The sequence below is a fragment of the Chryseobacterium aquifrigidense genome (assembly GCF_006716485.1).
GTDB lineage: Bacteria > Bacteroidota > Bacteroidia > Flavobacteriales > Weeksellaceae > Chryseobacterium > Chryseobacterium vietnamense.
Map to the genome: position 1 here is coordinate 698,819 of NZ_VFPD01000001.1, position 57,671 is coordinate 756,489.

At 37.3% G+C, this 57,671-nt stretch carries 54 protein-coding genes and 2 tRNA genes (2 of these 56 running past the window's edge); 34 read left to right on the plus strand and 22 right to left on the minus strand.

The window, feature by feature from the left end:
* From FB551_RS03105 to FB551_RS03125, 5 genes are all read left to right on the plus strand, one after another.
* A protein-coding gene (locus FB551_RS03105; protein ID WP_142014888.1) for a TolC family protein crosses the window boundary here: on the plus strand, positions 1-1,154 show its 3' portion. Its footprint begins 169 nt before the window's first position; the window shows 1,154 of its 1,323 coding nt (coding positions 170-1,323); its start codon lies off the left edge, out of view; its stop codon occupies positions 1,152-1,154.
* Between the two features lie 4 nt (positions 1,155-1,158).
* Positions 1,159-2,223 carry an HlyD family secretion protein gene (locus tag FB551_RS03110; RefSeq protein ID WP_142014891.1) on the plus strand — a complete coding sequence of 355 codons (1,065 nt, stop codon included), beginning with the start codon at positions 1,159-1,161 and terminating at the stop codon, positions 2,221-2,223.
* Positions 2,216-3,808: an efflux MFS transporter permease gene (locus FB551_RS03115; RefSeq protein ID WP_142014894.1), complete on the plus strand. Its 1,593-nt coding sequence runs from the start codon at positions 2,216-2,218 to the stop codon at positions 3,806-3,808. Before FB551_RS03110 ends, FB551_RS03115 begins: the two co-directional genes overlap by 8 nt.
* A 174-nt stretch (positions 3,809-3,982) precedes the next feature.
* Entirely contained in the window at positions 3,983-4,984 is a 1,002-nt protein-coding gene (locus FB551_RS03120) for a GlxA family transcriptional regulator (protein WP_167497814.1), read from the plus strand.
* 103 nt (positions 4,985-5,087) lie between these two features.
* On the plus strand, positions 5,088-5,726 hold the full coding sequence (locus tag FB551_RS03125; protein WP_142014900.1) for a DJ-1/PfpI family protein: 639 nt from the start codon (positions 5,088-5,090) through the stop codon (positions 5,724-5,726).
* Positions 5,727-5,793: 67 nt separating this feature from the next.
* Here the strand turns inward: FB551_RS03125 and FB551_RS03130 are convergent, their stop codons facing one another.
* Together FB551_RS03130 and FB551_RS03135 are read right to left on the minus strand one after the other, a co-directional pair.
* On the minus strand, positions 5,794-6,297 hold the full coding sequence (locus FB551_RS03130; RefSeq protein WP_142014903.1) for a transposase: 504 nt from the start codon (positions 6,295-6,297) through the stop codon (positions 5,794-5,796).
* 14 nt (positions 6,298-6,311) lie between these two features.
* A complete protein-coding gene (locus tag FB551_RS03135) occupies positions 6,312-6,767 on the minus strand; it encodes a MarR family winged helix-turn-helix transcriptional regulator (RefSeq protein WP_142014906.1) in 456 nt (151 codons plus the stop codon).
* Between the two features lie 282 nt (positions 6,768-7,049).
* On the opposite strand from FB551_RS03135, the gene FB551_RS03140 reads away from it, so the two are divergent.
* Together FB551_RS03140 and FB551_RS03145 are read left to right on the plus strand one after the other, a co-directional pair.
* Positions 7,050-7,122, plus strand: a tRNA-Lys gene (locus tag FB551_RS03140).
* 244 nt (positions 7,123-7,366) lie between these two features.
* Positions 7,367-7,439: transfer RNA gene (locus FB551_RS03145), tRNA-Lys, on the plus strand.
* Positions 7,440-7,733: 294 nt separating this feature from the next.
* Here the strand turns inward: FB551_RS03145 and FB551_RS23165 are convergent.
* Positions 7,734-7,895, minus strand: a complete 162-nt coding sequence (locus FB551_RS23165; RefSeq protein ID WP_167497815.1) for a hypothetical protein — start codon at positions 7,893-7,895, stop codon at positions 7,734-7,736.
* Between the two features lie 305 nt (positions 7,896-8,200).
* On the opposite strand from FB551_RS23165, the gene FB551_RS03150 reads away from it, so the two are divergent.
* Together FB551_RS03150 and FB551_RS03155 are read left to right on the plus strand one after the other, a co-directional pair.
* Positions 8,201-8,788 carry a Crp/Fnr family transcriptional regulator gene (locus FB551_RS03150; protein ID WP_142014908.1) on the plus strand — a complete coding sequence of 196 codons (588 nt, stop codon included), beginning with the start codon at positions 8,201-8,203 and terminating at the stop codon, positions 8,786-8,788.
* A 54-nt stretch (positions 8,789-8,842) separates the two neighbouring features.
* Entirely contained in the window at positions 8,843-9,520 is a 678-nt protein-coding gene (locus FB551_RS03155; RefSeq protein ID WP_047431649.1) for an MBL fold metallo-hydrolase, read from the plus strand.
* Positions 9,521-9,535: 15 nt separating this feature from the next.
* Here FB551_RS03155 and FB551_RS03160 read toward each other — a convergent pair whose 3' ends face one another.
* Together FB551_RS03160 and FB551_RS03165 are read right to left on the minus strand one after the other, a co-directional pair.
* Entirely contained in the window at positions 9,536-10,402 is an 867-nt protein-coding gene (locus FB551_RS03160; protein WP_142014911.1) for an alpha/beta hydrolase family protein, read from the minus strand.
* Between the two features lie 147 nt (positions 10,403-10,549).
* Positions 10,550-11,038: a GNAT family N-acetyltransferase gene (locus FB551_RS03165; protein WP_142014914.1), complete on the minus strand. Its 489-nt coding sequence runs from the start codon at positions 11,036-11,038 to the stop codon at positions 10,550-10,552.
* Between the two features lie 566 nt (positions 11,039-11,604).
* On the opposite strand from FB551_RS03165, the gene FB551_RS03170 reads away from it, so the two are divergent.
* From FB551_RS03170 to FB551_RS03180, 3 genes are all read left to right on the plus strand, one after another.
* Positions 11,605-12,936, plus strand: a complete 1,332-nt coding sequence (locus FB551_RS03170) for a tetratricopeptide repeat protein (RefSeq protein WP_142014917.1) — start codon at positions 11,605-11,607, stop codon at positions 12,934-12,936.
* Positions 12,937-13,105: 169 nt separating this feature from the next.
* Positions 13,106-14,530, plus strand: a complete 1,425-nt coding sequence (locus tag FB551_RS03175; RefSeq protein ID WP_142014919.1) for a tetratricopeptide repeat protein — start codon at positions 13,106-13,108, stop codon at positions 14,528-14,530.
* Between the two features lie 672 nt (positions 14,531-15,202).
* A complete protein-coding gene (locus FB551_RS03180; RefSeq protein ID WP_142014922.1) occupies positions 15,203-18,205 on the plus strand; it encodes a reprolysin-like metallopeptidase in 3,003 nt (1,000 codons plus the stop codon).
* Positions 18,206-18,304: 99 nt separating this feature from the next.
* On the opposite strand, the gene FB551_RS03185 is transcribed toward FB551_RS03180, so the two are convergent.
* Entirely contained in the window at positions 18,305-19,468 is a 1,164-nt protein-coding gene (locus FB551_RS03185; RefSeq protein WP_142014925.1) for an FAD-dependent oxidoreductase, read from the minus strand.
* Positions 19,469-19,495: 27 nt separating this feature from the next.
* Complete coding sequence (locus tag FB551_RS03190) at positions 19,496-20,251, minus strand: helix-turn-helix domain-containing protein (RefSeq protein WP_142014928.1); 756 nt, start codon at positions 20,249-20,251, stop codon at positions 19,496-19,498.
* Between the two features lie 140 nt (positions 20,252-20,391).
* On the opposite strand from FB551_RS03190, the gene FB551_RS03195 reads away from it, so the two are divergent.
* Positions 20,392-20,973: a Crp/Fnr family transcriptional regulator gene (locus FB551_RS03195; RefSeq protein WP_142014932.1), complete on the plus strand. Its 582-nt coding sequence runs from the start codon at positions 20,392-20,394 to the stop codon at positions 20,971-20,973.
* A 64-nt stretch (positions 20,974-21,037) separates the two neighbouring features.
* The gene (locus FB551_RS03200; RefSeq protein WP_142014935.1) at positions 21,038-21,973 is read left to right on the plus strand and encodes a ketopantoate reductase family protein; all 936 of its coding nucleotides are present in this window, start codon (positions 21,038-21,040) and stop codon (positions 21,971-21,973) included.
* 139 nt (positions 21,974-22,112) lie between these two features.
* Here the strand turns inward: FB551_RS03200 and FB551_RS03205 are convergent, their stop codons facing one another.
* From FB551_RS03205 to FB551_RS03225, 5 genes are all read right to left on the minus strand, one after another.
* Entirely contained in the window at positions 22,113-22,463 is a 351-nt protein-coding gene (locus tag FB551_RS03205; protein WP_142014938.1) for a 4Fe-4S dicluster domain-containing protein, read from the minus strand.
* 143 nt (positions 22,464-22,606) lie between these two features.
* Complete coding sequence (locus FB551_RS03210) at positions 22,607-22,930, minus strand: 2Fe-2S iron-sulfur cluster-binding protein (RefSeq protein WP_047431621.1); 324 nt, start codon at positions 22,928-22,930, stop codon at positions 22,607-22,609.
* 5 nt (positions 22,931-22,935) lie between these two features.
* The gene (locus tag FB551_RS03215) at positions 22,936-23,493 is read right to left on the minus strand and encodes an NADPH-dependent FMN reductase (RefSeq protein ID WP_142014941.1); all 558 of its coding nucleotides are present in this window, start codon (positions 23,491-23,493) and stop codon (positions 22,936-22,938) included.
* Between the two features lie 3 nt (positions 23,494-23,496).
* Positions 23,497-23,997 (minus strand): DUF2480 family protein, encoded by a 501-nt coding sequence (locus FB551_RS03220; RefSeq protein ID WP_142014944.1) that lies wholly within the window; start codon positions 23,995-23,997, stop codon positions 23,497-23,499.
* A 23-nt stretch (positions 23,998-24,020) separates the two neighbouring features.
* Positions 24,021-24,647, minus strand: coding sequence for a superoxide dismutase (locus tag FB551_RS03225; RefSeq protein ID WP_142014947.1), 627 nt, complete (start codon positions 24,645-24,647; stop codon positions 24,021-24,023).
* Between the two features lie 193 nt (positions 24,648-24,840).
* On the opposite strand from FB551_RS03225, the gene FB551_RS03230 reads away from it, so the two are divergent.
* Together FB551_RS03230 and hxpB are read left to right on the plus strand one after the other, a co-directional pair.
* On the plus strand, positions 24,841-25,461 hold the full coding sequence (locus FB551_RS03230; protein ID WP_142014949.1) for a helix-turn-helix transcriptional regulator: 621 nt from the start codon (positions 24,841-24,843) through the stop codon (positions 25,459-25,461).
* Positions 25,462-25,496: 35 nt separating this feature from the next.
* Positions 25,497-26,144, plus strand: coding sequence for a hexitol phosphatase HxpB (gene hxpB / locus FB551_RS03235; RefSeq protein WP_142014952.1), 648 nt, complete (start codon positions 25,497-25,499; stop codon positions 26,142-26,144).
* A gap of 68 nt (positions 26,145-26,212) precedes the next feature.
* Here the strand turns inward: hxpB and FB551_RS03240 are convergent, their stop codons facing one another.
* Entirely contained in the window at positions 26,213-26,839 is a 627-nt protein-coding gene (locus FB551_RS03240; protein WP_142014955.1) for an RNA polymerase sigma factor, read from the minus strand.
* Between the two features lie 240 nt (positions 26,840-27,079).
* Here FB551_RS03240 and FB551_RS03245 point away from each other — a divergent pair, with 240 nt between their 5' ends.
* From FB551_RS03245 to FB551_RS03280, 8 genes are all read left to right on the plus strand, one after another.
* Positions 27,080-28,036, plus strand: coding sequence for a FecR family protein (locus FB551_RS03245; protein ID WP_226798607.1), 957 nt, complete (start codon positions 27,080-27,082; stop codon positions 28,034-28,036).
* Positions 28,037-28,088: 52 nt separating this feature from the next.
* Positions 28,089-31,394: a TonB-dependent receptor gene (locus FB551_RS03250; protein WP_142014961.1), complete on the plus strand. Its 3,306-nt coding sequence runs from the start codon at positions 28,089-28,091 to the stop codon at positions 31,392-31,394.
* A gap of 308 nt (positions 31,395-31,702) precedes the next feature.
* Positions 31,703-32,995 carry a hypothetical protein gene (locus FB551_RS03255; RefSeq protein WP_047431597.1) on the plus strand — a complete coding sequence of 431 codons (1,293 nt, stop codon included), beginning with the start codon at positions 31,703-31,705 and terminating at the stop codon, positions 32,993-32,995.
* Positions 32,996-33,070: 75 nt separating this feature from the next.
* Positions 33,071-33,994 carry a T9SS-dependent choice-of-anchor J family protein gene (locus tag FB551_RS03260; RefSeq protein WP_142014965.1) on the plus strand — a complete coding sequence of 308 codons (924 nt, stop codon included), beginning with the start codon at positions 33,071-33,073 and terminating at the stop codon, positions 33,992-33,994.
* A gap of 177 nt (positions 33,995-34,171) precedes the next feature.
* Positions 34,172-34,915, plus strand: a complete 744-nt coding sequence (locus FB551_RS03265; protein ID WP_226798608.1) for a hypothetical protein — start codon at positions 34,172-34,174, stop codon at positions 34,913-34,915.
* Between the two features lie 6 nt (positions 34,916-34,921).
* Positions 34,922-36,262, plus strand: a complete 1,341-nt coding sequence (locus tag FB551_RS03270; RefSeq protein WP_142014968.1) for a S41 family peptidase — start codon at positions 34,922-34,924, stop codon at positions 36,260-36,262.
* A 274-nt stretch (positions 36,263-36,536) separates the two neighbouring features.
* Positions 36,537-36,806, plus strand: coding sequence for a hypothetical protein (locus FB551_RS03275; RefSeq protein WP_047431584.1), 270 nt, complete (start codon positions 36,537-36,539; stop codon positions 36,804-36,806).
* A 79-nt stretch (positions 36,807-36,885) separates the two neighbouring features.
* A complete protein-coding gene (locus FB551_RS03280) occupies positions 36,886-37,608 on the plus strand; it encodes a sterol desaturase family protein (protein ID WP_142014971.1) in 723 nt (240 codons plus the stop codon).
* A gap of 10 nt (positions 37,609-37,618) precedes the next feature.
* Here FB551_RS03280 and FB551_RS03285 read toward each other — a convergent pair whose 3' ends face one another.
* On the minus strand, positions 37,619-38,041 hold the full coding sequence (locus FB551_RS03285) for a MarR family winged helix-turn-helix transcriptional regulator (protein WP_142014972.1): 423 nt from the start codon (positions 38,039-38,041) through the stop codon (positions 37,619-37,621).
* Between the two features lie 51 nt (positions 38,042-38,092).
* Between FB551_RS03285 and FB551_RS03290 the strand changes: the two genes are divergently transcribed.
* Positions 38,093-40,342 carry an ATP-binding cassette domain-containing protein gene (locus FB551_RS03290; protein ID WP_142014974.1) on the plus strand — a complete coding sequence of 750 codons (2,250 nt, stop codon included), beginning with the start codon at positions 38,093-38,095 and terminating at the stop codon, positions 40,340-40,342.
* A gap of 282 nt (positions 40,343-40,624) precedes the next feature.
* Here FB551_RS03290 and FB551_RS03295 read toward each other — a convergent pair whose 3' ends face one another.
* The 5 genes from FB551_RS03295 to FB551_RS03315 form a co-directional block, all read right to left on the minus strand.
* Complete coding sequence (locus FB551_RS03295) at positions 40,625-41,659, minus strand: phytase (protein WP_142014976.1); 1,035 nt, start codon at positions 41,657-41,659, stop codon at positions 40,625-40,627.
* Positions 41,660-41,665: 6 nt separating this feature from the next.
* Positions 41,666-44,476 carry a TonB-dependent receptor gene (locus FB551_RS03300; protein WP_047431573.1) on the minus strand — a complete coding sequence of 937 codons (2,811 nt, stop codon included), beginning with the start codon at positions 44,474-44,476 and terminating at the stop codon, positions 41,666-41,668.
* Between the two features lie 240 nt (positions 44,477-44,716).
* A complete protein-coding gene (locus tag FB551_RS03305) occupies positions 44,717-45,253 on the minus strand; it encodes a TetR/AcrR family transcriptional regulator (protein WP_142014978.1) in 537 nt (178 codons plus the stop codon).
* Between the two features lie 62 nt (positions 45,254-45,315).
* On the minus strand, positions 45,316-46,029 hold the full coding sequence (locus FB551_RS03310) for a hypothetical protein (protein ID WP_142014980.1): 714 nt from the start codon (positions 46,027-46,029) through the stop codon (positions 45,316-45,318).
* A gap of 126 nt (positions 46,030-46,155) precedes the next feature.
* A complete protein-coding gene (locus FB551_RS03315) occupies positions 46,156-47,040 on the minus strand; it encodes a cupin-like domain-containing protein (RefSeq protein WP_047431565.1) in 885 nt (294 codons plus the stop codon).
* 235 nt (positions 47,041-47,275) lie between these two features.
* Between FB551_RS03315 and FB551_RS03320 the strand changes: the two genes are divergently transcribed.
* The 3 genes from FB551_RS03320 (at position 47,276) to FB551_RS23170 (ending at position 50,604) form a co-directional block, all read left to right on the plus strand.
* Positions 47,276-48,571, plus strand: coding sequence for an Ig-like domain-containing protein (locus FB551_RS03320; protein WP_167497816.1), 1,296 nt, complete (start codon positions 47,276-47,278; stop codon positions 48,569-48,571).
* 193 nt (positions 48,572-48,764) lie between these two features.
* Entirely contained in the window at positions 48,765-50,261 is a 1,497-nt protein-coding gene (putP, locus tag FB551_RS03325) for a sodium/proline symporter PutP (protein ID WP_142014985.1), read from the plus strand.
* Positions 50,262-50,439: 178 nt separating this feature from the next.
* Positions 50,440-50,604, plus strand: coding sequence for a bacteriocin-like protein (locus FB551_RS23170; protein ID WP_167497817.1), 165 nt, complete (start codon positions 50,440-50,442; stop codon positions 50,602-50,604).
* 51 nt (positions 50,605-50,655) lie between these two features.
* Here FB551_RS23170 and FB551_RS03330 read toward each other — a convergent pair whose 3' ends face one another.
* Positions 50,656-51,801, minus strand: coding sequence for an MFS transporter (locus FB551_RS03330; RefSeq protein WP_226798609.1), 1,146 nt, complete (start codon positions 51,799-51,801; stop codon positions 50,656-50,658).
* Positions 51,802-51,910: 109 nt separating this feature from the next.
* On the opposite strand from FB551_RS03330, the gene FB551_RS03335 reads away from it, so the two are divergent.
* The 4 genes from FB551_RS03335 to FB551_RS03350 all read left to right on the plus strand — a co-directional run bounded on the left by FB551_RS03335 (position 51,911) and on the right by FB551_RS03350 (position 54,566).
* Entirely contained in the window at positions 51,911-52,267 is a 357-nt protein-coding gene (locus tag FB551_RS03335) for a winged helix-turn-helix transcriptional regulator (protein WP_047431556.1), read from the plus strand.
* 64 nt (positions 52,268-52,331) lie between these two features.
* A complete protein-coding gene (locus tag FB551_RS03340; protein ID WP_142014991.1) occupies positions 52,332-53,327 on the plus strand; it encodes an MsnO8 family LLM class oxidoreductase in 996 nt (331 codons plus the stop codon).
* A 61-nt stretch (positions 53,328-53,388) separates the two neighbouring features.
* Complete coding sequence (locus FB551_RS03345) at positions 53,389-53,940, plus strand: AAA family ATPase (RefSeq protein ID WP_142014994.1); 552 nt, start codon at positions 53,389-53,391, stop codon at positions 53,938-53,940.
* Between the two features lie 62 nt (positions 53,941-54,002).
* On the plus strand, positions 54,003-54,566 hold the full coding sequence (locus FB551_RS03350; RefSeq protein ID WP_047431553.1) for a DUF6624 domain-containing protein: 564 nt from the start codon (positions 54,003-54,005) through the stop codon (positions 54,564-54,566).
* A gap of 232 nt (positions 54,567-54,798) precedes the next feature.
* On the opposite strand, the gene FB551_RS03355 is transcribed toward FB551_RS03350, so the two are convergent.
* Positions 54,799-55,134, minus strand: coding sequence for a nuclear transport factor 2 family protein (locus FB551_RS03355; RefSeq protein ID WP_142014997.1), 336 nt, complete (start codon positions 55,132-55,134; stop codon positions 54,799-54,801).
* Between the two features lie 91 nt (positions 55,135-55,225).
* Positions 55,226-56,362 carry a tetratricopeptide repeat protein gene (locus tag FB551_RS03360; RefSeq protein ID WP_142014999.1) on the minus strand — a complete coding sequence of 379 codons (1,137 nt, stop codon included), beginning with the start codon at positions 56,360-56,362 and terminating at the stop codon, positions 55,226-55,228.
* 161 nt (positions 56,363-56,523) lie between these two features.
* On the opposite strand from FB551_RS03360, the gene FB551_RS03365 reads away from it, so the two are divergent.
* Complete coding sequence (locus FB551_RS03365; protein WP_142015002.1) at positions 56,524-57,042, plus strand: DinB family protein; 519 nt, start codon at positions 56,524-56,526, stop codon at positions 57,040-57,042.
* A gap of 543 nt (positions 57,043-57,585) precedes the next feature.
* Positions 57,586-57,671, plus strand: partial view of a type VI secretion system Vgr family protein gene (locus FB551_RS03370; RefSeq protein WP_142015004.1) — the start only. The gene runs 2,077 nt beyond the window's last position; only the first 86 of its 2,163 coding nucleotides appear in the window; its start codon is at positions 57,586-57,588; its stop codon lies beyond the right edge, outside the window.

The window sequence follows — 57,671 nt, forward strand, 5'->3', positions numbered from 1 at the left end:
CCGAAGCCGAAGTAAAAGACGCCAGAAGAGAACGTCTCCCGGAAATTGAAGTTAAAGGTTCTGCAGAAAAAGCTTCCAACATTCCTATCTATGAAAACGGAATTTTTTCCAAACCCACCCAGCATGAAGTCATCCATACGCTTTACAGAGCCGGAGCGGATTTTTACCTGAATATTTATAACGGAAACAAACTGAACCTTAAGATTAAGGAAAATCAGACGCTTCAGAAAATTAAGGATATTCAGAAAGAACAATCTGTTTCAGATATTCATTACAAAACGGCAGCGCTTTATCTTGAATTACAGAAAACATTAATCTTCAGAGATCTTATCAAACAGGATATCACTGATCAGAAAACACAGCTGAAAGAAATACAGACCCTTTATAAAAACGGAGTGGTTTTAAAAAGTGATGTTTTAAGGATTGAGCTAGAGCTTTCAAAACGAAAAATGGCTCTAGTGACCATAGAAAATGATATCCTCATCGCGATGCAGAAGCTGAATATTATTCTTGGAATTCCGGATGAGCAGACTGTTATTCCTGAAGCACCTTTTAATCAGTGGAATGAGAATACAACATATAATGACTATCTCAAACTGGCTTTAGAACATTCTTTTGATTACCATGTTTCTGAACAGCAGACAGAACTGAGTATGATCAAACTGAAACAGGTAAAAGCGAATGTAAGGCCTAAAATCGGGATGTATGGTGAATTTTATTTTGCCAATCCGCAGATTTTCCTTTATCCCTACAATCCTTATTGGTATTCATTGGGAATCGTTGGGATTAAAGCTTCATTTTCCATCTCCTCCCTTTACCACAATACCCATAAAGTAAAGGCAGCCCGGCTGGAGTTTGAGAAAGAAGAGGAAGTTCACAAGGATACGGAGGATAAAGTAAGACAACAGGTAAAAGAAGCTTATCTGCGATATCAGGAAGCTTTGGAACAGATCAAAGTTGCAGAAGCTAATGTCGCTCAGGCAAAAGAAAATGCACGTATTATCAGGAATACGTACTTCAGCCAGACTTCACTTATTACAGAACTGCTGGATGCAGATATACAGCTGCTTCAGACAAAATTTGAGCTGGAAGCCGCCAAAATCATGGCACAGAACAATTATTATTTACTACAAAACATTACAGGCGTTTTATAATACAATGAAAAAAAAATATACTCCCACCGATAGAATGATCACGAAGATCACAGGATGGATTTCAGTTGTCATCGTTGCCGCACTTTCTGTCTGGGGCGGTTTTACCTTGAAAAATTACTATGCTTATGAACAGACCAACGATGCACAGGTGCAGGAATATGTGAACCCTATTATTTCAAGAGCCGGAGGATTTATTGTAGCGGTAAAGTTTGAGGAAAATCAGGAAGTAAAAAAAGGGGATACTCTTTTGATTATTGATAACCGCGAATATATCCTTCAGGAAAAGCAGACTCAGGCAGCTCTTCAGAAAGCCCGTGCCCAGCTGAAAGTGCTGGAAAGTACTACAGGTACAACAGAGAAGGAAGCAGCAGCAGCAATGGCTCAGGTAGATGCCAGTAAAGCAAAAGTCTGGAAACAGCAGCTTGATTATAACCGGTATAAAAAGCTCTATGATGAAGAATCTGCGACTAAACAGCGTCTTGAAGATGTGAAAGCAACATTGGATGTCAATGAAAGTGACTACAAGTCTTCACAGGATACTTACGCCGCTTCGGTATCTAAAATTAATGATATCCGTGCAGAAAAAACAGTGGTACAGGCAGAAATTGCCAGACTGCAGGCATTGCTGGACCGTCACCAACTGGATGTCAGCTATACAGCAGTCACAGCGGCCTATGACGGAAGAATGGGACGAAGAACTGTAGAAGTAGGGCAGATGATTGATGCAGGGGAAACGCTGGCATTTATTGTCAATAATGAAACGGATAAATGGGTAATAGCCAATTACAAAGAAACTCAGATCCGAGATATGCACATTGGAGATCACGTGAAAATTGTAGCAGATTCCTATCCGGACAAAGAATTCCAGGGAACAATTATTTCCCTTTCTCCCGCCACAGGATCAAGCTTTTCATTGCTTCCTCCTGATAATTCCACCGGGAATTATGTCAAAATTGTACAGCGTATTCCTGTAAGAATCAGAGTCGATGGACAAAGAAGAGAAATCGATGTTCTGAAGGTAGGAATGAATGTGAATGTATACGCTGATAAAAAGCATTCCAATGGTTAAAAGACAGATGCCTTATTTTAAAAAATGGGCTCCGGAATGGCTTGTTAAAATCATTCTTTTCTCAATGACACTGCCGGGAATTATTATATTTTTTCTTCCGCTGGCCAATGTGAATGCTGCTGCCGGATATTACGGAAGCGAGCCTGCGGATATTCAGTTTTCTGTAGCATTGTTTTACGCAGGTTATGTAGGATTTTATAGTCTGGAAAGAAGGTTTTTCAGTTTTCTGGCTGCAAAGGAATATTTTCTTCTGTTTACCACTTTACAGATTCTGGCCTGCCTGATATGTTATTCTACCCGTGAAATTTATATTTTATTTCCTATCCGTTTTATACAGGGAATGTTGTTTGCCGGGAATGTAAACCTTTCGCTTACTCTTATTTTTACGAGACTGAACAGCGAGAGAGGGAGAGAAATCAGTTTTTCAGTTTTCTTCGGGATTCTGATCTGTGCTTTGCCATTCAATAATCTGATTACCGCAGATCTTATTGATTCCTACAACTTTAATATTGTTTATAAAACTGCGATTTTCTCATACCTTCCGGGACTTATTTTCCTGACTCTTGCAATGAGCAACTACAGAACCCATGCAAGATTTCATCTCTATAAACTCGACTGGCAAAGCTTTGGATTATTCAGCGCTATGTTGGTCCTTATCGGATATATAACCATTTTTGGTCAGGAATACTATTGGCTTGAGGATAACAGGATTCTGGGAAGTATCATAGGGATTGTTGGATTGGCAGGAATATCAATATTCCGGCAGCAGGCGATCAAAAGACCTTATGTCGATTTGCGTGTTTTCAAATACAGAAATTTTAAAGTAGGTCTGCTGATCCTTTTTGTGATGTATATCTGTCGGTTTGCATCAGGGATTGTCAATAATTACTTTGCTGCAGAGCTGCATCTGGATCCGTTTCATATTTCTTATATTAATATTTTCAATCTTGCAGGGTTAGTTGCGGGAGTCATTATCGCCTGTTGCATGGTGTTGCAGAAGAAAAATATACGGTATATCTGGGGACCGGGGTTTTTAATGCTGCTTATTTTCCATGGGTTAATGTATTATTCTTTTGATGTTCAGGCTGATGAATTTAATTATTACATTCCGTTATTTATTCAGGGCTTGGGAGTGGGACTGATTATGGTTCCGACGATTATTTATATTATTTCTTCTGTTCCTGCTGTAATTGGTCCGTCAGCGGCTGCCATAGCACTGGCGATACGTTACCTCGGATTTTGTATCAGTATTGCCCTGATCAATTTTTTTGAACTGTTTGAAAAAAGCCGCCATTATAATGCTTTTCAGGATCATTTGAGTGTTGTAGATCCGGAAGTCAAACATTTTCTTCATCAGCAGACGGCTAAACTGATTTCCAGAGGAATGTCCGAAGATAAGGCGGTAAAAGCAGCCAATAAATTGTTGATAGGAAGGATAAATGTGCAGGATCATGTGCGTTTTGCTATGGATTATTATGAAATGATGGTGTGGCTTCTTGCTGCCTCATTGCTGTTGATTTTTATTTTCCCATATCTCAACCGAACTGCCCTTTATCTGAAATCCCGAAGATTATCACCTGCATAATTGTAATAATAGAAAAAGTATAGCTTGTTAGCTAATTTTATAGTAGAGTGCTGAGACTGTCTGATAAGGCAGTCTCTTTTGTTATGACAGGAAAAAAATGGCAGGAACTGTATGTTTTTTGTCATTGCAGACAAGCCGCTTTCTCTCTACATTTGTACTCATACAGAACGAGATATGAAGAAAGAAGTACAACATACCGGGAAGAAAAACATAGTGCTTCTGGCGCTGCCACAGGTACAGCTGCTTGATATTGCCGGACCGTGGGATGTTTTTACATCAGCAAACCGTTTTTTGAATAACGAAAGACAGGATTCCGGTTATCATGTTCATCTGGTATCCGGCACATCAGAGAAAATAATTTATTCCGGCTCGGGAATGCCGTTATCGTGTAGTCATACCATTTATGATATTGATTTTTCTGTAGACACTTTACTTGTGGCCGGTACCACTTTGAGTGTGCTGGATGAAATTAGTGACGATGTTTATCATTATCTTCAAAATATAACATCACAAGTAAGGCGGATGGGCTCAGTATGTGTAGGAGCATTTGTTCTTGCCAAAGCAGGTCTGCTGGATGGGCGGCAAGTGACTACCCATTGGAAATTTGCTGATGAACTGCAGAAATCTTATCCAAAGCTGGAGGTTAATATTAATCCATTTTTTATTTGTGACAGACCTATTTATACTTCAGGAGGTGTTTCTTCAGGGATGGATTTGGCATTGGCAATGTTGGAAGAAGATTTTGGTAAGGCTTTGGCGGCAGAAGTCGCCTGTCATCTTGTTCTGCATTTAAAGAGACCCGGAACGCAGTCTCAGTTTGGAAACGCATTACCGGAATATGAAACCATGTCTCCTTTTACAAAACAGGTTCGGGATCTGTTGAAAGACAAGTTGGGAGAGACTCTTACAGTAGAATATATTGCTGAATCTCTGAACATGAGTGCCCGTAACTTTTCGCGGGTATTTGTAAAAGAATCAGGAATAACTCCTGGCAGATTCATTGAAAAAATGAGGTTGGATCAGGCCAGAAATATGCTTGAATATACCAATATGGGTATAGAAATAATAGCTGATAAATGCGGCTTTGGCAGTGTGGTTTCGCTGCGCCGTTTATTCCTTAAGAATATTTCCCTTACCCCGGCGCAATACCGGAAAACATTTAAGCGCACAGAATAATCATTTTTCTTCTTTTTTACTATAAAAACTGATGATCATCAATTGTCAGTGAGGAAGAAGTATGTCTTTATTTCTAAAATAATCAATTTAAAATAATAGAATTATGAAACACGAACAATACAGTAAAACAATGAATGTAGCATTTTTAGTCTATGATCAGGTGGAAGTACTTGATTTAAACGGTCCTCTGGATGTTTTTGTTAAAGCAAATGTCATCCAGCCCGACAGCTATAATTGCTTTACGGTCGGAAAAACAAAAGAACCCATATACACGGAAGCCAATACGATGGCTGTTATTCCGACCTATGACTTGCAGACGTGTCCAAAGCCGGATATGATTGTCATTCCCGGAGCAAACCCGGACCATATTATGAAATATATTCAGGATAAGGATTTTCAGGAAACGGTGGTGAAATGGATTAAAAATCATTATGATACCGGAACAGTTGTGTTTACGATATGTACAGGAAGCATGCTGTTATCCGGAACGGGGATACTTGCTGGCCACAATATCACAACTCATAATATGCTGCTGGATGCTTTAGAACAATATAATCCGACAGCCACTGTTCTCCGGAATGTACGTTATGTTGATCAGGAACGGCTGATTACTACTGCTGGAATTACAGCCGGAATTGATGCTGCTCTCTATCTTATTGGAAAACATCTGGGGCAGGAAACTGTTGATACCATCGTAAAGATTTTTGAATATCAGAATAGTAAAACTGATGTTCCGCAATAGAAATAAAATAGTTTGATTTAAAAATTTCGCAGGCTTTTACAGTTGGCGATTTTTTTTTGAATAATAACTAATGACGAAAGCTGAAAAGTTTAATACATAGAGGAATAAGGCCTATTGAAATGGCAATATAAATAGCAACCCGAACATAATTAAGTGTTTTCCAAAAAGATATTCTCATTAAAATTTCTTGTGGAACAGAAGGATTGGCTGCCAGGTTCTGAAACTGTATGATGTTCGGAGCAAAAAATGTTAATGTCCACACCCTGACAGCCGTGTGAATAATAAACAAAATTAAAAGCCAGTTCCTTACCGGATCTATTTTCCAGCAAAAAATAACTGCAAGAATAAAGGCAATTTCATGCAAAGAATGAAGAATGATCCAAAAATACTTCAGACTTACTCCATTTCCGTCCTGAAGCAGCTTAAACGTAAAGGGTGGGGAAGAGGCCCATTTGGGTACAAATATGAGGGTTTCGAAGATCTGCGCTCCATTCATAAGAAAATAAAGCAATGTGGTAATGCAGAGCCATATTTCTGCACGTGTTACATAAGTAGCTGTTAAACTTTCCATGATCTTGTATTGGTTTACGGGTTATTTAAATGATCTGCTGTTTCTTTCATAAGAACGGTAGCTTCCCTGAAATACCGTTCAATAGTTTCTATTTCCTTTTTGGAAAAACCGGAAATAAGTGCCAGAGTGTTTTGCTGCAGTTCTTCAAAAACAGGACCGAGTAATTTCATACTGTTTTCCACATTCGGGATGATTATTACTTTTCTGCGGTCTTCTTTAATAAACTGTCTTTTAATAAGTTCTTTCTTTTCCAAACGGTCAATTAAGCCTGTGACAGCCCCGGTAGTAAGGCCTGTCAGTTTAGATATTTCACCAGCGGTAATGGATTCATACTTCAGAATAAGCCCGAGGTATTTATGATCAGTACTGGAAAGTCCTGCTTTTCTTGCTATGGCTTCGTGCATGAAGATTGATGCGTCAGAATAGGCTCTGCTGGTTTCGCGAAAATTTTGAATATTATCTTTAGTCATTAATTTAATTATTTTCTAATTATCTTAGTTACTAAGATATATATTGTTTTTGATGTGACCAAACAATTTTTGATGCTAAAAAACTAATATATTCTGAAACTCTTATTAATCCTGTAATTTCATTGATGAAAATATGAAGCGTAATTAATTTATAAACAGATGTTTGACTTTTTTGCTGTGAATTTTATTATAAAAAAGCTTGGGAAAATTTGGATTTAAAGAGGGTTTTCCTATCTTTGCAGTCCCTTAAACAAAGGGATTTACTTAAAAAAGTAAGTGGCCGACTCGGTAGCTCAGCTGGTAGAGCAATACACTTTTAATGTATGGGTCCTGGGTTCGAATCCCAGCCGGGTCACAGGTAAAATGGAGTACTCAATTGAGCTGTCCATTTTTAAATTAAGATTAGAGTTCTTGTTCATGTATAGTATTTCAGTTTCAAAATAGCAGACCTGCTGAAGAGTATAAATTTTTATCTCTGATTTTGTAAAGGTTAACATATTTTGATCAACAAAATATCTGGAAAGTATTGTGAATAAAGAAAAAGTTTCTATCTTTGCAGTCCCTTAAACAAAGGGATTTACTTAAAAAAGTAACTGACCGACTCGGTAGCTCAGCTGGTAGAGCAATACACTTTTAATGTATGGGTCCTGGGTTCGAATCCCAGCCGGGTCACTATTTTCAAGATGCGAAAATAAAAGTTTTCAGAAAAGCATCAAAAAATGTAAAACCCCTGCAAATCATTGATTTGCAGGGGTTTTATTTATAGCAGCTGCTATAGTTTTCAAAAACATTCTAAAATTTTGAGACGGGTCAGTTGTAGATTCTGAGTAATCGACTCACTTGAACAGATTATTATGATCAGGTTGTTAAGATTTTATACTTTGATCTCACATTTCTATTCTTATGATCTTTAGAATTATTTTTTCTGTACTTTTTCTAATTGTGGTTAAAATTCAGAAAAATTCTTTATTTTTCATTTTTCGGTTTAAAGTTTCTCCCAGCCCCTTGCCGCAGAAATGTAATTTTTCCTTGTACTTTTTTCGCTTGTTCAAGCACTTCTAATGCTTTTGTCCGCTCGTTCATTTTACCAGCGTGTGTTATATTGTCCTGACGTTCATTTTTTTTCATACTATCAATATAGTGAATTTATTTGAGAAAAACAAATGCTGATTGTTAGATTAATAAGAAATTAATATAAAAAGCCTTGAGAAGAAGCAGTATAACTAAGTTTCTTGAGATCCGATGCGATCACAATTTTTTGTTGGCAAAAGAATTTTCAGAAGGAATTCCTCTGTAATGCCTCAACTATTGTTGAATATATGGCCCATAAAGTTTGTTTTTTTGATTGTATAATAATTACTAGTTTTGAATGCTGGATTTGATGGTAATCCATAGATGGCTAAAAAGAAAATAAAAGAGCAAAAGAGTGCGAAATGACTAATGTATTTGAAAATTATCTATCCTCAACAGGAGGGCTGTTAGCTGATGAAATTAACTTATCTGCGCAGTTCTTCAAACCGCTTAACTTAAAAAAAGGTGATTTTTTTATTCGCGAAGGCGAAATTTGCCGTCATATTGGATTTATCGTCAGTGGTGCTGTAAAAGCATATGCCATCGATGACGAAGGAAAGGAAAATATAACCTGCTTCAAATTTGAAAATGAATTTGTCACTTCGTTTCCCGAGTTTATGATGCAGGAAAAATCCAGAAGAAGTATCAGAACAGTAGAAGATAGTGTAATCTATAGGATAAGCTACCCGGACTATCAGCACCTGCTTGGTCAGGTGACCGCTCTGAACCGAGTTATAAAATCAGTAATGGAGCAGGAGTATAACCAAAAGGAACTCTATATGCTGAATTACAATAACAGGTCTGCTGTGGATAAATACCGTCATGTCTTATCTCATGAACCGATGCTTGTTCAGCGCATAGCAACGCAGGATCTGGCATCGTACCTGGGCATCACGCAGCGATCACTTACACGGGTGAAAGGACAAATACATAAACCTAATGTGTTATAGGACAAATGTCCTTATGTCATTCTGATCAGCAATGTAGATTTGCATAAAAAAATTATGCTACATCCAATTGCTCCTGAAGTATTCCACATTCCACTGATGCCGCGAAACAGTATCAACTGCTATATTATTGAAGGAACATTAGTAGACTCTGGAATACGAAGTTCGTATGAAACTATAAAAAAAGTCCTTCAGAAAATCCCTGTTGATCAACATGTACTGACACATGCCCATGCAGACCACCAGGGCTGCAGTGATCAGATATGCGCAGGATTCGGGATACCTCTGCTCTGCCATCCCAATGAAGTTTTCAGAACTGAAACAGGTATGGTAACCAACGACTATCCGGCTCCTCAGCATTGGATTGCAAAACTTCAGCAAAAATACTGGGCAGGGCAGGGACATAAAGTAGAACAGACAATTGCTGAAAACGATAAGATCGGAAATTTTCAGGTAATAGAAACACCCGGACATTCAGGAGGTCATATTTCTTTGTTCCGTGAGCAGGACGGGGTACTTATCATTGGGGATGCAGCTACAAATATGAACCTTCTTACAACAGTGCCAGGGCTTCGGCTTCCTCCGAATATGTTCACCACAGATCAGCAGCGAAATATTGCATCGCTTCAGAAATTGGCAGAGTTGAATCCGGCTGTTATCTGCTTTGGGCATGGACCGGTCTTACGAAATACAGACCGCAAGTTTGAGAAATTTGTACAGAGTCTAAAAAAATGATCAGAATTAAGCGGTTTAAAGGAAACCGTTTAATTTTTCTACCACATTCCCCCAGAGCTTGTCTTTCATATTTTTTTTAAAAAACCCGAAATGATCAATTTTTTTCAATCCTAATTCCGAAGGAATTAATTTTGTAAAGGTGATACCTTTTTTACTGTCAATATGCTGCCAGTACGTTTCTGTATTTTTCTGGCTTGAAATGGTATCATCTGTAGTCCAGAATAAATGGATAGGGAATGCATAATTCTTGAAATGCCCTATAGGGACACTTGTACCATAAAACTGGGCATCGAAAAAATAATCTTTCTTTTCAAGCCAGGTACGCCATTCAAACACTACATTCCTGGGAAGATTTTCCATTAATCCAAAGGTTTTGGCTTTCACATAGCCTATCATGAAAACACTTACTGGTGCAAAAATGTAAAAGTAAAAATACGCCTTCATTCTGTAGGAAAGAGGCATATTCATGTAATAGCCTGCTGATACAGCAAAATTGATCATTCCTTTTACATTGTCCAGGTTTTTCATAAATCCTATTTGCTGTCCGCCCGCACTGTGACCCACAATCATAAATGGAAGATCAGGAAATCTGTTATTGAGAAAATCTTTGATGGCGGGCATATCTTTTACCCCATAATCTGAAAAGGTAAAATTACAGGATTTCAGGTTTCCGGAAAAAGAATCTCCGCTTCCCCGGTAATCCCAAAGACAGCACAGAAAATCATTTTCAGCGAGATAGGTAAGGAAAGACAAATAAAATTCTTTTCTTGTTCCTGTGCCACAGTTAAACTGAATGACGGCTTTGGGATGATCCGGAATAAGTAGAATACCTTTAAGCTGTATACCGTCTTCACATACTGTTTCAAAATTTTCCGTTTTCATGTTTTGATTTAACTTAAAATTAATGATACATTGTATATAGCTGTATCCTTTCTCTCCGTTAAATTTAGCAAATACCCTAATTCTATTATAATATTTAACTATGCAATACTAGGTTTCTGTATCCGTAGTTTGATTGTTATTCAATTTTTATTCAGGCATATATTTCATTATAATACAATGGCTGAAATCCTGGACAGAGGTATTTTCTACTTCCAAAAATCCTGTCTTTCTGTATAAATGATAAGCTTTGTCATTTCCGGGTGCAACTTCCAAAAGAATTTCAATACCATTGAATTGTCTGCCCGCTTCATGAATAACAGCTTCAAGCAATCCCTGACCAATGTTCTTGCCCTGAAACTCTCTTTTGACATACATTTGATAAATCGTACCCGAGTTTTTGTCACTTTTAATAAAAGTACATATGCCTATAAGCATATCAGCAGCATATGCACCTAATACAAACCTTCCAACAGTCTGTTCTTCAATATCGCTTTCCAGCTGAAATTTTTCAGTTTTCAGTGCTTCATGATAATTGGCCCCAAATGATTCAGGGAACTGTTTCAGACTTTCCAGACGGATTGTGCGGTATGCTTTACTTTCTTCGGGGATAAGTTTTCGATAGCTGATCGTATTCATGCTCATCAGATTTTTCATTTACATCAATATACAAATATCAGGATAATTTTGTCTGACAATGGAATTTTAAATAATTCATTAAAATTTTAAAACGGTCACATCAATTTGTAACAATTTTCATTTGCGATAGTCTTATTATAAACAAAATATAATATTTTGATCAGAAAGCTGTTAAAAGCAGTCTGTTAATTTTAAAAGTCTTTGTTTAAAAGAGGTTTTACATAATTTATTTCAATGTTACATTTTTGCGAAATAATCCGTTTATTTCACAATGAACATGATAAATTATGTATATTTATAACACTCATTGGGGAATAATATTGAAATAACGGTAGAAAATTATAAGCTTATTTACAAATAAGTGAATAGGTAGATATGTAGATATATAGGGAAAAGTGGTGGTGATGGGAAAAACTGACTTAATCATTTTTAAAAATATAAAAACACACTCAAAAGGTATAAAGAAAATAATAGCCTTTACAATCTGCATGGGGTTATCTCTTGTTATGTTTTCTTGCCGCAGGGAATCTCAAAATACAGATCAAGAAAACTTTGATGTATCTCTATTGACGGAAAGTTCAGAGCTTCAGCTGTCCGGTGAATATGAAGCTTTTGTTAAGCTTAATAAAGAATATCTGAAGAAAGCCGCCAAAATGAGGTATACAGGAGGAAAAGGTCTGTGCTATTTGAATATGGCAGGGGTCAATGTTTCCGCAGGGAATTATGAAAAAGCCCGGTTTTTTTTCAATAAAGCAGAAAAAGATCTGTTCAATTCTGAAAATGCTTACCATAAAGCAGTTTTTTATGATAATTACAGTCTGTATTATTCTCACCTTAAACTCAATGATAAGGCCATAGCATGTAATAACAAAGCTTCTTATTATCTTAAACAGGCAAAAAAAACAAAACTTACCCAAAAACTTCTGCCAAGACTTTATGTAAACAAAGGAATTTACTATGCATGGAAAGGATGGTATGGAACTTCTTTAAAATGTTTTACAAAAGCAAATATGCTTGAAAATTCAGCTTATACCAATTGTATGGTGGCACAATATTATCTGTTCACCCATAAACCTGATTCTGCAGGGATATACATTGCCAGGGCAGATGAAAAAATGGTCAGCCAGAAAACAACGGATGTGGAATCTCTTTGGGTGTATTATACAATGGGATATTACTATAATGAAATTGATAATAGTGAACAGGCTGAAAAAGCACTTAAAAAAGCACTGGAAATCAATATTAAGACAAGACGGACCTATTCTTCTCATATCAAAGAAGTCTACAAAGCACTCGCAGAATTATACAAGAAAAAAAATGATGGCGGTAAGGCCTATTTTTATCTGAAGAAATATATGGAAGAGGAAGGCAGATTTGATGCGGAACGCTTTGCTGTCATGAATAAAGCTACTGAAGATTTTATTTCAGAAATGAAACAGGAATCAGACTGGCATAAAAATGATCTTCCGTTATTTATTGCATTGTCTATCACCTTACTTACTGTTTCAGGTGTATATGTCCGGAAGATAATTAATCGGTTACAAAAGAAGAAAAACACTTTAAAAGAGCAAACTGATACATTGAAAAACCATGTCCGGGTAAAGCAGCGGCAGGAAGTCATTGAGCTTGCTAAAAAGAACGATTCTTCTTTTCTGCTGAAATTCAAAGAATACTATCCTGAATTTATTAGGTCGCTTCTGGAAATCAATGTGGATCTTGAGAATTCGGAGCTGGCTTTCTGTGCCATGCTGAAATTACGTTTTTCATCCAAAGAGATTGCAGATTATACTTTTGTACAGCATAAGTCTGTTCAACAGAAAAAATACAGGATCAGAAAAAGACTGAATATTCCCGGAGAAACAGATATTTATGACTTTTTCGAAAACTTGGCAGAATAAAGAATTAGATCACAATAAAAGCAGAAGGATTCTGTTTTATGAAGAGATTTTACTGTTGATCTTATCCGAAATAACCATTGAGAATTTATAATGATACAAAATTGTTATCTTAAGAAGATCATTGTTAATCACAAATTTATATAGAGATTTAGCTTAATCCGAGAAACATATGATGCGTATTTTTCTTTCTGTTTTACTTTTTGTTTTAGTTTCGTGCCATTCTCATACAAAGAAAGAGGCCGAAAAGAAATTTGACACCGGTTTGCTCAAACAAAATGAAAAGTTCAGACTAGGTGGAGAGTATGACTCGCTGATTAATCTTAATAAAAGATATTATAAACAGGCCGATCAAATGAATTATGAAGACGGAAAGGCACTGTGTTATATCAATCTGGCAGAACTGAACATATCACTGGAAAATTTTCAAAAGTCGCAGATTCTTTTTGATAATGCAAAAGAGATTCTGGATGATTCTGAAGATAACTTACACAAAGCCAGGTTTTATAATGTTTATGGCCGCTTTAATATAGAGCTGCGAAGACTTGATAAAGCTTTTCAATATAATAATGAAGCAATGAGTTTTATAAAGAAAAGTGATAATTCAGAGCTTAAAAACGATATCCTTTTCAGTATTTACTTAAGACAGGCTATTTATCTCATCCAAAAAAAAGAATACGAAAAAGCACTTGAATATTTCCATAAAGCAAAAAAATTAGATGATACCGGGCTTGCAGATTGTGCGATAAGTGATTATGTGTATATGCATAAAGATAAAGATTCAGCATATAAATACATAACGATAGCCTACAACAAAGCCAATATCGGTGGTAAGGAAGACGGAATAGCCCTCTATGCCAATACGATTATGGGAGAATATTTTCTAAATTATAAACAGTATGATAAAGCAGAAATAGCTCTTAATAAGGCTTTGAAAATCAATGAAAAAACAAAGCGTATTTATGCTTATTATGCCAAGTATATTTATAATGATCTCAGAGTTTTATATGAACGTACCGGGGATAAAGAGAAGGCTTATCTTTATTTGAAAGCTTATACAGATGCTTTTTACAAAACAAATACATCTTTACTGGCTACCATTAATCAGGATATGGAGTCTTTTATTGCCGTAACTCAGAAGGATGCCAATCATCATAAAAGTAAAATATACTGGATCGTTTCCCTGTCGTGTATAGGCCTTGTTCTGTTGGGGTTATATGCCTGGAGAATTATTATTGCCCTGAGGAAACGGAAAAAAATTCTTGCCATAGAAGCCGAGAATCTGAAAATAAGAATGAATGATAATAAGCAGGAAGAAATTATAGAGCTCGGTAAAAGGAATGATCCCGAATTTTTGAATCGTTTTAAAGAAACTTACCCAGAGTTTATTGCCCAGCTTCTAACAATTAGTCCCAATCTTGAAAATTCTGAACTGATTTTTTGCGCAATGCTTAAACTACATTTTACCTCTAAGGAGATAGCCAATTATACGATGGTTCAGCATAGGAGTATTCAGCAGAAAAAATACAGGATCAGGAAAAAATTGAATATTCCCGGAGAAACAGATATCTATCATTTCTTTGATACCTTAAAATAATCCAAAAAAAAACTGTCTGATTTATCAGGTCAGACAGTACTCGAAAATATTCTCTTTTCACCACTCGGTTTTTTTTAGTGGTCTCAGTGGTCAAATATGAAAATTTTAAACTGAAACAAGAAAAAACACTCTACTACATGGGTACTACATCATGTATTTGTGGTTTTAAAACATTGGTAAACAGTGAGTTGTTTTCTTTGTGTGTTTTAAACAATTATTTATGAAAAAAGAGACCGCGATTCTAAATTGCTTCATTTTTTTAGTCCATATTTTTTATAATGTATCTTTTTGCATGTTATTTAAGTAGCATTTACGTATTATTTTCTCTCTGATTTTTAATTTATTTTTCATCTGTTTTTGAAGTTGAAATTTTTAATAATACTTATACGTTAAAACGGAATTATTTAAGATAAAATCCGGTAATAAATGTAATTGATTGATAATTAATCAATTGTGGATGCTGCTGTATACATGTAGTAGCATTTATTTTTGTTTTTTATTCAGAATATACAAGCTTTGTGAAGTGATTTGTTGTGAATTTATCGCTATTGATTTCGTTTTGTTGAATTAATGATAATATTTATTTATAGTATAAATTAAAATTCTAAATGATCTCCTGGTAAAAAATGAGCAATATATGATCATAAAACCAAAGTAATCTTAAATAAATTTATGAAAAAAAGAATTTTATTCGTTTGTGCATTAGCATCTTGTTTTACGGTTTTTAATGCTCAGAGATGGGAAGCTGTCTCTCAGAAAACTTCACAGATAAGAGAAGGAGTAGAGGTACAGCATTCTTATAGGGTGGATCTGAAATCTCTTCGTGAAATGCTGAGAAATGCTGAAGAAACAGGGAAAGGTGCAACACCTGTTATTATTTCTCTACCTACTGTGGACGGAAAGATTGAAAAGTTTGCTGTTTATAGCAATCCTGTGCTAGATAAATCTCTGGCCGATAAATATCAGCTGGGGTCTTATATGGGAGTAGGTGTGGATGATCCATCCAAGTATCTAAGATTCAGTACATCTCCCAATGATATGCAGTCTATGATCATTAAAAATGGTATATTCCAGTTTATAGAGCCAATAAGTGCTGATAAACAGACTTATGGAGTATTCTATAAAACAAAGAATGAAGGAGAGCATGGTTTTAAATGCGATACCGGAGAACGTGATTTTAAGGATATTAATAAATTGGTAGAGAATGGTAAAAAAATGCTTTCCGGAGTTGGCATTGCAAGCAGACCTACGAATACAAAATACAGAGATTTCAGAATGGCATTGTCCGTTACAGGAGAATACAGCCAATATCAGTTAACAGCAGCAGGAACTCCGGCCAATGCGACCGATGACGTAAAGAAAGGCGTAGTACTGGCTGCCATGAATAATACTATGACCCGTATAAATGGTGTTTTTGAGCGCGATTTCGGTGCTCACCTGACGGTTCAGAATCTTCCGGGTATCATCTATCTTGTTCCTGCAACAGATCCTTACTCTAATAATTTAAATCTTCAGCTGCAACAGACCCTTACCAACGTTGTTGGAAATGCCAACTATGATATCGGCCATGTTCTTAATCAGAATGCTGAAAGAAGTGGAAATGCAGGAGGAATCGGAATTGTTTGCGTAGATCCGGCCACTAATACTGAAATAAAAAAGGGTTCCGCTTACACCCAGGGACCAGTTCCTGTAGGGGACGTTTTTGATTTTACGGCAGCACATGAAATGGGACATCAGCTTGGAGCTAATCATACATTTTCAAATACTTCTGTCACAGATGCCAATCAGGGAGCTAACGTAGAACCGGGAGGAGGTACTACTATTATGGGCTATGCCGGGATTACCTATGATAATGTGCAGGCTAACGCTGATGGATATTTCCATTATAAATCCATTGATCAGGTGTTAACTAATTTAGAAAATAAACTTAATTGCGGAGCCTCTCAAAATATAAACAATAATACTGCACCGGCCATTAATCCACTGGTTGCTTATAATATTCCTAAAGGAACTGCTTATTATCTTGATGCTTCAGCCACTGATGCAGAGAATGATGCTGTAAACTATACCTGGGAACAGAATGACAGTACCGATGAGTTTTCTACCATCTCTGGTGATAGCGGATGGGGATACAATCCAAAAGGAGCATTAACAAGATCTGTTCCTGGAACTCCAAACGGAAGACGGTATTTTCCAAAGTTAGCAAGTGTTATGAATGGAAATCTAACAGACAAACAAACATGGGAAACGGTATCTTATATCCCCCGAACATTGAATTATGCTGTAACGGTAAGAGATCAAAATGCTCAGCGTCCTATGGTTTCAAGCTCAACAACGACAGTGACTGTAGGGAATGACGGACCGTTCAAATTCAATGGGCTTACTTCATCTTCAGTATTGTATAATGATGCTGTAAACACCATCTATTGGGATGTTGCCAATACGAATGCTGCTCCTTATAATACAGCAAGTGTGAAAATTGATTATACTACAGATAATGGCACAACCTGGACAAATCTTGTTGCTGCAACCCCTAATACCGGAAGCTGTAGCACACAAATGCCAGGAAATATAAACGGACCAGTAAAGCTGAGAGTATCAGCGGTGGGAAATATTTTTTATGCGGTATCTCCTGCTATTACTTTGGGTAGCGCGCCTACCTCTCCTACATCAGCACCTACAGGTATTTCTACAATAGATACTGAGATTTTCAAAACAACAGCAAGGGTATCTTGGAACAGTGTTCCTGGAGCTACATACTCTGTTAACTACAGAAAAACAGGAACAGGAAACTGGTCTAATGCTGTGAGCCAGGCCAATTCTGTAGTGCTGAATAATTTAGAAGATGAAACCAATTATGAAGTACAGGTAGCAGCTGTAGTTAACTCAGTTCCCGGAACTTTCTCTAATAATTATACATTTAAAACAAAAGGATTAAAGACAGGAATTGATTATTGTATATTAAATTCAGGTTCACCTTACTTAGGTTCAATTTTGAAAGTAGCAGTTGCCAATATTGATTATACAGATGCTACGGCAAGATCTTATAAAGATTTAAGTGAAGATCCGACTAAGATTGTCAATTTAACACAAGGTAATACCTATACAATTTCACCAAGAATAGGAAACTTACTGCAGGCTGGTATGCAGGTTAATCTATCCGTTTGGATTGATTACAACAGAAACGGAGTTTTCGAAGCAACAGAGAGAGTTGCCCAGACGTCGGGAGCATCTCCTGCCGGTAACGTTGGAATGGGGAATATTAACTTTACAGTTCCAGCTAATACCTATTCTGGGGATAAATTGTTAAGAATGAGGATTGTAGGTAAGTTTTCCAATACCGCACTGAATGATGTATGTGGCGAACTGGCAAGTCAGGCAGGAGGTATTATGGATCTTCCGGTTAAAATTACAGCTGGCGCCCTTGCTGTAAGAGAATCTGCAGATACAAAATCATCAGAAGTTTCCGTTTATCCTAACCCTGCAGATACATTTGTAGAAGTGAAAAACCTAAAAGGTAAAGGTGACTATAAAATTTACAGTGCAGATGGAAGACTAGTTCAGGAAGGTAAGATTGACGGAAAAATTAATGTTGCTTCTCTGATCAAGGGAATGTATGTAATAACAATAAAAGATGATAAAAATACTTATAATACCAAATTGATTAAGAAATAACATAAATGAATCTCCGCACCCGGATCTAAAAGCGGAGAGAAAAAGAATTTATTAAACCTAAAAAGGCTGTCTCTGGTTGAGGCAGCCTTTTGTTTTTGCTTATGAAGTCAGGTGGCCGTTGAAAAAATCAAGCATTGTGGCTAATGATTTGTCAGAATGCATCCGTTCTCCATTTTCAAGGGATTCCTTTGTGGCAGCGGCAGCCCTCTTACGCATGGTATTTTCGTAGGCGGAAACAGCTTCCTGCAAAGTAGTATAACGTCTGTCTGTCAAATGCTCACTCAGTTCAAGGGCATCCAGCATTGCCATATTGGCACCTTCTCCGGCAAATGGCGGCATTACGTGCGCCGCATCCCCAATCAGTGTGAGATTGGGCTGAGTTTCCCAGGTTTGATCTAAGGGCATAGAGTAAATCAGACGTGGGATAAAAGGAGTCATTGCACTTTCAAACAATTCTTCCCAGATAGACGCCCATTCGGAGTATTCTTTTTTGAACCATTTCAGCATCTGTGCTCGATCAGAAAAATCAAGACCGCTGGAGGAAGGCCAGTTTTCATCGGCTTTAAAACTCGCATAAAATCCAAGATCACCATTGCCTTTCTGTCCCAGTAAAATATTTTGAAAATTTCCGAATGCCATTATTTTTCCACCTTTGATCAAAGCATCGATTTGAGGAGCATTTTCTTTTGAAACATTTCCTTCCAGCATAATGATTCCGGAGTAAACAGGTGTATTAGTATGGAGATAAGGACGGATTTTAGAGTTGGCGCCATCTGAAGCAATGACCATATCAGCGTACACAGACCTCCCGTTTTTAAAATGCAGCAGCCAGCCTTCATTCTGACGTTCCATAGAAAGAAAATGACTGTCCCAGACTACTGTTTCAGGAAATAGAGATTCCAGAAGCATGTTTCTTAATGGGCCACGGTCTATTTCAGGGCGGAAATGTTCATGTCCAAAATCCTCTTCAGGTTTTGTCTCATGATCATTAAAAAATATTTCTGCCTTTTCATTCATGATCAGTGTTCTGTCTGCACCCGGACGGAAGGCTTGTTTAAACTCCTCCAGAAGTTCTGCCTTGCGTATAGCAGCCAAACCTGAATCTTCATGCATGTCTAGAGGAGAACCCTGTACACGTGCATCTTTATTAAAGTCTCTTTCATATACTTTTACATCTGCACCTTTCAATTGTAAAAGTCTTGCCAGTGTAAGCCCTGCCGGGCCGCCACCAACGATTGCTATTGATTTATTGTCTATCAGCATTGTTAATTTAAATTTTACAATGCAAATTTATCTTCCTTTTAACACGGATAATAGTACAAATCGGTCGTTTTTATTTTTAGATAATTCCCTGGGGGCAACGCCGGAGAATTTTTTTACTTCTTTGATGAAATGGTTCTGATCTGTATAATTGAGTTCCGGGAAAAGTCTTCCCTGGGCAATATGTTCCAATGATGCCCTGAAACGCAAAATGGTAGCGTAGGCTTTTAATGACAACCCAAGCTGTCTGGTAAAGTACCGGTTGATCTGTCTGCTGCTCCAGCCTGTTTTTTCAGAAAGTTCCTGTACGCTCATTTCTCCTTTTGAAGCATAAACCAGTTCAAAAAGTTTAATTTTTCTTTCATCTATTTTTTGAGGAAGCAGTTCTTTTATTTTTTGAGTTGCTTTCGTACAGCAGTGGCTGAAATCATTGATATCGTCAGCTTTAAAATTCCAGAAATCAGGAGAAAGCTCCTTTCCTATATTCAATAAATCGGCGATGGAGGTATTTAAAATATATTCAACAGCAAGAGGTTTGAAGCTTACAACAAAAGCAGTCATATGCGGAGCGATAAATCTTTGTTCAGGATAGGTTTCCAGCCCGAGAAGGGTAATATGAAAAGGCTCTGAAGCCGAATACGAGAAGAATAAGTCGATTCTTCCATCCGGAATGATCACCACTTCTTTAGCTTCATCCGAAAGGTTTTGAAAAGTGCCCAGATTTTCAACAAAATCCGCGATCTGCTTATCAGGTTCGATGAAATGGTAAGTGAAATCAGTATCCATCTTAATATTATAATTTTTTAAAGAAGAAAATTACAAAATTACCGCTGATCTATTAAAAAAGTATATGGTTTATTTTAGTGTATAAAGACTATTTTTGTTTGAGCAGATGTAAAAAGTAAATATGCTGCAGCTTCTATTTTATGAACAAATCATCACTTAATACCTACTTTCATTCTTTATTCAGTATCAAACCTGAAGTGGTTGAAAAAATTACAGAAAAATTTTGCCATTTTGAGTTAAAAGCGAATACTGTTTTGCTGGATCAAGATACCATCAGTACCAAAACCTATTTTCTGGAAAAAGGGTATGTGCGATCCTATATTCTGAATGAAGATAATGAGGAGATTACCACCAATATTTATACGGCTCCCTGCTTCGTTAATGATTTTTTGTCCTTTTTCAGACAACAGCCTACCAAAGAAATATACCAGACAATCACCGAATGTGTTTTTTGGGAGACAGGATTGGAAAATGTACAGCATAATTTCCATAATATCCCTGAATTCAGAGAGTTCAGCAGGCTTCTTTTTGTTCTTAATTACTATAATATTCATGATCGTCTGATCGAAATGGCTAGCCAGAAGGCTTCCACAAGATATTGTAACCTGATGAAGAAAGATCCTGATATTTTTCAACATGTCCCTTTGAAGGTGATTGCTTCTTACCTTGGGATTAAAGACAGCTCCCTGAGCCGTATCAGAAGGGATATTCACAAAATGTGATTTCTTTTCATTTGTCAAGTGATATTTTACAGTGCATCACTGATCTTTGCTTAAAAATAATTTCATGAACAAAAAACATATTGTTGTAGTAGGATTGGGTGGTGTAGGCGGTTATTTCGGTTTTAAAATCAATCAAACCAATGAAACTACAGGAAAATATACTGTTTCTTTTGTAGCGCGCGGAGAAACTTATGATAAAGTAAAAGAAAACGGATTGACTTTGTTATCTCCCGAGCATTCCAATTCACAGAGCCATCCTGATGATATAGTTCAGAATATCAGTGAGATCAAAAATCCAGATCTGGTTTTGATTTGTGTAAAAGAATATGATCTTGAAAATGTCTGTCAACAATTACTGCCGGTTATTAATAAAGATACCGTCCTTCTTCCGATGATGAACGGAGCGGATATCTATGACAGAATCCGTACAATAATTCCTGATCATACCATTCTTCCAACCTGTATCTACGTGGCTTCCCATATCAAAGAAAAAGGAGTAGTGGAACATAAAGGAAAAGCCGGAAAAATGATTGTGGGAAGAGATCCTGAACATTTTTCTGCACCTGTGGAATGGATTATAGAGCTATTGAGTGAAAGTAAAATCGATTTTGATTTTAAAGATGATTCATTATCAGATATCTGGACGAAATTTATTTTCATTGCCAGTTTCGGATTGGTAACAGCTAAGCACAATTCATCTATTGGAACTGTGTGCAAAGATGAGCAACAGAAGGAAGAAGCGATTGAAATTATGAAAGAAATCAAACAGATCGCAGATAAAAAAGGCATCTATCTTCAGGAAGATATCATTGATAAAACATTCGATAAAGCTTCTACATTTCCTTTTGAAACCCCAACTTCCTTACAGCTTGATATCCATTCAGGAAAAAAAAGTAACGAACTGGAATTATTTGCAGGTGCTGTATTGAAATATGGTTCTGAAACAGGTATAGAAACTCCTTTCACTCAGAAAATCTATACTGAGATTAAGGCAAAATAAATTTTGGCTAAAGCTGAAAGAAAAGAAAATATAAGAAGGCGGGTTAAAACCCGCCTCTATTGAAAATTAAATATAAAAGATAGAAATTTTTAGTCGTTTTCCTGCTTTATATCGTTAATCAGACTACTCAATCGGGTACTTAGGCACTGTGCATGAACTTTTGCCGGTTCAATAGTACTTCTTCAGTTTCCCTGTGATCAGGATCATCCACACAGCAGTCTACAGGGCACACGGCCTTGCATTGGGGCTCTTCATGAAAGCCTTTACATTCCGTACATTTTCCGGATACAATATAATACACTTCATCTGAGACAGCCGGATGATAAGCATCGGCATCATCTTCCGTACCATCAGGAAATATTGTTGGTCCTGAAAGTTTTGTTTTGTCTTTCCAGCGCCAGTCGATAGCACCTTCGTAAATGGCTGAGTTGGGGCATTCAGGTTCGCAGGCTCCACAGTTGATACAGGCATCTGTTATTTTTATAGCCATATTGTTTGAATTTAAAGGGTTTAAAAAAGGGATTTCTTCAACGGTAAACGATTGGGAAATCCCTGCTAAACTTAATTACAGCAGTTCAACACTGTTCCTTGAAAATAAGCAGCATAAAGTGTGCTATTTTTTATTTTAAATCATTAATCTGCAGCAATTTCTACCGAGAGACCATCCATTTGGGCTGTAAGATGAATCTGACAGGCTAATCTGCTGGTAGCTTTGGAAGTAAAAAGTTCTGATAATAAAGCCTCTTCAATATCATTTTTTTCCGGAAGATGAATCGTTTCACTCAGAATAAAGCAGTGACAGGTGGCACACATAGCCATTCCTCCGCACATGGCTTCCATAGGCAATTCGTAGGCCTTGCAGATATCTTTAAGGGTAAGCCCCATTTCTAACGGACATAGTAAAGTGTGTGCAGTACCGCTTTGGTCTATAACAGTAATGGTAATTTCATTCTCCATAATCCTCAGTCAATAATGGTGATTTTTTTAGAAGTTGCAATGCTGATAAGCTTATCAAACTTACCGGAATACAGATCTGAAATTTGAGTGGACTGATCAGCATTAAATAATGATGACCTCACAATCGGAACGCTGAATGGCAGTGGCCAGGCGCGTAATGATTTGGCTATAGAATCCATAGCATTGATGCCCTGCATGGCCTGCAGACCATCTGCCCAGCATACCAGTCCTACAGTTTTATCGGTGAGATAAGGCTCGTACCTGTTGGCGGTTACTTCAAGCCAGTCCAGGCAGTTTTTCATCACTCCCGGAATACTTCCATGATAAAGAGGAGCCAGCCAGATATGCAGATCAGCATCAGTGAACATTTGGGTCATTCGTTCTACCGCAAGAGGTGTTTTTGTAAGGGTAACATCGAATAAAGGAATGCCCGAATCAGCAAGTGTAAAAATATCAGTCTGAATTCCCAGCATTTTCAGACGTTCCGAAAAATACTCCGAAATCAGTCCTGAAGTAGATAAAGTTCTTCTTTCCAGTGACCCGTTAAATATAATTGCTTTCATTATTTATTGTTTAAAAATTACTTTGGGTAATCCTATTTCACCATACATCAGTGTTTTGACCAGAGGTTTCAGTAATCCAGCCGCCAATAAATACAATGAAGGATCATGATGAGTACTTGCCCGGACAACCACTTTCTGATTTTTATACTGTTTCAGGTCAGCGTAGATGAGACGGCGTTTCCAGAGATCAAGGAGTACCGTTTCTGCATTGTTTAAATCTGCATAAGACGCATAAGGAGACAATTTTTCCATAATCAGCATATAGGCCCAGGGTGGAATGATCGCATCCGTAGAACAGATGATTGCTACTGCTTTTTCATTGTATACAGAAAAATCCACTGTAGCAATTGATTTCTTAAATTCTTTCTCCTTCACAATCATTCCCATGAAAAGATGATTTCTGATATCCAGTTCTACAATTTCCGTAGTCGGTTTGTAGTCTGAAAGGTCAAGGGCAATAATGCCTGAAGCCTTTGCTTTATTGATAAAATTTTCCTCAGTCATAGTTTACTTACTTTCAGTGTTACTTATCTTACTTTTGACAAAGCTTCTTCATATTTTCTTTCAACTGCCGACCAATCCAGTACAGACCAGAAAGCATCCAGATAATCTGCACGTTTGTTCTGATAATTCAGATAATAAGCATGTTCCCAGACATCTATTCCAATAATCGGGAAACCTCTGTTCATCGAGAGAATATCCATCATCGGATTGTCCTGGTTAGGGGTAGAGCTGATGGCCAGCGATCCGTTGAACTTTACAAATAACCACACCCATCCGGAACCAAACTGTGACAAACCTGTCTTCTTCATTTCTGCTTTGAGATTGTCAAGGCTTCCGAAAGTAGCTGTGATGTCATCATGAAGCATACCTTCAGGAATGAGCTTAGGCTGAGATGAAAGAGTTTCCCAGAATAAAGAGTGGTTATAATGACCTCCGCCATTGTTTCTTATAGCCGGACTGTATTCACTTATCCTCTGCAGTAACGAATCAAGGTCGGGATTAACTTCATTGGTTTGTGCCAATGCAGCATTCAGATTGTCTACATAAGCCTTATGATGTTTCTGATGATGAATGGTCATTGTTTCTGTATCTATAAAAGGAACCAGAGCATCGTAAGCGTAAGGTAATTGTGGTAATGTAAATGTATTCATCGTATATTTTTTTTGATTACTATGACACAAAGGTAGAAATATATTTTAATAAAACAACTTTTAGGTTGTTTTATTGCTTTCGTGCTTGGAATAAATAAACCATTGTAAATCTTTGTTTTAACCTTTGTTTTTTGAGGTTATAGAAAATGACTATATTTGTTGTTGAAAAATAAAACAACCAAAATATTGTCAAATGAAGAAGCCGGCTGTGGATCGTATTCTGATGTTTTTAAAGATGAGAGGTGAGGCTACATCACTTCTTATAGCTGAAGAATTGTCCATCACCAAAGAAGGGGCAAGGAAGCATTTACTGAACCTTGCTCAGGAAGGATTGATCCGGTCTTCGGTGAAGAGCGAAGGAGTTGGCCGTCCGTCTACATACTATACGCTTAGTGAAAAAGGATTGGCTCAATTTCCTGATACCCACGCCGATGTTACAGTTCAGATTTTGAAATCAGTAAAAAATCTTTTGGGTGAAAATGCATTGGATTTATTAATCAGTGACAGGGAAAAAAATACCCATGAACGGTATGAAAAAGTACTTTCAAAGGCAAAATCACTGGAACAGCGTCTCGAATCTCTTTCAAAAGTCCGTAGTGAAGAAGGCTATATGGCAGAATGGAAAAAAGAAGGTGAAGACTATTTTCTGATTGAAAACCACTGCCCGATATGTGCAGCCGCAAAAGAATGCCAGGGTTTCTGCCGTGCAGAACTGTCCAATTTCCAATCACTGATAGGAAAGGAGTACACAGTGGAAAGAATAGACCATATTATTTCCGGAGGGCAGCGCTGTGTTTATAAAATCAGTCAATAATTCATGATTTCATAACCTAAATTATTATTCAAAAGATGGCTTTAAAAGCAGTAATATTTGACATGGACGGTGTATTGATCGACTCAGAAAAATTCTGGACTCAGGCAGAACTGGATGTATTTTCATCCTATGGCGTTAAGGTTACGGATGATCTTGCGGCACAAACCAAATATATGACCACCCAGGAAGTTACGGAATTCTGGTATGAAAGATTCCCTTGGGAAAATTTTGATTCATCCGATCTGGAAAATAAAGTGGTTACAAGAGTAATCGAAATGATTCAAGACCAGGACTGTATAATGTCTGGTGTGCAGGGGTTTATTACAAATCTTAAGAATAAAGAATATAAAATAGGGTTGGCTACCAATGCTCCTTTGCGGGTAGCCCATGTGGTTCTTGAAAAATTGCAGGTTCGTGATCTGTTTGATACCGTTCACTCATCAGAATTTGAAACTCAGGGAAAACCTCATCCGGCCGTATATCTTAGTTCTGCAAAAAATCTTGGAGTTTCCCCGGAACACTGCATTGCTATTGAAGACAGCCCATCAGGATTAAAAGCTGCAAAAGAAGCCGGAATGCAGACTGTAATTTTCACCAATGATGATGAAAGCATTGATTCTGATCTTGCTGACTTTAAAATATTGAACTTTGAAAATGCTTTACTGACGGTGTTTGGAGAATAGTGAATCCGTTTCGCTGTGAATTTTAATACTTTATGATTAACACAATCCCCGAATCCCGAACCCCGCTCTCAATACCTCGTCAAAACCTCCATCAACAAGAGAATAGAGACCAGTTTCTTGGAAGACTGATATTCCGGATTCAGTTGCTCACGGATTTCTCCTAAAGCTTTGCTTAATTTATTACTCACCGTCTTGTTGCTTATTCCCAGGGCTTCTGCTGTTTCGTTCACAGACATATTTTTCCTGATTCTCATATCGTAGACCTGCTGCTCCGTTGAGGGAAGCTGGGAAACTACTTCATCAATCATGGTTAACAAAGTACTGATCTCATTTTCTTCAAGGATTTCAAAATAATCGGAATCTGCTATTTCAATTTCATTCGGAATATCAAACTCGTCAATACTCAAAGTAGGAGGTGCTTTCTTGTAGCTGTTATAAAAATCAATAATCCGGTAATGAAGATGACGGAGAAGGTAGCCTTTGGCGCTTTCTGTATCATCGGTTTGTATGGCATCCGTATTCTCAAGAATCTTGATCCATAGGTTCTGGAGGATTTCTTCAGAGGCTTCCTTATCCCGTGTCCGTACAAAAACAAAGCGATACAGACTATCCCAATACCGGTCATACAGCAGCATAAATGCAGGACGGTCGCCTGATTTTATTTTCTTTAATAATATATAGTCTGTTGGGCTCATATTGTGATACAAAATTACCTAAAGGAAAATTAACTTTTTGTGAACTTTGGGTGTGATAAGATTAAATATTTCTGAAAAGCAGGGGTCAAATGGGATGTTAATGTTGAGTAAATGTGAAATATGATGAAAATTATTAACAATTTGGTTGTAATGTGAATATAACGTTAAGAATGCCGCGGGGAAGTTTTTCATTTTCACTGTCTTATAGATAGAAGTATCTGTGAATACATGAAAGACCTTATGAAAAAACGTTTAACATCTAAAAATATTGAAGCCTTTGTTTTCAGACTTTGGGAACGGGAAGTTACGGAAGACTCAATTTCTGAAAAAGAAAATGAACTTTTAAAACAATGGAAGAATCTTGCAGAAAAAGATCTGGATATTCTTCATCTTAAAGAATCCGGAGAGAGGATATTATCCGGACTGGAACATTACTTTTCTCAGCCAGCCCATATTCCTATCCAATCGGCAAAAAGCTTTAGAACACATCTATATAAAATAGCTGCAGTTATTATTCTGCTTTTAACATTGGGAGGAATTTTTACCTACACTATGTTCATTAAGCCAGATGTTTATCTTGCAAAATCCGTAAACCGTATTGTTCATCTTGAAGATGGATCTACAGTTACTCTTTTGCCAGGGGCAGAACTGATGGTAGAAAAATCTTTTCCTTCGTCTACAAGAGTTGTGGATTTGAAAGGAGATGCAATATTCTCTGTGGCAAAATCTAAAATACACCCTTTCATTGTTCGTGCGGATGGTTTCAGTACCAAAGTATTGGGGACGGTATTTAAAATTTCACAGTCAGGGAAGAAAAAAGCGGTTGATCTTTATGAAGGGAAGGTGGCTGTTTCTTCACCGGGTGTTCCTGTTTCTTTCCTCAAGCCGAATCAGAAGTGGACGAATTTCGGAATTGCGCATACTACAGCAATTATTTCATTGAAACCTGGGAAAAACTCAGTAAACAAAGCTTCCGCAATATTGTCTTTGAGCTTTAACGATGTTCCTCTGAAAGAAGTAGTAGCAGTACTGGAAAGCAATTATCATACAAAGGTTCAGTATCCTAAGGAAGCTGAAGATAAGAAGATTACTGCTGATTTCACTGGCGGCACTGTTGGTGAGAATATTGAATCACTGGCCTTCATCCTGGGATTGGAAGTACAGAAAAAAGAAAACACCTATATCCTTAAGAAATAAATCATTATTCAAAAAAAATTAAATAATCATAATCAAGAGAACACTATTAAGTATGAAAAGTTTGAAATGTGGGATTACCATAGCAGCCTTATTTTTTACTGTAGCCGCAGAAGCTCAGGAGCTGGTTCAGAAAGTAACATTTTCTGTACCTGCCAACAGACCGTTGATTGAAGTTTTAGAAGAGTTTGCCGGAAAAACGGGGATGAGACTGGCTTATTCCAAGGTAGATATTAAAGAGCTGAAGGTAAGAGGAGTGAAATGCGAAAATACTTCTGTCAATAACTGTCTGAAGGATATTACCAACGGACTTCCTGTTGTGTACCGGCTGCATGGTGACCTTATTTCGATAAAATATGAAAGTTCTACTATTTCCGTACTGGGAAACGGAAAAATTTCCGGTAAAATTGTGGATGAAGTAGGAAATCCCATTACCGGAGCGGAAATTACTGTTGCTCAGAAAACTGTGATCACAGACAATAACGGCGATTTTACCATCGATCTTCCTTCGGGAACTTATAATCTGACCATAAAAGCTCCTAAATATAATACGCTGAGAGTAGAAAAACTATCCGTTACGAACAAAGAAACGAATGCTGTTTCATTTGCTTTAAACAAGGCTTCTGATAAAATTACAGATATCAAAGAAGTTGTAATTACGGCAGCCCGTAAAGCAGATACTCAGGCAGGACTTCTTGCCCAGCAGAAGAAGGCAGCCCAGATGAGTGATGGTATTTCCGCAGAGCAGATTTCCAAAACACCGGACAGCGATGTGGGAGGAACTTTGAAAAGGGTAACGGGAATCACTACCATTGACAATAAATATGTAGTGGTAAGATCCATGGGAGAGCGTTGGAACACCGCCGCTATGGACGGGATCAACCTGCCGAGTACAGAAGCCTATAATCAGAACTTTTCATTTGATATCATTCCTACCGCCATGGTAGAAAGTGTAGTGGTCAGCAAATCTGCAACACCCGATATGAATGCCAGTTTTGCAGGAGGTTATGTAGAAGTAAGAACCAAGGATATTCCCAACGAAAATTTTACAACCGTAACATTGGGAACTTCTTATAATGACCAGTCAGCATTCAAAGAGTTTCTGACCCGCCAGCGCGGAAAGTACGACTATTTCGGGTATGATGACGGAACAAGGGATTTTCCCAAAGGACTTGAGCCGATGAACTGGACAGATCCAAGATTTTTTGAACAATCAAGACAGTTTACCCATGATAATTTCAGTACTTATAAAACCAGAGGGGATATGGGATCTAATATTCAGCTGGCATTAGGAAGAACTTACGCCCTTAAAAACAATAATAAGTGGGGCTTTGCCGGAGCATTTGTCATCAGAAATGAGCAAAATAAACTGGAGATCGACCATACGGGAAGAGGAAACTGGCTGGATACCACAGGGCCTTATGTTGCCGACTGGGAAACAAAAGGAGTAGCTCCAATACCATTTTATAATTTTAAAAACCAGGGAGCTTCCTATAATTATAACTCTACGTTGGCGGGGATGCTCAATTTTGGACTACAGCTAGGGAAGAACAGAATTTCCTTCCGTAATTCGTACACCCATATTTTTGATAATACATTAACAAGAGTTACCGGCTGGAATGAATATACAACTGGAAGTTCAATGGCTTCCAATGCAGAATTGGCCTATAATTATTTTTATAACGGAATCATCCCCAATAATGATCCTGCTCAGATCAAAAATTTAGACAGACCTTATACTGATAATACCAATTATCCCATTTTTCAGACCCTTTTGCAGAATAAACTGGAAGGGAACCATAAAATAGGCAATACGGAAGTCAGCTGGTTTGCAGCCAGAACCGGGATAACCTCTGATACAAAAGATTATACACAGTATCTTACTCTCTATGATTTTATTGGAAGTGAAATTCTTACGTACCACAAGATTTATAATACCGGAGGAAATTTTTACAGAGGATACATCGCCAATAAAGAAACCGATTACAATTACGGAGCTTCAGTGAAGTGGGATCTGGATTTCGGAAGTTTTAAAAATACGTTGAAAACAGGATATGCAGGAACACTAAAGAATAATACCAACCAGCAGCAGAAATTCTTCTTAAGGGTAGACGAAAACCGTGATGTTCCGAATAGTGAAAAAAATTACCTGACAATGTATGGTACGCTTGCGGACTGGTTCAATGGATCTCACTATGTTCCGGGAGGTATTGGGTGGGAAACCAAGGCATTGTATAAAAATGATAAATATGAAGGAGAAGTAAAACAGCATGCTCTTTATGTAATGTTTGATAACCGTTGGAAAAATAAATTAAGGTTGGTATGGGGAGTTCGTGCAGAATATTTTAAGTATGATCTTATTTCCCAGCAATTGGATCCAAGTGATACAAAGAACGTTGAAAGGGCGGCCATTGAAGATAAACCGTGGCAATGGATGCCTTCTGTAAATTTTACTTACAGCCCTACGAATAAAATCAATTTCAGGCTTGCCTATAATAAATCTGTAATTCGTCCGCAGTTTAATGAAAGAACAGGACTTCCTTATTTTGACCCTGTTGCCAACGGTTTGATTTATAATACAGAAATGACCTCTTCTGTCATTAATAATTATGATTTCAAATTCGAATGGTTTCCCGGCCTTGGAGAAATATTTTCGGCAGGACTTTACTATAAAAATATAGACAGACCCATAGAACGCGAAGGGCATATTTCAAGTGAAGGGAATCTGTATCTCTATAACGGTAATTCAAAAAATGCAAAGCTTGCAGGAGTTGAGGCAGAGGTTAGAAAGAATTTAGGATTTATTGCCGGAGGAACTTTTCTGGAAAAACTTTTCATAAGCGGAAACTTTACCTATAATCATACTAAAGTAATTGCCTTTAAGGATATCTATAAAACGGGGGACAATGATGAAACCTATGAAGTAAAACGTCCTCTGTTCGGGCAGACTCCTTATGCCTATAATCTTGGATTGACCTATGACGGCGACCGTTTGGGACTGAGCTTTTTATACAATGCAAAAGGCGACCAGTACATTACCGTCGGGTATGCGTACAAAGGGGAAGAAATACAACGCCCTTACGCCGTAGCAGATGCACAGATCTCCTATAAATTTCTCCGGAATAAAAACCTTGAATTAAAATTCAATGCAAGAAACTTATTCAACAGGGTGAAGGAATATTATAATAATTACAATTCCTACGCAATACCGCTGGGATTGGGTAGTGCAATCGGAACGGAACGCGAAGCCTGGGGACTTTTGCCTGGTGCAACAGACAGGTATGATAAGAATATTGATAAAATTATGTTTCGGGCTTACAGCGGAAGAATGTTCAGCCTCAGTGTGAACTATATGTTTTAGACAGAGAATATGCCCAATACAACAATAGAAAGATATCTTAATTATAGAAACGTACAGGTTTCGGGAACCTGATCAAAACTGAAAGATACTGATGATGCGCACAGCAGTACAGTTCTGAAAAAACCGGACGTTAACAGCTTTTCCCAGGCATTAACGGACCTTATGGGAACTCCCGCAATGCAGCTCCTCCTGCAGCGATGGGATGAACACCAAAAAACAAATCGAAGGAATAGAGAGGAAGATATTCCTGAATAAAAAACTGATCTGGTATAAAAATAACACAACCGGATTTATTAAAAATTATAACAATGAAAAGACTAACTCTAATTGCAGTGGCAGCATTATCTCTTACAGCTTGTCAAAACGATCAACTGGCAGATTCATCTTCTCCATTCGAAATGAAATCTACTTCTGCTGAGTACCTTACAGCTTCTGCTCTTCCGGTAACTACCGTAAGTGGTGCTATTACTTCAAATACTACATGGAGTGGAGTAGTTGAATTAGATGGAATTGTAACGGTAAAAAATGGTGCTACATTAACAATTCAGCCTGGAACATTCATTAAAGCCAAACCAAGCACAAACAATACAGCTACAGGAGTTTTGGTAATTTCTAAAACAGGAAAAATCAACGCAGCGGGTACAGAAGCTCAGCCGATCATTTTCACCAGCTACAAATTGTTAGACGGAAACGAAGATACAACAGCGGCTCCTGGAGACTTCGGTGGTGTTGTTATATTAGGAGATGCGCCTACAAACACTCCTTTCACAAAAACAATTGAAGGATTATCCGGTTCTGATTTCTATTACGGAGGTACCAATGCTTCTCATAACGGGGGAACATTGAAATATGTACGTATCGAGTTTGCGGGATACGATCTTTTAGCTCCGAATTCAGGTAATGAAATCAACGGTCTTACGTTAGGAGGAGTAGGAAACGGAACTACTTTGGATCATATTCAGGTTTCTTTCGGAAAAGATGACTCTTTTGAATTCTTCGGAGGTACTGTAAACGCTTCAAACCTTGTTTCTTTTGCTGCAGATGATGATAACTTCGACTTCGATAACGGATATACAGGAACCATTACTTGCGCATTAGCTTTGGCAGATTACAACTCTACACACAGTCTTAGCGGAGCAAGCCCTGATTCTAACGGTATCGAGCTTGATAACAACGCAGAAGGTTCTTCTACAACATTGTTGACTCATCCGGTGATCAACAACCTTACGATTGTTGGTTCTAAAAACTCTACTAAAGGTGCTTTGTATGAAAACGGTATCCACATCAGAAGACACGGAAGATTAACATTAAATAACGCTGTAGTTACAGGATATCCTGTAGGAATCAAAGTGGAAGGGACAGGTTCTGAACTTTCTTCGGCTTCAGCATACAGCACAATTCAGGTTCACGGATTTACGACTTCAGTTACGGGTACAGGTACAGCAGGAATCCCTGCAGCTAACCTGGCGACTGGTACTCCTGCATCGCTTTGGGGTATGAGCCAGCCTTTCTTCAACGAAGGTGGTTGGAATGTATCTCCAAGAAACTGTGGAAACTTCCAGGGACTTTGGACAAAATACAATTTCTCAATTGTAGAATAATAAAAAACTTTAAAAAGCAGGGAACAGCTTATGCTGATTCCTTGCTTTTACTTCAAAATTTTAATCATCAGTATTATGAAAAAAATAATTTTATCATCTGTTCTGTTTTTATCTCACCTGGCTGCAGCACAGTCTCTGGTATGGGGAAATTCTTTTGATACTCCTGCCGATCTGCAGGGATGGACCTTTCATGACCTTAACAGCAATGGCAATGGATGGATACAAGGAGAGAACATCTATCACAACGGAACTGCTTTAGCCTATGGAACTGCCGGCGTTCTACGCCATTCTATAAGTTTGGTTCCAAGTGGAAGTGCTACTGGATTTGCTACCGAAAATGACTGGATTATTTCTCCTCAGATTGATCTTACCAATACTGCAGGAACCGTTACGCTGGCCGCCTATATCGGGAGACAGAGATCTACTCATACGATTGTTGCCAGAGAGCTTTTTATCTATGTAAGCACACCGCAGAAAGAAGTTCCTACGTTGTCGGACTTTCAGGCGATGACAGTAGATGCAGAGGGAAATGATGTTCAGAGTATGTATAAAATACAGGTAGGTGATTCAGCCAATCCTTTTCCGGCTGATCTTACCCAGTTTGTAGAATCCCTTGTTGATCTTTCTGCTTTTGCCGGGAAAAAGATCTATATCGGAATGTGGTCAAACAGAAAAACAAGTGGAAATAATGTCCAGAACATTAATATTGATGAAATAGGAATTTACGCTACTTCATTTTTGGGAACTAAGGATGTAAAAAACAACAAAATTATAACACAAATAGCAGAAAATCCGGTAAGAGAATCTTTACAGCTGCAGCTTAACCCGGCTTTGAAAGAAAATACAACTATGGTCAATATTTACAATGCGGCAGGACAAAAAGTACTTACCGCCCAATATTCTAAAGCGATCAACACAGCAGGTCTTACATCCGGATCTTATATTGCAGAAATTACAGATGGAAAGACTACGGAAAGGCTGAAGTTTATTAAAAAATAATCATTCTATCCCCTTAGAATCTGATTTTAGAAACACCATGAAATTTTAATATAAAAGAATGGATACTCTTTGAAAGGCTATCCAGATATATCCAACTAGTTTTTTTATAATTATATATTGCCCGGCTCATGGGCCGGGCAATATTTTTAAGTTTTTACAAGAAATAATTGAAGAAAGATGAATAAAATCTTCGCATTACTACTGTTTTTTACTGTACTTTTCTCATGTACAGACAACAATACGATGGAGCTGTATGATACTGTACAGAAACCCGGAGAAGTTAATATCAAAGGATTTTCCAAACCTGATGTACTTCAGTTGAGGTTTAACGGACAACCTGTATCTATTGATGGAAAAACGTCTTACACCAATAAAATAGAAACCCAGCTTCAGTTTGTTCTGGATCAGGGAGAAATCAATAAATTGTCTGTCTACAATAATGAAACAGGCGCTGAAATTGCAAAATACAATATTACATATGACAATATAAATGATTATAAAAACCTGTATTTCTTTAATCTTCCCGGAATTTATCTGCAGACCTATGCGGTAAAACCCCAGGTGAATCTCGGGAAGGTAGGTTTTGAATTTATTTTTCCCAATCTTGGCGAATTTTCCGGAACCCCACTGAAAGATGTGAAAGGTGTTCTGAAAAGAGAAAATGGAGTAGTGCTTGCTGAGTTCGATACCATTGGAAAAGATAATTTTACGACAGTGAAAATCTATAGTTTCTTCAGCTCAACAGCTCCTGTATATCTCGAATTATACAAGCCGGGAACTACAGAGCCTTATGCAGGAACTAAGATGATTCAGGTGAAACTAAAACAGCACACGGGAGCTAATATGATTGTCCTTCAGGAAAAAATGGAAAACGGAGAATGGGTGGTAAAAGGAGATATTGATGTATCAGAATATCTGTAATTACGTATGAAAATCTTTTTAAAACTTCAGTGTATTGCTATCGCAGTCTTTCTTATTTCGTGTACGAATAATAATGACGAAAATGCACCCGTCTTTCCGGAAGGAAGTACAGAAAGTGTAAATCTATGGGTTCAGGACAGCATGAAACGCTATTATTACTGGGCAGATGAGATGCCTGCAAAGCCGGATTATCAGCTTCCTGTAAAAGATTTTTTCCAAAGTCTGCTATCTTCCAAAGATCGGTTTTCTTTCATGGTAAATACTGAAGATTCTTCTTCGTATCCACGCTCTATAAGGAATATGTACGGTTTTGATTATACCATTGTTAAACTGGCCAATAATGAGGTAGTTACTGTGGTTAAACTGGTGCTTCAAAATTCTCCGGCTTTCAATGCAGGGCTGGAAAGAGGAATGATCATTACCAAAGTGAATGGAAAAGCAATGACCGCTGCTAATGCCGAAGCAATGGCTTCATCTATTAAAGATCAGACCGTTGTAGAACTTACCGTTGGAAAGTGGCAAAACGGTGGCATTACAGATGAAAAAAATATTACCGTTTACTATGGTTTCTCTTTTGAACAGCCAGTTTTAAGCAAAATCTTTGAAAAAAACGGTAAAAAAGTGGGCTATCTGTACATCTATGATTTTCCTGACGGAATGACACAGACCTTGTACCAAAAGTTTGGGGAATTCAAAATGGCCGGAGTACAGGAACTGATTCTCGATCTTCGTTATAATTATGGAGGTTCGGTGTCTTCAGCTGCGGCACTGTGTTCATTGATTCCTTCAGGATTATCATCCGGTTCACCATTCATTATTTTTAAAGGAAATAAAAATGGAGGTGAAGTAAAAAGAACTTTTGCCCAGCAAATTGCTTATGATCCCAAAGCGCTGGACTTTACAACGTTGCGTACTAATGCATTGGGATTACAGAAAGTATTTATTCTCACATCGAACAGTACAGCTTCTGCAGCTGAAATTGTGGTGAACAATCTGAAACCGTATATGCAGGTGATTCAAATGGGAGATACCACACTGGGGAAAGATATGGCAGGATTTGTAGTGGAAGATAAACGTAAACCCAGAAAAATTTCGTGGCAGATTCATCCGGTTATTTATAAAGTATTTAATGCCAGCGGAGCCGGAGAATACAGCAGTGGAATTTCACCGCAGATCATTGTTAATGAATATGCAGAGTTTCCCTTATTACCTTTGGGGGATCCTAATGAAACCCTTATTTATTCTGCTCTTAACGGAGGTTATTTCAAATCGGCAGGGTACGAAAAGAATGGAAAAGTTAAGATTGTATATCAGAGTGATGTGCCCCCGGTGATGATGGAAAAATAATTTGAATGAAAAAGACAAAGAAAGAAAATGAATGTCAATATTTTAAACCATTAAGAAGCTTGAAGAAATAAAGTACAGTTAAGGACCAATCATTCTGATTTTAATTTAATGCGAAGCTTATCTTCATCATCTTAGCACCTTAATACCGTCTTAATGGTTCAGGAAAAAAAAATTAAAAGATTTATTTAATAGTAAAAATAATATATCGAATAGTAAAAGGATAAAACCTTTTTGTCCTTTTACTTATTCAGAAACACTATAAAATCATAAAATCATGCAGGGAATAGAACCAAAACTTCACATGAACCTGACCAGCCGTATTGAATATTACCGTCTGCTGATAGAAGCTGCGGAAGATCCTGAAAGCCACCCTTCGGAGGTGATGACCCAGATTTCAGAACTGGGGCATCTGTACGAGGAATATTTGCTTAATAAAAAAAATCTGGAAAACAGCATCAAAAATTACCGTGCCTATCATAACGATCTGAGGAAAAAACTTACATCAAGGCTGCGCGAGCTCAGAAGGAAGGCAAGACAGAAATAAGACCCGGAATGTACTTTATCAGTTGATTTTACAGTGAAATTCATACCTTTATAACATCAAGAAGAAAGATGAAGGACTTATGAATTTTACTCAGGCAGAACTTTCCGGTTATTTACAGATGTTTTGGCAGTTTTCATGGCCGGAATGGATTATATTCAGCCTGATCGCTAATGTTTGTCTATATCTGTTTTCTATAGGTTTATATATTTTTATCGAAAAAACTTGCCGAAAAAGTCAGTTGCAGGAAAAAAACCATCCTGTTACCAGATCCGACTTTTATCTCAGCTTTCTTACCATAGTATGTAACAGCTTTGTTATGCTTTTGGGAGCTTTCTTATGGAAAAACGGATGGATACTGCTTGGACAGACACAATCCGTACTTGGAATAATAACCGAAGTCGCTGTTTTACTGCTTTTAATGGATCTTCTGATGTATTTCTTCCATTTTACAGCGCATTTACCTTTTCTCTATAAAGTGCTGCACGGAAAGCACCACGAGCATGTCAGTACCAATTTTTTAAGCCTTTTTGTTCTGCATCCTTTGGAAACCATAGGATTTGGACTGATGCTGCTGGTTTTACTCGTAGGATATAACTTTTCTGTAGTTTCTATTTCCATTTATCTTTTGCTGAACCTTATCTGGGGAACCATAGGGCATCTGAACAGGGAATTTTTTCCGGCTTCTTTTGACCGCTTTTTTGTGGGTACAACCAGGTTTCATAATCAGCATCATTTGGATGAAAGTAAAAATTTCGGTTTCTATACATCTATCTGGGACAGAATATTTGGAACCTATAAGTAAGAGCAGGGTATTACAGTTTTATTTCATTCAAAACTTTACACAGCAGATAATTAAAATTTTCCAGTTCTTTAGAACTAAGGATAGAAGCTGTCTGCCGTGTAATATTCTTACGGAATGTCTCTGAATTTTCTATGATAAATCTTCCCTTATCCGTTACTGAAAGATTGAATTTTCTATGATCTGTTTTCTCCTGTTTTCTGATAATAAAATCATGGCTGATCAAAAATTTCAACTGTTTTGAAATGGCTGCCTGGCTGATATTAAATGCAGTAGATATTTCTCCTCCCGTGGCTGTTCCTTTTCTTAAAATAAATTCAATGATATTATAATGAGCTGCAGTGACTCCGTTAATATCGCCCCGGTTCATGTGTGCCAGAATGAGACATTGGAAATCCGTAAATGTGTTAAAAAATTCTTTTTCAATGGGTTTCATTATAAATATACTTAACTTAGTTAATTATTAACAAAGTTAAGCATTTTAAATATGGAAAATATAGAAATTACCAATGCCCGGCAAAATAATCTCAAAAATATTTCCATAAAAATTCCAAAGTACAGGATCGTGGTTTTTACGGGAGTATCAGGATCCGGAAAATCATCTTTGGTTTTTGAAACCATAGGAGCCGAGGCACAGAGACAGATTAATGAAACCCAGAACAGCTTTATCCGAAACCGTCTGCAGCATTATGGAGTTCCGGATGTAGATAAAATTGAAAACCTTAATGTTCCTATCATCATCAATCAAAAACGGCTGGGCGGAAATGCCAGATCTACGGTGGGAACGGCTGCGGATGTGTCTGCTTCCCTGAGACTGCTGTTTTCGAGGATGGGAGAGCCGTTTGTAGGATATTCTAACGTTTTTTCATTTAATCATCCTCAGGGAATGTGTCCGGAGTGTGAAGGATTAGGATTTGTGCAGACTTTGAACGTGAATACCTTGATTGACCATAACAAATCTTTGCATGAAGGAGCTGTCCGCTTTCCGACTTTTCAGCCTGGAGGATGGCGCTTAACAAGATATACTTTGTCAGGGTATTTCGATAATGATAAGAAGCTGAAAGATTTCTCCGATAAAGAATGGGAAATCCTGTTGTATGCACCGGAGCACAAGCCTAAACATCCTCATAAAGAATGGGGGAAAACGGTAAAATATGAAGGAATTGTTCCAAGAATCGAAAAAGCATTTCTGAAAAAAGATTCTAAAGAAAACATCACAAGAAAAGATGCTCTGAAGAATATTGTGATCACCAAGACCTGCCCATCATGCAACGGAAAACGGTTAAATGAAAAAATATTGTCCTGTAAGATCGAAGGTAAAAATATTGCTGATTGTATGGAACTTTCCGTAGATGAACTGCTTGAGTTTATTACTTCACTGGATTCAAAGCAATATGAAGTTGTCATCAAAGAGCTTTCCGCAAAACTGCAGAATATCATCACGATCGGACTACAGTATCTGACTCTTGACAGAAGTACCAACACGCTTTCCGGAGGAGAGTCTCAGCGTATAAAAATGGTAAGAAGCCTTGGAAACAGTCTGGTAGATCTTTTATATATATTTGATGAACCCAGTATTGGTCTTCATCCGAAAGATTTGCAGAACATCATCACCATCATCCAGCAGATAAGGGATAAAGGAAACTCTGTTTTAATCGTAGAGCATGATCCGGATCTGATAAAAATGGCAGACCATATTATTGATATAGGGCCAGGTTCAGGAAGAAATGGAGGAGAAGTGGTCTATGACGGGACATTTAAAAACTTAAAAAAATCGGCTGGCAAAACAGGTTCTTATTTCGCAAAGAAACCTTCCATCAAACAAAAATTCAGAAAGCCGGATGGTTACCTGAAAATTAAAAATGCGAATAGGTATAATCTTAAAAATGTGACCGTAAATATTCCGACCGGAGTAATGACCGTTGTAACAGGAGTCGCAGGATCCGGCAAAAGTACTCTGATTAACCGTATTCTGCCGGAACTTTATCCGGATGTGACCATTATCGATCAATCTCTGTTTGCTGCGAGTGCCCGTTCCAATTTGCTTACTTATCTGGGAATATCAGATATTGTACGTAAGCTTTTTGCGCAGTCTAATCATGTTTCTGATAAACTGTTCAGCAGAAACAGTGAAGGAGCCTGTAAAAACTGTAAAGGATTGGGAATAGAAAAGATTGACCTTGCTTTTATGGATGATATTGAGCAGCCTTGTGAAGTGTGTGGAGGTTCAGGATTTGATCCCGATGTACTGAAATTTACATACCATGGAAAAACAATTGCTGAAGTGATGAACCTGACGGTTTCTGAAGCCACTGATTTTTTTAAGGATGAATTTGTGCTCAGAAATTTTGATCTGCTGATACAGTTGGGACTGGATTATCTGACCTTAGGACAAAGGCTGGACAGCTTTTCCGGAGGCGAAAGACAACGCCTGAAACTGACAAGAGAACTGAAAAATACCAATCAGATCATTATTCTTGATGAACCCAGTACAGGGCTGCATCCAAGTGATACCCAAAAACTGCTTACATTTTTTAAAGGTCTTGTGGATCAGAATAATACGCTGATTGTTATCGAACACAATCTTGATATCATTTCACAAGCAGACTGGATTATTGATATGGGACCCGGCGCAGGGAAATTTGGAGGTAAAGTATTGTTTGAAGGAACTCCGGTGGATCTGTTAAAAAATAAAAAATCATTCACCGCAGAATTTTTAAGGAAACATGTGCAGTAAAAATGTAGTGATAGAAACGAAAGTAGAGTCACAAAGCTGCTATGAATAACCTTCTGCTTTATGAGCCGATTGAAAATCGACTCTTCTTAGCTTCCTAAAAATAGTACGTAATGCAAAATAACCTTTGCGTTGAAGAATTCTAAAGTCTTGTTAATTAAGAACAAAAGAAGAGCATTAAGTTGAACTCAGCTCATGAGATTGCTTCACCTTTGGTTAGCAATGACAGTGCGGTTCAGCTTAATGCTCTTAAAACCTTATTAGCCTTAATGGTTTAAAATGTATTTATTTTTTGGCTTTCACCGCAGATTTGATGGCTTTCTCAACCTCTCTCCAATCATAAAAATGAAATACTCTTCCGTTGCTCATTGCAACAAAAACTCCTTTCGGAAATTTTGGACCTAAGTTAACATTTGTCACTTCAGACCCATCACTTTCCAGCGTAGAAACAGGAATTTCTGCAATTCTTCCTTTGGACTGATCTTCTCTCAAATATACATTGAAAGTATCATTCTGCTGATTGGAAACCAGAATATAGCCTTTCCCTTCAGCAGTAGGATAGATGGAAATTCCTTCCACATCAGATTTAAAATCGCCTTTTCCGAAAACTGCCAGTTCCTCATTTCCTTTTTCCGGATCAGCATAATATTTGTGAACCCCGAACTGTTCATCAGAGTAATAAATATAACCCATTTCATCATCTACAGCAATGCTTTCAATCTCTTTCAGACCGCTGTATTTCCCAAATTTACGGACAACTTCTCCGGTGACGGAACCGTTTTTTTCAGAAAGCTTATACTGCCATAGATAGCCGTCAGCAGGGCCTGATTTTCTTCCCACAATGACAAATATTTCATCTGTCTCAGGATTTTTATAGAGAGAAATTCCCATTGGGCCACGTTCTGATTCTCCGTCAAATACAGAGATTTCTCCCACTTCTTTCAGGTCGGGAAGCGAATATAATTTTACTTTATTGGTTTCCCTTTCCGTTACGGCAGCAATGTCCGTTTTCTTTCCATTTAAAATAAAACCATATTCAAGATCAACGTTGTTAGGACGTCTTAATCCTAAAACCTTATTGATGATTTTTCCGTTAAGATCAAAGGCATACAATCCTCCATCAGTATCTTTATCTGTTCCGATGATGATGCTTTTTGAGGCATCCTGAGGATTAATCCATATAGCAGGATCATCTGTATCATGAACCACTGTCTCCGTGATAACAGTAGGTTTTAATTTTTCCGTAACTTCTTTCTGCCCTGTACAGTTGATCACAAAAGGAAGAACTGAAAGAGCCAGTATATATTGTATGTTTTTCATGCTTATTTAAAAATCAAATTTCACTCCCATCGTAAACCTCGGTCTGTAATATTCAGCCTGAGCGGTTCTGCTGGGGATTCCCTGATAGTATCTTAACGGCTGATTGGTCAGATTATTGGCTTCTGCAAAAACTCTGAGCTTGCTCGTAATCTTGTAGGAAGCGTTGGCATCAAGGAAAAACTGTTTATCATAATAACGGTCATCAAATGCCTTGCCACCGAGCTCATCAATATAATGAGAAGCATAATTCATGGAGATTCTGGCCGAAAAACGCTTGTTTTCCCACGATAAAGATCCGTTGAACATATGAGGGGCAGCTCCCGGAAATCCTACATCTGTTCTTTCAATCCCTTCTTCATTGGTAATTCCTTTTGCTTTGGATTTTGTATAAGTATAGTTGACATAAACACCCAGTCCTTTCCAGAAAGCTCCGGGAATAAAATCGAGCTGTCTTTGTAAGGCAACTTCAAAACCATAAATATCTACATTGTCTCCGTTACGCTGCTGCGTAAATTTCCAGTTGTTTTCTCCGGCTGGAATAGGGTTGGTCTGTCCTGCAAAATCATTAGCGAAATCATTGGCTGTATAATTTCTTTTCGAATAGGTATAAATAAAGTTATTCAGGTTTTTATAAAAAAATCCTCCGGAAAGAATTCCGACAGACTTGAAATATTTTTCAGCCATGAAATCAAAATTATAAGCATAGGTTGCCTTTAGATGAGGATTTCCTGCTGCAACAATTTCATCTTCTGAAATAACATTCAGATAAGGAACCAATGAGTAGTAATTCGGACGGGCAAGAGCGGTAGTAAATGCTGCACGAAGGACAAGGTCCTGCATCGGAACATACTTAAAGGAAATATTCGGAAGTACGTTTGTGTACGTATTGGTATTATTGATTTTCCCTACCAGATCTTTTTCATTCATCACATAGTTTCCGGTGTAATCAATTTGTGTTGTTTCAAGACGAGCTCCCACGATCATGGATAGTTTGTCATTAAAATCCTGATCCCAACGGATATAGCCTGCATAAATCTGCTCTTTTGCATTGTAGTTGCTGGAAAGATACTTTTCAGGTTTCAGCTTACCATTAAACAACGCAGGATTAAATAAATCCAACCCTCCAAGGAAAGAAGGATCAACGAATGTTCCCGGAACATAATTTCCCGGCTGGAAGTTCTGACCGTCAAGATGTATTGTGGGTACAGATAAGAGACTTCCCATATTGTTGACAGGGGTAAAAGCATAGAAATCATTCTCTCTTTCCTTTTTCTTCAAACGCATACGGAAACCGGTACGAAGACGTCCTTTCTGACCATCAATCACAGAGAACGGAAAACGTACATTCACTTTTGCTCCCAGCTCTTTTTCCTGTGTAAAGCTATTGGCATCCGAAAGGTCACTCAGTTTATAGCTTCCCAGGTTATCCGCAGCAAGGAGATTGAACATCGGTTTTTCAGGATTGCTAAGGTTGGGAGAGAAGTTCATCTTGCTGTTTTCAAACTCAATATAACGCTGATGAGGCTTGTCTTCACTGGCTATGGCATAGTTGACGGACCAGTCAAGATCCACTTTAGATCCTAATAAATGTTCTCCTCTTAAAGCATAGTTCTGAACTCTTTGTTTTTCCAGACGGGTATTGTCGTTATCAGCATCGCCACCTTTATTCTGTCTTGTAATGCTTCCTTTCCAGTCTGTAATCTCAGTTTCATCAGCATTGTAGACTGGTTTTATTTTATATCCTAAGGCATACCGGGTTTCTTTATCATTTCTGAAGTTGTACATTGCAGAAGCATAGATCTTGTTTTTGGAGTTAAATTCGTAATCCATATTAAGATCAAAGCTGTGTCTGATACGGTGTTCATTATAATAGCGGACTCCCATTTTACTCACGTAAACCGTTTGGGCAAGATCATTGGCCTGGCTCCATACAGGTTCTATATTATCAGAACCGAAATTGTTGTTGTTATAGGAAAAACTGAATACAGCGCCTAATTTTTTATCCAGAAATCGGTTTCCATAGACAAATCCGGCGGTGTAATTTCCTTTTTCACGGATGGGATTGTAGCCTCCGGCAACGGTTGCAGATATTCTTTGTCCGTTCGGGGAGGCTCTGGTAATCAGATTGACAGAACCTCCGATGGCATCGGCATCCATATCCGGAGTTAAAGTCTTGTTAACTTCTATGGTGGAAATCATGTCAGACGGAATCAGGTCCATCTGTACGTTGCGGTTATCTCCCTCAGCAGACGGAATTCGGTCTCCATTCAGGGTAACTGAGTTAAGATTAGGTGCAAGCCCTCTGATGATAAGGTTTCTGGCTTCACCCTGGTCATTTTGAATCGTAATTCCCGGAACACGTTTCAAAGCATCCCCGATATTGGCATCTGGAAAACGTCCGATCTGATCTGAAGAAATCACATTGGTGATATTGGCGTTATTTTTTTGCTTGTTTAAAGCTCTTGCCTGATTTTTCAGCGTAGCTCCCGAAACTACAATAGCCGCAATTGATGTTTCTTTCTTGTCGAAAATAATATTCTGACGGGTGTTTTTTTCTGGTTCTACTGTCACATTGTACTCATGCACTCCATAACCGAGATAATCAATTTTCATGGTATAACTTCCCGGAGGAACATTCAGAAATACAAAATTTCCGTGCTCATCCGAGGTTGTATATATATTTCCCGGGCTTAGAGAGATCTTGGCTCCTGGCAGGGCAATTTTAGAATCGTCATTGATGTTTCCGGACAAAGAGCCGGTTTGTGCATAGAAAAAAATAGAAGCACAAAATAAAACAGATGTAAAAATTTTTCTCACTTTTCTTACTTTTAGATAAAAATCACAACAAAATTAAACGTCTGTTTGGAAAAGGAGTTGAAGAGAAAATTAAGGTTTTCTTAAGAATTGTTAATATAGAGGGTTTTGTAAGATAAAAGATAAAAGATGAAAGATGAAAGATGAAAGATCTTGTTGTTAAAATTCAATAGGGGTGGGCTTTAGCCCGCCTTACATATTGTAAATAATTCTATTGGCTTAGCCCAATCCTGGAATTTCCGTTTAGTGAGAAGTACTCAATAGATCCTGCACGATAATTTTAGACTTTTCAATTAATTCATTCGATCTGTAAAGCTGGCTGGTGAGAATGGAGCTTTCAAAAAGAAGATAGATGTGTGCTGAAACCATATCATTTTGAATGTCCTCATTGAAGGATTCTCTCAGCTTAATTTTATGATCACGGATGACTTTGTGAATTTCGTCCTTATCTCCAGGAATCTCCGACAAAATATTCAGAAAGCTGCATCCTCTGAAGTCTTCTCTTTCATTCATGTCAATCAGGAAATCAAAGGACTTCTGAAACTTTTCCTGCAGTGTTTCTGCTTCTGAGGTGAATTTTTCCAGTTCAGACACCCAGTAATCATATCTTTTATTCAGAAATTCAATACAAAGATCATCTTTAGATTTAAAATGCTGGTAAAAACTTGCTTTGGATACCTCAGCTTCATCGATGATTTGATTAATACCCGTATTGTTATAACCTTGCCTATGGAATAGAACCATTGCTGTATTTAAAATTCTTTCGCGAGGTTTGGGCATGAAATAAAATTTTTACAAATGTAGAAAATAAACGGACCAGTATGTCTGAAAAAAGTATAATTTTAAATAAATCCCATAGTATAATAAAGCTGAATAGTGAAGAAAAGGACGGTGAAAAACCATACGATATAAGGATGGTAGCTGAAATTATTCTTCAGGATGTAGTGCAACGCTTTGAAAAGCTTGAAAATTCCGATAATTCCAACGATGATAAAAACCAGAAAGGCCACAAAAAACAAATAATCTCTTGTTCCATGCTTAGTTACCTTCGTCAAATGATCAAGATAAGCATTGGCATTCAAAGTTTGTCCCAGAAACATAGCTGAGCTGATAAATATAAAAAAAGGTGTAGATGTGTAGACCGTTGTATAAATAAAAGAAAATAATAACGTCCGGAAGGTAACTGTATTCACTTTCTCTTTTTTGTACCATAATATAGCAACAGAAAATATAACAGAAGTAATATTATTCATTAAAAATATAAACAGCGCTTTTTCTACCATGCTGAGTCCCTTGATCTTCGAAATAATATTGTGCTCACCACCATAATCCATTAAAATAACGGAAACGATTACCGATGTATAAACCGAAAGTTTGATAGGAGATAAGTAGTCGCGAAAGCGGTCAAGCTCTTCTTTTTCCATCTCGTGAACAGACAAATCATAGCAACGTCGCGGGTCCTGAAACAACTTGAAGATGGTTACCGGAACTAACAATATTTCAATAATGATTTGCAGGCATAGCTTTTCAAAGCTATCGATTAATTTTTCAAACATATATGTGTATTTGTATTAGGGAACGTTTGCAATTTAATTATTTTTTGCAATACATCTCAAAAGATAATAAAAAGTGGATGACTCAGGGTAAATCATCCACTTCATTAATTATTTTAAAAAGTTTTATTACTTCTTCGGAAGCCCTTTTTTCAGTGCAATATGGGCTCTTTCTACAGCTTTTCTTTCTTTCCAGTCCATATACCTCTTTTTGTATCGGGCTTTCATGAAATTGTCAAAATTACGCTGCACAGCAAGATTCCAAAGAGAATGTGCTTTTACAGCCCAGCTTTTATCCCATGCACGCAGTGAAATAGAGAAAGATCCATCCAGATATTTCATCCAGTGCCACCAACCTGTAGGCATGAATAATGTATCACCGTGTTCCAGGAAGCACTCAATTCCCTCTATACCATCCAGGGCAGGGAATTTTTCAAAATCAGGATTGGAAATATCATAATCTTCCAGTGCATAGGTAGCGTAAGGAAGTTTATACAGACGTGTTTTCCACTTGTATTCAAATAGAAGGACATGTTTTCTTCCATTGAAGTGAGTGTGGAAAATATGAGGCATGTCGATATCGTAATGAAGGAAAGTCACAGAACCTTTACCTCCGAAAAACATACTTGGATATTTATCTAAAAATCCCCCCATAAGATTCTTTGGCGGAACATAATCGTCCAGCAGTTTGGGAGCAAATTTTATAGGGTCAAAGAAGAAAATTCTCAGATCAGTAGGCTCTCTCTGAATAAGGTCCACATAATCGCGAAATGGCATTTTCGTAGTCGGAGTATTGATAGGAGCTGCAGGATCTGCTTTGGAACTGTCATAAAGGGGAACTTCAACGTCGCCTACTACTTCCTTCATGTAATCCATCGTCCACTTTTGATAGGCGGGCCACTTTCTTGCCATATTTCTGATTACCACTGGCTTACATGGCTTTAGATATTTTTCACGGAAATCTTCTTGTGAAATGTCATCTACAATATCAATTGGTTTAAGGATTATTCCCATTCGTTCAAATTATTAAGCTAAAGTATTAAATATTTGTGACAATAAAATGGAAAGAATTAAAATTATTTGGAATTAATATAAATAATTAATAAAACACCTGTTTTGGCTTCGCTTTTTTGGAGTTATTATACGATGCCTTTATCTCCTGTTCTTTTAAAATCTATAGTGTTTATAAGGTAAAAGATAGTTGTGAAATACAATAATTGTATGTATAATTGTCGTATTAAAAATGACCATGAAACGTTTTACTACCATTATTTTTTCACTCGTATTTGTAACCGCTTTTTCACAGAAATCAACCAAAATTTTTACTTCAGATATTGATAATTTTTGGATGGCTTATGACAGCATTCAAAAAACAAATGATTATTCCACAAAGCTTGATCTTATTAAAAGACTTTATACTGATAAAGCAACAAAAGGCTTAAAAGCTTTTATGAATGCCAGAGATTATAACGATAGTGTGTATGTAAAAGCTATAGAAAAATATCCTGAATTCTGGAATTCAGTAAGACCGAATACCTTAACGATAAAAACCAAAACCAAAGAGTTGGAAGCCGGTGTTGCCAGGCTGAAGCAATTGTATCCTGAACTTAAAGATGCTGAAATGTATTTTACAATCGGTGGACTTAACGCTGGAGGAACGGTGAGCGGAAATATGGTGTTGGTAGGTGCTGAGCTTGCCACCGGAATTGGGTCTACGGAGGTCTCGGAATTTAAAGATGAATGGCTGAAGGGTATGTTTGCCAATCAGTCGCTGGATAATATCGTTTCCCTGAATATTCACGAATATATCCATACCCAGCAAAACGGAAATCAAAACAGGGTCTTAAACCAGGCCATAAAGGAAGGATCATGTGATCTGATTGCTGAACTTGTGACGAATGAATCTGCGCAAAGAAAATATATTTCTTACGGAATGGCTCATGAAGCTGAAATTAAAGCCCGGTTTAAAAAAGAAATGTTTACCGGTAATCTTGCCAACTGGTTTTATAATGGAAGACAAAAAGGAGAGGAAGCAGACTTAGGATACTACGTAGGATATGTGATCAGTAAAATGTACTACCAGAATACAAAAGATAAAAAACAGGCCATCAAAGACATTATTGAACTGAACTATAGTGATAATAAAGCTGTTGAGGATTTCGTGGACAAATCGATGTTTTTTAAAGAAAAAGTGGGTACGCTTGTCAAAGAATATCAAAATCAATTACCTTATGTAGTGAAAATAGAGCCAGCCAATGGTTCCGAAGACGTCAGTGCTGATACCAAAGAACTCCGGATTACTTTTTCACAGGAAATGATTCCTGGAAAATATTCCTTCAATTTGTCCGATAAGGGAAAAGAATATAATCCAATGACCAAAATTGCAGGGATGGAAAACAATAATAAAACTTTGCTGGTATTGGTAGATCTTAAACCTAATAAAGAGTATGAGTTTGTCCTTACCAATAAAGGCTTTATTTCTAAAGAAGGTCATCTTCTGAAAGATGAAAAACTTCTTATAAAGTTTAAAACCGGTAATCAATAGTTTCTTCGTATACGGATATTTAATAAGAAAGATATTAAAGTAAATTTCTTTTATCCTTGATGCTACTGTTGTTAATGTGTTAAAATTTTATTGATTTTCTGTTTTTTTTGGATTTTTCATAAGATTCTGTTTATGGAAGGGAATTCCGCCTTTTTCAAAAAAAGGTTATATTCGGCTTCGTAAAAATAATGATATGCAAGTATATGAAGGGATTTCTGTGGGGTTGTATCTGTTATTAATGATAGGTATAGGCATATATTCTTATAGAAAATCAACAAGTAATTCAGAAGAATTTTTAATTGGCGGCCGAAAAATGGGAGCTGCTGTAACAGCATTGTCTGCAGGAGCAGCTGATATGAGCGGATGGCTTTTGATGGGCGTTCCGGGAGCAATGTATCTGTCCGGAATTTCAAGTTCCTGGATTGCGATAGGATTAACAATTGGTGCTTATCTCAATTATATTATTGTAGCACCACGACTCAGAATTTATACAGAGGTGGCACAGAATGCTATTACACTGCCTGTATTTTTTGAAAACAGGTTTAAAAATAAAAATCAGCTTCTGAAGATCACGTCGTCTGTTTTCATTCTGGTATTTTTTACCCTGTATACTTCTGCAGGCATGGTATCCGGAGGAAAATTATTCGAATCTGCTTTCGGAATGGACTATACTGTAGGTCTTCTCCTGACGAGTCTGGTGGTAGTGCTGTATACATTTTTAGGTGGGTTTCTGGCAGTAAGTCTTACGGATTTTGTGCAGGGAACCATCATGGTACTGGCATTGGTGATTGTTCCGATTGTAGCGATTACCCAAATTGGAAGTGTGGGAGAGACTTTTTCTCTGATTGAAGCAAAAAATCCAAAATATCTGGACCTGTTCAGAGGAACAACAACCGTAAGCATTGTTTCTTTATTGGCCTGGGGATTAGGGTATTGTGGTCAGCCCCATATTCTGGTACGTTTTATGGCAATTGATAAGCCAAAAGATCTGATCAAAGCTAGACGTATTGGGATTACATGGATGATATTTACTGTTGCCGGAGCACTGGCCATAGGATTGGTAGGAATTGCTTATCTGCAAAAATTCGATATGAATACTATGATGAAATTTGACGGATCAAAGACGGAAGCGGAAACTATTTTCATTTATTTCTCCCGTATATTATTCCATCCGTTTATTGCAGGATTTTTACTTACTGCAATTCTGGCAGCAGTAATGAGTACTATTTCTTCGCAATTATTGGTGACTTCAAGCTCATTAACAGAAGATATATACAAAGCTTTTCTCAATAAAAAAGCAAATTCCAGACAATTATTAATGGCAAGCAGACTTTCTGTTTTACTTGTAGCTGTCATTGCGGTACTTTTATCCCTGGATCCCAAGGATAGTATTCTTAATCTTGTAGGAAATGCATGGGCAGGCTTTGGTTCTGCATTCGGACCGCTGATCCTGCTGTCTCTTTTATGGAAAAAAGCGACATGGCAGGGAGGTTTTGCCGGGATGATGGCAGGAGGAATTACTGTATTAGCATGGGTCTATCTTCAGCATCCACTGAAAGACTGGTACGAAATCATCCCTGGATTTGTACTTTCTCTGGTAACCAATGTGATCGTTTCTTTATTAACTTACAAGCCTGATCCTTTGATTGAAAGTGAATTTAATGAAGTTAAAAAGATAATGCACGAATAGCATCCGGCACTAAAATATTACATTTATAAAGAATCTCCCCTTGTAGAAGCAACGGGAGATTCTTTATTTTACATTTAAAAAACAGGATCGTAAATTTATTATTATTTAACAGTCTGTGTTAAAGGTGTTTTGCGGTTTTTTGACTATTTTGTCACTGCAAATCAATAACTTATTTATTATGAAAAATCTAAAGAAAATTGCAACGCAAAATTTAAAAACAATTACAGGAGGTCGTCCGCCTGCTGAGAGTGAGTGTATAGCATGTGGATGTCCAACTTCAGCATGTTATTACAAAAACGGTAATGGCGGCGGTGGCGGTTGTGCTGATATCAGATGTGCATAATCATTTTTATAAAGAAACCTTCCTTATTTCGGAAGGTTTTATTTTTTTATATTAAAGTTTAGTTTCTGTATACTTCTTTTTGATAAACATAATCATAACAGCGAGAGCTAGTCCCGTAATGCTAGACCAAATAATGTGTTCTATACCATAATGGGCAATCCAGGCTCCTCCAAGCAGAGTTCCGGCTGTGACTGCAAAGTTTCCGCAGGAAGTAAAAATACTGTTGATGAATTCTGATGCATCTAAAGTAGAAGAGGTTACATTAATATTGCTGATCAGGAATCCTCCGGAATGAACCAATCCCCAGCAACCTACGATCAGTACTATGGGTACAAAATGACTTCCATAATATCCAATAAGTAAATGGATTCCCGATAGTAAAATTAAAAATACAAAAGTTGTCTGAAACGGAAATTTACTCATATATTTCCCCGCAATTTTATTTCCTGCAATTCCTGCTGTTCCAAAGAGGAAGAGCATAATACTGATCTGTTCGCCGTCCATTCGGGTAACACTTCTTAAAAATTCGGCCATATAGCCATAAGTTGAATACATGGCTGTAATGATAAAAAATGCGAGGAAAAGCCCACTCCACAACTGTTTATTCCGAAATACTTTCATGGAGAATTTATTGGATGATATTCCCGTATTTTGAATTGATGGTAAATAGATCCATACACCTATCAGGGCGATCCCGTTAATAAAAGCTGTAAGTAAAAAAGAAGACTGCCAGGAGAACAGATCACACATAAAAGTTGCCAATGGAACTCCTAAAACAGTTGCCAGGGTAAGCCCTGAAAAAATAATGCTTACAGCTTTTGACTTTTCTTGAGGATCTGAGTTTTGACCGGCAACAGATAAGGCGATGGACCAGTACACAGGATGGAAAAATGCCGGAAGCATTCTGACAATAAGCAACATATGGAAATTTGAAATATATGCCGACAGAATATTCGCAGCAACAAAAATAAGTAAGGAAACGATCAATAAATTTTTTCTTCTGAATGATGATAATAAGAAGAGCATAAAAGGGCCGAAAACAGCAACAATCATTGCAAATATACTGAGTAACCATCCTGCTTTTTCAATGGAGATACGGAATGTGGAAGCAATTTCCGGTAAGACGCCAATTACTCCGAATTCTGTGGTGGTAATTCCGAAAACCCCAAGTGCCAGTACATAAAGATTTTTATTCATTTTCATTATTTTTTTTGCAAATTTGCAGAATAAACTATCATAAAGCTATATACTTACCTTTTAGTTCTATACTTACCTTTTTGAAAGCGTTAATACAAAAAACAAAGCTATGCCTCAATTTTTCCATGATAAAAGATTGTACTATACTCCCATTGAATTCGCATTAAGTCATATTGGTGGGACCTGGAAAATGCCTATCCTGTGGAGATTACAGGAGAAGCCTCTCCGTTTTAGTGAGCTTAAAAAGGATATTCCGCACATCACTGACAAGATGCTGACGAGCCAGTTGCGCGAATTGGAAGCTAAAGAGATGATTCACAGAGAAGTTTTTCCTGTAGTTCCCCCGAAAGTAGAGTACAGCCTTACAGAGAAAGGAAAGAAATCAATTCCGGTGATAGAGACCATTATGACATTTGGCTACGACTTGATTAAGGATGAGGGAATTGTTTTTCCACCCAAAGAATAATAAGTTTACATTACTCTATTACATCACCTTTTTTCATACCTTCACATAAAATTGATTCAACAGTATGAAGCTGAAATTAGGGATATTAGATCAGTCACCTACAGCAATGGGAGATCGTGCAGCATCTGCACTGAAAAATAGTCTGAATCTTGCTGTATTGGCTGAAGAAACAGGATTTCACAGTGTTATGTATTCGGAGCATCATGGAGTAGAAGCCTATGCCAGTTCCAGTCCCGAACTTTTAGCTGCAATTGTCCTCAGTAAAACAAACCGGATCAAAGTAGGAACAGCAGGAATCATGATGAGAAACTATTCTGCCTACAAAATCGCAGAGTGGACCAAAATGCTGTCTACCCTATATCCTGGGCGTTTTATGCTTGGACTGGGAAAAGCTCCCGGAGGATTAAAAGATGCTGTAATGGCACTGAACAATCATAAACCTGTAATTCTATCCAATATGGAAACAAAACTGGAGGAGATCATTCAATTCATAAAAGATGAAGAAGGGGTATATGACCGACTTATTGCGCAGCCAACTCGTGTACAGCATATTCCGGAAATTATGTGGTTGGGATCAGGAATGACTTCTGCCAGAGAAGCCGCCAAACACGGAGTCGGATATTCTTTTGCCGCTTTTATGAATCGTGAAAATGGGAACGAAAATACCGACACGTATCTCAGAGAATTTGATAGCATGCAATATTTTCCTCAGCCTTCATTACAGATTACGGTAGCTGTATCAGTAGCAGATAAAATTGAAGATGCCAGACGGAACGCCTACGGAATGGCCTATCAGTTTTTACAATCCAGGCAGTTAGTCAGTCCTCATGCTGTTCTTTCTCCGGAAGCAGTGGAACAGAAAGTTCTGGGTACAAAGGATGAAGAAGAATTCTTTACTACTTTGAACAGAATTATTATAGAAACGCCACAATCTGTTCATCAGAGATTGGAGGAGATTTCCCAAAAGTACCATACAGATGATCTTCTGATCTTGTGTAATATGCACCGGGAAGAGGATCGTATTAACACTTATAAAAGTATCATTAAAAATAACAGATAAATTCCACAGTATGAGATTTCTGTTGTGTGATGGAACTTTATTTATACTATAATTCAAATCCATGAAGCAGAATATTTCAACATTCTATATCATTACCGGAGGTCCCGGAGCTGGAAAAACAACATTGCTGAATGAATTAAACCGGCACAGATTGATAACCGTACCTGAAGAAGGAAGGAAAATCATTAAAGAACAGATAGATTCCGGCGGCGAAGGTCTTCCATGGCTTGACAAAGAACTTTTTGCAGAACTGATGTTTAAAGAATCTGTAACAACTTACCTGAAAATAAGCCAGATGGTGAATACAGAACCTGTTTTCTTTGACCGTGGGATATTGGACACGTTGGGCTATATGAAACTTGAAAATATTTCAATTCCGGCATCTATGGCATTAAAAGCAGGAGAAATGATTTATCATAACAATATTTTTATGCTTCCGCCATGGAAAGATATTTATGAAAACGATCCAGAAAGAAAACAGACCTTTGAAAAAGCGGTGGAAACTTTTGAGTGTATGAAAGAAATTTATCTTGAATATGATTATAATATCATAGAAATTCCAAAAATTTCAGTAGAAAACAGAGCCCGTTTTATCCTTGATACAATTATCTAAAACGTCCCATCATCCCTCAATTATCAATCACCATTTATCATTTATCAATCACCACCTATCATATGAACAATCTTACTTTTGAAAAAGAACTCATCGAACTGGCTGACAAAGACCTGGCCTTGCGGGAAAAACTGCTGCTGGCCGGAGAATTATCCGGAGGTTACCATCCTGAAATGGAAAATATTCATAAAACCAATGCAAAAAGGCTGAGGGAAATAATAGCAGAAATCGGTTATCCTACCATCTCAAAAGTAGGCGAAAAAGCAAATGATGCAGCCTGGCTAATTATCCAGCACGCTATTAGTGAACCTGAATTTATGAAAGCATGTTATGACTTGATGGAGGAGCATTCTCATGATATTAATCCTTTACATAAAGCCTATTTATACGATCGGATTCAGGTTTTTCAGAGTAAGCCTCAAAAGTATGGGACACAATTGACCTCTGAAGGAACAATTTATCCGGTAGAAAGCAAAAGAAATCTAAATGCAGAGCGTGAAAAGGTAAATCTTCGGGCTCTGTCCGAATCAGATATCAACAGAATTCCGGAATCCGAAGATATTCCGGAAATTGACAGCAAAGACATTGAATATATGGACTGGAGAAAAAGAACAGGATGGATTTAATGCATGAAAAGATTTCATTTTAAACTGCAATAATTGCCATCTTCTATCATCAATCTTACTGATCTTTTTTCATAACTTCACGAACCTCCATTTACAGTTTTGGCGTCGTACGGAGTCGGTAATAAAGTATTTTCTTTATCCGCCAGTTTATTTTGTGACGACATTTTTAAAATCTTTTACCTGCCTTAAACGAAATACACTTACATCTTATTCTCTGGTATCATAGATTATTTTAGTCATTCAGTAAAGGTCTTGGATCAAACAGAACTTTTAAGGTTTGAATTTTTCCATCCTGAATGTGATACCATCCTGAAGATTCTATAGTTTTTTCTCCCATGTTGATATTATACCAAAAGCACACATCCTCACCGGAAGTAAAGGCTCTTAGAATTTCATACTTAAATTTCATCTGCTTCATATCTTTCATATAAACAGAAGCTCCCTCTCTTTTGCCCAATACTCCTGTAAATGTAAAATCAGGATCGAGACAGCTTTCTGCCTTCTCAAAACTTTCCTCATTTAAATATTGAATAAACTGTTCTGCTACGTTTTGATATGTATTGTCCATAAATGTTTTTTTATTGTTCAATACAAAATTAAGGTTCACTGAACATTCCATTTGTGACTATAATCACAAAGTATTTTTATCTCTTTTTGAATTACTTTAAAACAGGAATTCTCTCTTTTACATAAGCAATCTGCTCTTTTTCCTTTTCCTGATCCGGGTTGTTTTTGAGGTACATCTGATAATATATTGCTGCATTTTTAGGCTGTTTCAGGTTGAGATCATAAAGAAGGCCTAAACGGTAATAAATAATATTGCTGGTCCCAAAAGTCAGTCCTCTTTTATAAGCTGTCACCGCATCGCTATATTGGTTTTTGGCTTCGTAAATACCTGCCAGCGCTGCATAGTAAAGGCTGGTATGATCTGAAATAGCTTCATCAATAGTCTTTTGTGCATAGAGGGCAGCATTATTATAATCTTTCAGTTCACGGTAGCTCAGTGCCATAAAATATAAGGTACCCTCATTTTGTACCCCCATATCTTCCATCGTTTTGTAAAACATTATACATTTCTGATAATCCTTTACATAAAAGTACGCCTGTCCCATATCGTTCATTACATTGACATCAGCATGATTTTTCAGTAGTTTTTCACCAATTTCAATCACTTCCGGGTATTTGGTCAGCTGGTTGGCAACGGGCAGCAGAGCTTGCTGTAAAGTAAAATTTTCAGGATCAGCAGCAATTGCTGTTTTCAATACGTCATAAGCAGGCTGATAGTGTTTGAGACCACTGTAGGTTGTGGAAAGATCATAAGCTACATCAGGATCGGTAGCGTTCAGGATATTGGCTTTTTTAAGATAATTAAGTCTGGATTCAGGGGTTTCTGCATAAGCCGCAAGTTGTTTATAAGCACTGAAATTAAGACTGTCAAGTTGAATAATCTGTTGAAGGTAGTTCTTGGCATTGGAAACATTTCCCCTTCTGGAGTTGATAGTTGCTAAACTGAATAAAGTAGGCAGATTGTTGGGGTGTATAGTATTGATTTTCAGATAGTTTTTCTCTGCATCCGGTAATTTTCCGGCCATCATATTACAATAAGCAATTTGTGAAAGGGCTTTTATATCCTGTGTATCTCCGGGGTACAGGCCCTGAAGATATTGGGCTGCATCAGCATAACGTTGTGTTTCATAATATTCAAGAAGCTTTTCAGGATCAATTTTTACGGATTGGGCAGTAAGATTTTTAAAGCTTAACAGAATAATACACAAGCAAATTCCTCTTTTCATCATGGTTATTTTTTAACTAAAATATTGGTTATTTATTAAGCTTCCAAATTTTAGCTTCACTTCTTGGGGATTTTTTCAACCTTATGAATGATTTATAATAAAACCCTGAATCCAATATCATTAGATTTCTTATATTCACTTTAAAGAAAAATAAAGCAAAAAATATGGAAATAAAAACTGTGGATTCATTTCTTGATTATTATGGGAAAATAAGAGAAAGGACCAACCGTATTATCGAAGTTATTCCTCCTGAACATCTTGATTTTTCCTATAAACCCGGGAAATTTACCATTGGTGATCAGATAAGACATATTGCAGCTATTGAAAGGTATATGTATGGAGAAACTATTTCAGGAAGGAAAAGCGCTTATCCGGGATGTGGTAAAGATCTCGCTGACGGCTATGAAAATACAGTTCAGTTTTTCAATGAAATGCATAGACAGACCCTTGAAATTATCAAAGGACTGTCAGACGAAGATCTTATGAGGAAATGCCTTACTCCTGCTAATAGTGAAATTTCTGTATGGAAATGGCTTCGTGCCATGATAGAACATGAAATTCATCACAGGGCAGAATTATATATCTATCTGAATCTTCTGGATGTAAAAACACCCCAGATTTATGGGCTTTCTGCAGAAGAAGTACAGGAAAAAAGTGTGAAATTGCAGGAGAAAAAATACTGAAGATCATAAGATGATTAAAAAATAAACCAACTGCCAATGTACAGCTGGTTTTTCTTTGTTAACAGCTCTTATGTTTTAATTTATTTCTATTAGAAGGGATAAATTTTTTGTTTTTATTTATTAAAAATTGTTAAATATTTATTTGATACAGAGGTATTTATTTCTTTTTTTTACTCATTTATTTTGGAATTATTGATGAAAAGTCGTAGAACTACGACAAAATTTCAGATTAGCTGTTTAAAATTTTCTGAATAGCAATTACCGTTTTATCTTTGTAATACCACCAATCCGATTACAAAAAATTAATAATGATTAAAATCTGCATATTACAACAATAAAAACAAGAGATATCTTGAATTTCAACAGGGATATAAAGTAAACTTACTATTCTGCTTTTCCTTTTTTTGCCCTGTGCTGACCTTAATATCCGGAATCCTCTTTACTGATGGAGTGCGGGTAACGAAAATGTATCTGAACTTTATTGTCCGGATCAATTTCAGACTTAAAAAAATCTGACACCCAATCAATCAAAATATTACAATTATGTTTCAGGACGATCATTCACCCAAAATGCCTGTTTCCAAAGATAAAATCTCAGCTGTAAAGAATATTAAAGAAACTTTGACAGA

Bases quoted from the DNA above. Each gene is read 5' to 3' on its own strand.
- FB551_RS03225 (WP_142014947.1), bottom strand. From the start codon at position 24,647: ATGAATACATTTACATTACCACAATTACCTTACGCTTACGATGCTCTG.
- FB551_RS03260 (WP_142014965.1), top strand. From the start codon at position 33,071: ATGAAAAAAATAATTTTATCATCTGTTCTGTTTTTATCTCACCTGGCT.
- FB551_RS03110 (WP_142014891.1), top strand. From the start codon at position 1,159: ATGAAAAAAAAATATACTCCCACCGATAGAATGATCACGAAGATCACA.
- FB551_RS03270 (WP_142014968.1), top strand. From the start codon at position 34,922: ATGAAAATCTTTTTAAAACTTCAGTGTATTGCTATCGCAGTCTTTCTT.
- FB551_RS03190 (WP_142014928.1), bottom strand. From the start codon at position 20,251: ATGGATACTGATTTCACTTACCATTTCATCGAACCTGATAAGCAGATC.
- FB551_RS03180 (WP_142014922.1), top strand. From the start codon at position 15,203: ATGAAAAAAAGAATTTTATTCGTTTGTGCATTAGCATCTTGTTTTACG.
- FB551_RS03350 (WP_047431553.1), top strand. From the start codon at position 54,003: ATGAACAATCTTACTTTTGAAAAAGAACTCATCGAACTGGCTGACAAA.
- FB551_RS03290 (WP_142014974.1), top strand. From the start codon at position 38,093: ATGGAAAATATAGAAATTACCAATGCCCGGCAAAATAATCTCAAAAAT.
- FB551_RS03120 (WP_167497814.1), top strand. From the start codon at position 3,983: ATGAAGAAAGAAGTACAACATACCGGGAAGAAAAACATAGTGCTTCTG.
- FB551_RS03205 (WP_142014938.1), bottom strand. From the start codon at position 22,463: ATGGCTATAAAAATAACAGATGCCTGTATCAACTGTGGAGCCTGCGAA.
- FB551_RS03255 (WP_047431597.1), top strand. From the start codon at position 31,703: ATGAAAAGACTAACTCTAATTGCAGTGGCAGCATTATCTCTTACAGCT.
- FB551_RS03160 (WP_142014911.1), bottom strand. From the start codon at position 10,402: ATGAAAACGGAAAATTTTGAAACAGTATGTGAAGACGGTATACAGCTT.
- FB551_RS03365 (WP_142015002.1), top strand. From the start codon at position 56,524: ATGGAAATAAAAACTGTGGATTCATTTCTTGATTATTATGGGAAAATA.
- FB551_RS03275 (WP_047431584.1), top strand. From the start codon at position 36,537: ATGCAGGGAATAGAACCAAAACTTCACATGAACCTGACCAGCCGTATT.
- FB551_RS03200 (WP_142014935.1), top strand. From the start codon at position 21,038: ATGAACAAAAAACATATTGTTGTAGTAGGATTGGGTGGTGTAGGCGGT.
- FB551_RS03250 (WP_142014961.1), top strand. From the start codon at position 28,089: ATGAAAAGTTTGAAATGTGGGATTACCATAGCAGCCTTATTTTTTACT.
- FB551_RS03245 (WP_226798607.1), top strand. From the start codon at position 27,080: ATGAAAAAACGTTTAACATCTAAAAATATTGAAGCCTTTGTTTTCAGA.
- FB551_RS03335 (WP_047431556.1), top strand. From the start codon at position 51,911: ATGCCTCAATTTTTCCATGATAAAAGATTGTACTATACTCCCATTGAA.
- hxpB (WP_142014952.1), top strand. From the start codon at position 25,497: ATGGCTTTAAAAGCAGTAATATTTGACATGGACGGTGTATTGATCGAC.
- FB551_RS03130 (WP_142014903.1), bottom strand. From the start codon at position 6,297: ATGGAAAGTTTAACAGCTACTTATGTAACACGTGCAGAAATATGGCTC.
- FB551_RS03220 (WP_142014944.1), bottom strand. From the start codon at position 23,997: ATGACTGAGGAAAATTTTATCAATAAAGCAAAGGCTTCAGGCATTATT.
- FB551_RS03150 (WP_142014908.1), top strand. From the start codon at position 8,201: ATGACTAATGTATTTGAAAATTATCTATCCTCAACAGGAGGGCTGTTA.
- FB551_RS03360 (WP_142014999.1), bottom strand. From the start codon at position 56,362: ATGATGAAAAGAGGAATTTGCTTGTGTATTATTCTGTTAAGCTTTAAA.
- FB551_RS03195 (WP_142014932.1), top strand. From the start codon at position 20,392: ATGAACAAATCATCACTTAATACCTACTTTCATTCTTTATTCAGTATC.
- FB551_RS03310 (WP_142014980.1), bottom strand. From the start codon at position 46,029: ATGTTTGAAAAATTAATCGATAGCTTTGAAAAGCTATGCCTGCAAATC.
- FB551_RS03175 (WP_142014919.1), top strand. From the start codon at position 13,106: ATGATGCGTATTTTTCTTTCTGTTTTACTTTTTGTTTTAGTTTCGTGC.
- FB551_RS03305 (WP_142014978.1), bottom strand. From the start codon at position 45,253: ATGCCCAAACCTCGCGAAAGAATTTTAAATACAGCAATGGTTCTATTC.
- FB551_RS03165 (WP_142014914.1), bottom strand. From the start codon at position 11,038: ATGAATACGATCAGCTATCGAAAACTTATCCCCGAAGAAAGTAAAGCA.
- FB551_RS23170 (WP_167497817.1), top strand. From the start codon at position 50,440: ATGAAAAATCTAAAGAAAATTGCAACGCAAAATTTAAAAACAATTACA.
- putP (WP_142014985.1), top strand. From the start codon at position 48,765: ATGCAAGTATATGAAGGGATTTCTGTGGGGTTGTATCTGTTATTAATG.
- FB551_RS03115 (WP_142014894.1), top strand. From the start codon at position 2,216: ATGGTTAAAAGACAGATGCCTTATTTTAAAAAATGGGCTCCGGAATGG.
- FB551_RS03280 (WP_142014971.1), top strand. From the start codon at position 36,886: ATGAATTTTACTCAGGCAGAACTTTCCGGTTATTTACAGATGTTTTGG.
- FB551_RS03355 (WP_142014997.1), bottom strand. From the start codon at position 55,134: ATGGACAATACATATCAAAACGTAGCAGAACAGTTTATTCAATATTTA.
- FB551_RS03315 (WP_047431565.1), bottom strand. From the start codon at position 47,040: ATGGGAATAATCCTTAAACCAATTGATATTGTAGATGACATTTCACAA.
- FB551_RS03135 (WP_142014906.1), bottom strand. From the start codon at position 6,767: ATGACTAAAGATAATATTCAAAATTTTCGCGAAACCAGCAGAGCCTAT.
- FB551_RS03210 (WP_047431621.1), bottom strand. From the start codon at position 22,930: ATGGAGAATGAAATTACCATTACTGTTATAGACCAAAGCGGTACTGCA.
- FB551_RS03320 (WP_167497816.1), top strand. From the start codon at position 47,276: ATGAAACGTTTTACTACCATTATTTTTTCACTCGTATTTGTAACCGCT.
- FB551_RS23165 (WP_167497815.1), bottom strand. From the start codon at position 7,895: ATGAAAAAAAATGAACGTCAGGACAATATAACACACGCTGGTAAAATG.
- FB551_RS03345 (WP_142014994.1), top strand. From the start codon at position 53,389: ATGAAGCAGAATATTTCAACATTCTATATCATTACCGGAGGTCCCGGA.
- FB551_RS03240 (WP_142014955.1), bottom strand. From the start codon at position 26,839: ATGAGCCCAACAGACTATATATTATTAAAGAAAATAAAATCAGGCGAC.
- FB551_RS03340 (WP_142014991.1), top strand. From the start codon at position 52,332: ATGAAGCTGAAATTAGGGATATTAGATCAGTCACCTACAGCAATGGGA.
- FB551_RS03230 (WP_142014949.1), top strand. From the start codon at position 24,841: ATGAAGAAGCCGGCTGTGGATCGTATTCTGATGTTTTTAAAGATGAGA.
- FB551_RS03265 (WP_226798608.1), top strand. From the start codon at position 34,172: ATGAATAAAATCTTCGCATTACTACTGTTTTTTACTGTACTTTTCTCA.
- FB551_RS03215 (WP_142014941.1), bottom strand. From the start codon at position 23,493: ATGAAAGCAATTATATTTAACGGGTCACTGGAAAGAAGAACTTTATCT.
- FB551_RS03125 (WP_142014900.1), top strand. From the start codon at position 5,088: ATGAAACACGAACAATACAGTAAAACAATGAATGTAGCATTTTTAGTC.
- FB551_RS03295 (WP_142014976.1), bottom strand. From the start codon at position 41,659: ATGAAAAACATACAATATATACTGGCTCTTTCAGTTCTTCCTTTTGTG.
- FB551_RS03185 (WP_142014925.1), bottom strand. From the start codon at position 19,468: ATGCTGATAGACAATAAATCAATAGCAATCGTTGGTGGCGGCCCGGCA.
- FB551_RS03285 (WP_142014972.1), bottom strand. From the start codon at position 38,041: ATGAAACCCATTGAAAAAGAATTTTTTAACACATTTACGGATTTCCAA.
- FB551_RS03155 (WP_047431649.1), top strand. From the start codon at position 8,843: ATGCTACATCCAATTGCTCCTGAAGTATTCCACATTCCACTGATGCCG.
- FB551_RS03330 (WP_226798609.1), bottom strand. From the start codon at position 51,801: ATGAATAAAAATCTTTATGTACTGGCACTTGGGGTTTTCGGAATTACC.